Here is a 57,671-nt window from a genome sequence, read left to right on the forward strand (position 1 = left end):
CCATGTGCGGCCTCTAGGGCCACTTTCATTTTAAATTCTGCCGTATATTGATTGTACTTTCCCATAGTTGCTATCCTTTCTGCGTTTAGTTTATCAGAAAGTTGCGCGATTTGGGGTGTCTAAATTTCGGGGTCCATTATAGTCTAAATTTCGGGGTCCATTATAATAATGTAACGTACTCGTTGAAAACGCTATCACAAAATATACATAATATTTTTTTGCATTTTACGTTAACATGTCATTTCTATGAGAAGAATTTTCTTATAATTTCCTATTTTCTTTCGTAAAACATCCCGCTCCTAATTGCTGGAAGAAATCTAAATTGCGCCTCTTAATGAAAACTTAAAATATTTAATATAAAATCTAACCAGATAAAAAATTTTGCTATTTATGAAAATAATGAACTTATGATACCGTTTTATGCATGAACAGTTATACACAAATACGCACTTGCTGCGCACATTAGACTTCTTGCGTAATTACATTTGCTTATTAAAATTGTCTTTTTTGGCATCTTTATCGTTAAATTTTTCAACCATATATTCACATATGCTCTCAAAATTTATCAATAAATCTACTCAAAAACTTTCAATTTTTCTAAACAAAGCTAATTATGCAAGAAGTCTATTCAATTTTAAGTGGACAATCCATCTTTTTTTCCGCACCCTGAGGTGCAAGTTCTATTACCATTATTTTTTATTATTAATATCTTCCTCAAGTGGGTCTTCTACTAACTTCATAACGAGAAAAAGCCATGGATTTTAAAGAACTTCTCTCTCTTTTCAATGAATCATTTACGTTTTTTTGTGTCTTTCCAGCCCTTATTATCTTAGGAGCCTATTTAACCATTAAGCTTCGCTTTGTACAGATTACAAAAATCCGTTTGAGCTTTTCTTATCTCTTAAAAAAAGATCCAAAATCACAAGGCCAAATTTCTCACTTTGAAGCTATTTCAGCAGTACTTGCCGGTAATTTTGGAACAGGTAATATTTCAGGAATGGCTGTAGCTATTTCTACAGGAGGCCCAGGAGCTCTTGTCTGGATGTGGGTTATGGCATTTTTTGGAGCTGCAATACAATATGCAAGCTGCATTTTGGGAGTAAAGTACCGGCAAAAAAATCAAGATGGCGAATATATGGGAGGTCCTATGTATTATCTTGAAAAGGGTCTTGGCTGGAAAAAGCTCGGCGTACTCTTTGCCATTCTCACAACACTTGGAGCCATTACTGCCGGAAACTTTGCGCAAGTAAATTCCATGACACTTCCTCTAGCACAACTAGGTATAGACCCTCTTTTTTCAGGGCTTGCAATTGCTCTATTTGTAGGACTTGTCATCTTTGGGGGCCTAAAAAGAATGGCTAAAATTGCATCACTTATCGTACCTGTAAAAGCATTTCTTTACTTAGGATTTGCTCTTATTATCCTACTGCTCAATATAGATAAAGTGATACCCGCACTCCAATTAATGTATATTGCAGCTATAGATCCAAGTGCAGTCATGGGAGGTGTTCTTGGAATGGGTGTCCTTAAAGCGCTTACTACAGGATTTGATCGCGGTATTTTTGCAACAGATGCAGGAACTGGTATTGTACCCATTTTACAGTCAAGTGCAAAGACACAAAACCCTGTTACTGACGGTATAGTCACACTTGCAACACCTCTTTGCGTTATGATTGTTTGTACAATGACAGGACTTGTTTTGCTTGTGTCTGGTGCTTGGCAACAAACTGACTTAAAAAGCACAAACATGGTGACCTATGCGTTTGAAACAGGCCTTGGGCATTCTGTTGGCTCTTATGTCGTTTCTTGCTCACTCATCTTGTTTGGCTACACAACAATTTTAGCATGGGGATGCTGTGCAGAAAAGGCTATGCACTATCTTGTTGGCAAAAGGTTTGCTAATTGGTACAAATACCTTTATTTAGCTCTAATCCCCGTTGGGGCTTTAATTCATGTAGATCTCATCTGGACACTTGCAGACATCTGTATTACAACCATGCTAATCACTAATATTGCAGGGGTTGCTTTTCTTTCCAAACAAGTTATTCGCGAAAGCAACAACTTTTTTGCAAAAAAAGAACCCCTTCTCTCAAAGATCACTTTAGAAGAAGCTTAGCCTTCAACTACCATTTTAATAATTTTCTGAGGCTCAAATGGACGATTTTTAGAATCTGCGGGAACACCTTCAATATCTTCTACAACATCATAGCCCTTAACAACTTCTCCAAAAATGGTGTGTTTGCCATTCAACCAAAGAGTAGGTGCTGTTGTAATAAAAAATTGACTTCCATTTGTACCGGGGCCTTTGTTAGCCATTGCAAGTAAACCCACCTTATCAAATTTTACTCCACGAACAATTTCATTCTCAAAAGGACGCCCCCAAATAGACTCGCCACCCGTGCCATTGCCAAGTGGATCGCCACCTTGAATCATAAAATTCCGAATAACACGGTGAAAAATTGTATTATTATAGTAACCATCTTCAGCATGTTTTAAAAAGTTTTCAACGGCTCTTGGGGCAACATCTGGCCACAATACAACTTCAATGATCCCTTGGTTTGTTTCGATAAGAACTTTTGGATGATTAGATTCTGCAGCAGTAATCTCTTTAGAAAAAATTTTACCACAAAATAGGCTCAAGAGAGCTGTCACAACTAATAAAAAATATTTTCGCACTTTATACCTCCTAACATAAAATTAACAAAAGAGTTTTACATTTTAAAGGTGGAAAATTGCAAGACTTTTATTCAAAAAACTGGAAGAATGGCCAATTTCATCAACCATCAATAGGGTTTATTCATGACCTACACAATTGTTCAAAAACCTCTCCTATTGGTAATAGGCATTGAATGCCAAACTTCTAATGATCCAGGTTGTGCCTCCAAAGACATCCCTCAGTTATGGGAAAAATTTAATAAAGAAAATATCACCCAAAACATACCCAACAAGGTTTCTAATGCTATCATCGGTCTATACTCAAATTATGAGGGCGATCGCACAAAACCTTATTCTTATTTAATTGGTTGCCAAGTTCATTCCATTGCTAATCTTCCACCAGGCATGGTTGCAAAAACAATTCCAGAAGCTACATATGCTGTGTTTACTACAAAAAACACTCCTTCTAATAGCTTAATAGGTACGTGGGAAACCATATGGAAAACTAACTTAAAAAGAGCTTATACATACGATTTTGAAATCCATCCTGAAAATCATTCAAAACTCTCAACTTCTCCTATTAATATATTTATTGCGATTAATAATTACTTCATCGACTTTCAAATAGATCCAAGCCCCATTTATCAATCAATACTATTCAATGGCATCAATGCGAATGCTTTAAAAGTAAAAGCGCAAAAACCCGTTCTATCTTTTGGTTTTTTCATCAAAGATTCATCTGGGACCCCCATAGCCGGTATTACTAGCATTATTTATTATGGCTGCCTTCACATAGACATGCTATGGGTAAATGAGACATATCGTAAGCATGGCCTTGGAAGCTTACTCATACAAAAATGTGAAAAATTTGCAAAAGATAAAAGCTGTACTTTTGCAACCGTTGACACTATGGATTGGGAGGCTCTTCCCTTTTATCAAAAGCTTGGATTTATAATTGAATTTGTGCAAGAAGGCTTTGTGAATAATTCTATAAAGTATCTGCTCAGAAAGCCTTTATAAGGGTCCAACAACGATGAATTTTGGGATCTTGAAAATCCTTTGGCAATGTCTTATACGAAATATCTTTGATGGTGTAACCTGGAAAATGGCTCTCTTCAAAATTAAACCTTCTTGAATTGGTACTGAAAAACAAAACACCCCCATTTGCAAGCAATTTTAAGGCCTTTAAAAGAAGAGGAACATAATCTACTTGCAAATCAAACATCTCTTCCATTTTTTTGGAACGAGAAAGTGTTGGAGGATCTATGATAATCACATCATACTTTGCTTGTAAATGAGCTTCTTCATCCACAAATTTCAAACAATCCGAGCGCACAACTTGATTATTTTTAAGTGAAAGACCATTCAACAAAAAATTCTCTTTCCCCCATTCTGTGTATGTATTTGACATATCGACACTTTTTGTAAAAAGTGCTCCCTTAATGGCTGCGTGAACACTAAAAGAACATGTGTAGGCAAATAAATTTAACAATCTCTTTCCCTCAGACGCACTAGCCACAAGTTTTCTTGTTTCTCGATGATCTAAAAAGAGACCTGTATCAAGATAATCTTGTAAGTTAACTCTAAACTTTACACCATACTCTAAAATTGTAAAAAACTCTGACGACTCTCCTACCTTTTCATATTGCTCTATTTTTTTCCGCCTAATGCGAGTCCTCCAGTAAATGTGTTCAAGAGGTACCGCAAACAAGCTGTATAGTGCTTCATGTACTTCAGCTACAAGACTTTCAGGAGGTTCTATTATCCCCTTTATCTTAGAAAAATAGTGAACACAAAAGCGCCCAGCATAAAAATCGATTGCAAGGGGGTAATAAGGAATTTCTCTATCATAAATACGAAAGCAGTTCGTACACTCTCGCCTGGCCCATTTTTTTAAGTGCCGATAGTTGTTTCTAATCCTATTTTTTAAAGATGAACTTTTATCCTCGCCATCTACAATATCAGGTAAGAGTAAATCCATAAAAAATTAAGATGCTGCTGGAGCTGGCATATCCAAAAGTGTTTTTGCCGATCGTTTTTCAATAATTTCCCAATTAATATTCTGAAAAAACGCATCTATGTACTTTGCACGATCCAATTGGTAATCTGGAAGATAAGCATGCTCAAAAACATCCATTACTAATAAAGGACTTCCACCTGTTAAGTGCCCCACATCATGTTCATTAATCCACATGTTTACAAGCCTTCCACTTACTGGATCCCTGTAGAGTACAACCCAGCCAATTCCCCTCATAGCACCAGTACTTACAAAGTCATTCTTCCACAAATCATAACTGCCAAAATTTTGAACTAAATCAGCGTGTAAAGAACTACCTGGATCTAAAGGAAGCTGTTTTCCTAAATTTTCAAAATAAAGCTCATGCAAGCGCATCCCATCAAACTCCCATCCAAGGCGTCTTTTCAACTCAGAATATTCAGGAGACTTTGTGTCCCCCTTTGTATTGTATTCAGCAAGGGTATCTAACAGAAGATTAGCATTTTTTACATATCCTTTATACAAAGTAAAATGTAAATTAAGCGCATTATCACTAAACCCTGGCATACCAAAAAGATAGGAAAAATCTTTTGCCTCATAATGCTTCTGCTTACTTATCTCAACAGATGCAGGCTTTAAGCTTGATGCATTTATCGAATCCGGCTCACTATTTTGTGCAAACAGGCCAGCACACAAGATTAACTTTAGACCAACTAGATAAGTAACACCTATTTTGCCCATACTTCTCACCAAACGTTAAATTCATTTTTAACAAAGGTCTACTTATGCAATAATTTTTCTTCTTCGTCAAGAATAATTGAGGAGTGTATCTTTGGAATACTTTATAATTTGTTTAAGTTCTCTTCTTGTTTCTATTTTAACGCTATTCTCTGGATTTGGTCTTGCAACTATTTTAATGCCCCTCTTTGCCCTGTTCTTTCCTCTACAAATAGCTATTGCAGCAACTGCTATCGTACATCTTTTTAATAGCATCTTTAAGGCTTTTCTTGTTGGAAAGTTTGCCAATAAAGCCATTGTAATTAAATTCGCAATACCTGCTCTAATAGCATCTGCAATAGGAGCCTATTTACTTGGAGCTACATCCAACTTACATGCTCTCTATTCTTACAAGTTGCAAGGCTTAAAATTCAGCATTACCCCAATAAGTGCCTTAATCGGAATCATCATCATTTTATCTGCTATCTTCGAATTAATCCCCAAGCTATCGAAAATCTCCTTCGACCAAAAATACATACCTATTGGAGGGCTAGTTTCGGGCTTTTTTGGAGGACTTTCTGGCAATCAAGGCATGTTCAGGTCGGCTTTTTTGATCAGGTCAGGGCTAAAAAAAGAAGAATTTATTGGAACAAGTGTACTCTGTAGCATCGTTGTTGACGTTGTACGTATTACTATCTATGGATGGATTATTTATTCACAACAATTTGCAACTCTTTTATCACATGAGATGCAAAATCTTTTAATTGTAGCATGCGCTGCTGCATTTATTGGATCTTATATTGGTAGCAAACTAATGCACTATTCGAGCCTTAAAATGATTCAATTCATTGTTGGCTTAATGCTCCTACTCATGGGCTTTGCAATGGCTCTTGGACTTATAAAACCATCTTAAAGCAAGCGGACCAAATAGCGTGGTCATAGCAATGACAAGTGTAATGCTCGCATAAATTTCCTGACCAAAAACGCCATTTGACTTTCCAACATCTGCAAAAACCAGTCCTACTTCTCCTCTTGGTATCATGGCCAAGCCAACTGCCCATTTAACCCACTTGGAGTCTTTGAGAAGAATAAAACCGGCAGAAAGCTTTCCCAAAATAGCAGCCAAAAAAATGGCTGAAGAAAATATCCATATAAATGAAGTGCCCCAAGAAATCTCTTTTAAATCCAGCGTGAGACCAATATTTACAAAAAATATAGGAACAAATAAATGAACAATGGGTTTCAGCGTATGCTCAATACGCGTAGAAAAGCGCTTATCAGTCTTTAAAAACTTGAAAAAAGGCATCGAAAAACTCTTGGAAAGTGCAAGGCCAGCTGCAAAACCACCAATCAACTCAGGTGCCCCAAATTCACGCGCAAGCCATGCAAAAAATAACAGCAAAGAAACAATCATCGTTGGAAGCAACCCTGGAATTGCACTCTTTGTATTATAATACTTGATAAGGCTTGCAATAGACTTTACCAAAATAGGTGATATAAGCAAAAACACGACAACAAATAGGAGAACTTTTCCTATATTAAAAATGTCAATAACTCTTGTTGTTGAAAATTCATAGAGAATGGAAAGTATGACAATACCAATAACATCATCGATAATCGCAGCTCCCAAAACAATCTGTGACTCATAACTTTGTTGCTTTTTTAGCTCAGACATGACTCGCAACGTAACTCCTATACTTGTTGCTGTCAGCGTACCCCCAATAAAAAGCGAAAGAAGTAAATCCTGATGAAAAACATAGTAGGGCAAAACAAAGCCCAAAACAAACGGCACAATAACGCCCATACAGGCAGAAAAGATTGCCTTTGTTTTTACTTTCATTAAGTTAGCAATATTTGTTTCCAAACCAATTTCAAATAACAGTAAGACGACACCAATTTCTGCAAGTGAATGAATAGTTTCAGTAGAATGAACCCATCCAAGAAGACTCGGACCAAGTAATACACCAGCACATAACTCTCCAATTACAGCAGGAATGGAAATGCAAGCTGCTAATTCACCTAAGAGCCTTGCGGACAATAAAATCAAAACAATTTGTATAAAAAATTCGCTCATTTAATCCTACCACAAAAATAAAGAATTTGCTATTAACATATAAAATGTACTATACAGATGTTAGGATTTTATGGGATGGATTTATCTTTTACTTGCAGGTCTCTGTGAAATAGGCTTCACAACCTTTTTGAATTTATCTAATAACTTTACACGTCTTTTACCAACACTTGCATTCTTAGCACTTGCTGCTCTAAGTTTTGCTTTTCTCTCTTTTAGCTTAAAATCTATTCCTCTTGGAACGGCTTACGCTATTTGGACAGGAATTGGAGCCTTTGGAACAGCGATTATTGGCGTTGCCTTCTTCAATGAATCTGCAGATTTTTGGCGCATTCTCTTTCTTGCTCTATTAATTGGCTCCATAGTAGGACTAAAGGTTGTATCGCCACACTAAATCATTGCTTTAGGATCGGTATATTTATCAAAATCTTCTGCTGAAATAAGGCCTAATTTCAACGCCGCATCTTTCAGTGTCAAATCCTTTTCATGAGCAAAATGGGCAATTTTTGCACAATTATCATAGCCAATGATAGGGCTTAAAGCAGTAACAAGCATCAAAGAATGCTCAACAAAATAACGGATCTTCTTTTCATTTGGCAATAATCCCTCGAGTAAAAAATCTGTAAAGTTATTGCAGGTATCCGCTAGCAGGCGCAATGAATGCAAAAAGTTATAAATAATCACTGGTTTATAAGCGTTAATTTCAAAGTTTCCCTGTGATCCAGCAACTGTAATAGCAACGTCATTACCCATTACCTGCGCTGCAACCATTGTCATTGCTTCACACTGTGTAGGATTGGCTTTTCCTGGCATAATGGAAGATCCTAGTTCATTTTGAGGTAATATCAACTCCCCAAAACCACATCTTGGACCAGATCCCATCCAGCGAATATCATTTGCAATTTTCATCAAAGATACTGCAAGCGTCTTAAGGGCGCCACTTGCAAAGACAATTGGGTCATGGCAAGCAATGGCTGTAAACTTATTATCTGCTGGAATAAAAGGAAAACCAGTAAGTTCTTTGATTTTTCTAACAACCCTTACAGCAAATTCAGGATGCGTATTAAGCCCTGTTCCAACAGCAGTACCCCCTATTGCAAGAGAATATAAGCCCACAAGAACCTCTTTGATACGCTCAATATTTAAGTCAAGCTGACCTACATATCCACTAAACTCTTGCCCTAAAGTTAAAGGAACCGCATCCATCAAATGTGTACGCCCAATTTTGACAATTTGTTTAAAAGCATCCATCTTTTTTGCAAGAGCATCTCGCATTTTTTGCACTTTAGGAAGTAGCGTCTCATGGATTTCCATAACAGCTGCAATATGCATAGCTGTTGGAATTGTGTCGTTAGAAGATTGAGACATGTTTACATGATCATTTGGATGAATAGGACTTCTAGAACCAAGCACACCACCTGCAAGCTCAATTGCCCTATTAGAAATAACCTCATTGACATTCATGTTTGTTTGAGTACCACCGCCCGCTTGCCATACATACAGGGGAAAATGCTCATACAACTTGCCATCAATGATTTCATCTGACGCTATAGAGATCCACTTGGCTTTCTCAGCATCTAATTTGCCAAGATCCCTATTCACTAGGGCAATAGCTTTTTTTAAAATACCTAAAGCTTTAATGACCGATCTTGGAGTATGATCCTCGCCAATATTAAAATAGAGCAAAGCTCTAGCTGTCTGCGCACCCCAGTACTTATCACTTGGAACGCTAATTGTTCCCATGCTATCTTGTTCAATACGCTCTTCTTTCATACTAACCTGAGTGTTGAGGACTTACTAATAGCGGTATTGATGTTAAGCTCTCTACCCATTCTTTCTCCAAGCATAGATGACTCCCTACAATGCTTTGCATGACTTCTAGATGTGCTGAGCCGCTTATAAACCATTTCTCTTGCATCCGTTAATTGATTTTCAATTACCATTAATGCCTGTACAATATCAGGTTGATACTCTCTTTTTAAAGCTTGAATTTTGTTGCAATAACCCGTTGCAATTCCCAAAAAAAAGGAATTTCTTGCAGTTATGCCCCTCAAGTTAACATGTTGCTGTGCAACATCCCATAGCTTATCCAACTCATGTTGTAAAGTAGCTGCAACGTAATCAGCGATTTCAATATTAACTGCACTTCCCAGAATTTCAAGATAAATATAGTCTCCTGCTCGGTTATAAACAGTACTTACAAAAAAAGTGCCCAGAATTTTAGCAATTGCACGCATTTTTGCATCTTCTCTTTTCTGCTTCATAATGCGCTTAAGAACCATTCTCTCATCATCTTCGCTTGCAATATATTTAGAATCAATATTGTGTTTCAAAAGTAGTTGCTGTGATTTAATCATAGCAAGCTCAGCTTCGTTTTTATTGCTGCTAGAAGTGAGTGCTAAAAGCTTTTGGATTTTTCTTAAAACAACACTTTCCTTTATATCAGGTACATGTTCTGCCTCATCTAGACATATAGTAGCCCTGCAAACCTCTTCATTCCAATTCATGCTCCCACAAAAAGTCTTAAATTCAACGCCATGAGGTTGAATTACGTCCCCATGGTTAATAAACGTCATATAATGCGCAAGCTCATGCCTGAGTACATTATATAGCTTTTGCTTGCTTACATGCATCAGATGTTCATGAAATCCAAGCTCATAAAAATCTGAATCAAAATATCCAAGCATACTCTTATTATTATAAATCACTATCTTGATAGGATACGAAGTTTGTTGAGGCTCATCATAAAAACGCTCACCCATAACTTTTAAACGAATCTCTTTAGACAAAATATCTTTTGCAATACACTTTATCTCGTTAATAAACTGAATAATTTTATTCGAGTAAACAATCATTAAAAACATCTCATCATAGGTAATAGCGCAATGTTAAAAAGGCTCCAACTTGGTTCAAATTCCTTGAAGGAAGCTCTAAAACACTTGATACTCCAACTGGAAGCAATCGGTAATAAGGAGCTAATTCTATCCACAGATTATCACAGAATCTATAGGCTACAGGAAGGCGCACATCAACACCCCATCTGTCATTCATCTTCCAAGCAGCCCCCGCAAGGCCCCCAATGCTAAGATATTGATTGTATATGATAAGAGCGTCAACAATTGCACCAAATGACCAGTCACAATACGTATAGTGAAGATCAACCCCCACAAGAGCATAGTAAGTTGCATAATTTAGACGAATAGCTGAAATAGCCGCATAAGCATTATGTTTATCTGTCAAAAAATCAAAACCCAAACCTACACGAGGTGTAACTTCCCAGCAAGGACAAATAGAAAAGCAATATCCTCCAACAAGCTCCGTATACCAATCATATTCTCTACCAGAAGTTAGACTACTGGATACAGCACCTGTATTATAGACAGAGCGCAATTGCCCAAAAAAATGTTCTGGTTTTTGATAAGTAACACTACCATGAACGCCTCCAGTACTTCCTGAATAGGTAGGCGGCGTTGTAAAAGACATCCATGTGTACTGCCCTCCCAAATCAAAAGACCAGTCTTGATCGCTTTGAGCAAAAAGAGATCCCGTAAAGCATACTAAAAGAGCTAAAAAAAACAATTTTCTCATCATCAATCCTTATCTATTGAATATATATTCTTCATTTCTTCAAATTTTATATCATAAATCGGCTTTAATCGCTCCATATCATAAAGGTCTCTATGAATAGAGGTAGAACGAAGAGCTATGCCAGAAGCAATGCCCGTTCCCAATGTCAATGCACTTTCATCTTGAATAATCGTACCATCAAAATCCACAACCCAAAAGCAAGCACTTTCACTATTGTTTAAGCCTCCAATGTAAGCTTGATTTGAAGAAAGTGCGATACAATAAGCTGTACCCCCATAAATTCCTTCTCCCGATACTAGCGAAGTCTCATGCTGTAAACTACCATAAATGTCTGTAATCCAAAGGCTTGCAACAGCGGGATTGGAGTCACTGTTATCGTGATAATCTAACCCTACAGTATAAATACGATTAGCAGAAATAGCGATCTCATACGCCACACCACCGCTAGAACCGCTCGTCAATTGAATTTCATCATAAGCAAGAGTTCCATCAAGATTTCTAATCCACAGTGTTGCTGGCTGATTACTACTTTCATCCTGACCTACGATGTAAACGTAATTAGAAAAGAGCGCAACGTCATTTGCTGTACTCATATCAACTGTCAACAAAACTTCATCATAAGCAAGAGATCCATCCAAATTTCTAATCCAAAGAGCCGCAAGAGGCGTACTACTACCTGAATCTATGCCCACAATATAGACAAAATTAGAAGAGATCGCAACATTATAAGCAATACCTGCTTCAGCTAACTGAATTTCATTATAAGCGAGGGTTCCATCAAGATTTCTAATCCACAAAGCAGCTGGTTGGCTACCACTACTATCTTGACCCACAACGTAAACATGGCTAGAAGAAAGTGCAACACCATTGGCTACACCACTGCTTGTTAGTTGAATTTCATCATAAGCAAGAGATCCATCCAAATTTCTGATCCAAAGTACTGCAGACCCACTACTACTGCCATCTTGCCCTACAATGTAAGCATAGCTAGAAGAAAGAACTATACCATCTGCTATACCCATTCCTGCTAGCTGAATCTTATTTTGAGAAAGATTGCTACTACTAGGTCCAAGCCAAAGGTCCGCAGACCCACTCATACTATCACCATCCTGGCCTACAATGAATAATTCATCAGCATGCAAGGTGGATAGCAATATCATCAAAAAAAACAAACCGAGTATTTTGTGCATGCTGAACCTCTTGACCGACTAGCTTGTTCGAAGCATCTAAAAAAAACAAGGTTTTATTATAGTAGAGCAATTCCTATTGCTGGAATTGCTCTTTTCCAGAAAATCTTTACACAAATTACATAAATCAGTAGCCTATGTTTAATTATTTTAAGCCACCAAAACATCAAATTATAAATGAGGAGCGTATTATGTTTACTGCTATTAGGAATGCATTATTTGGAAATCCCGAACAACAAACATTAGAAGTTCGATATGGGTCCCCAAAGCGTGTCGTTAATGGTCGAGAAAAATCTGTTGAAGAGTACGACGCTGAACGGGCTGTATATGCTGAATACCTACAAAAAATAACATCTGTAGCTAATAGATTACCCAATTTTGCTATAGAAAAAGAGGGCTTGCATGGAAACCTGCGCTATGTCTGCGGCTGGAGTAAAAAGGATTTAGTAAAACAGCATATTAAATTTCCTCGAGAAGGTGTACCTTTAAGCCTATCTGATGGTCAAAGAGAATCTGCAGTAGAGAAATTCCCTACATTTAAAGCTGCAATGGAAAAAACTCAACGAGCAGCAGAATGTCTGAAACAAAAGAAAACACTCCACAGAGACCTTTCGGCTCGTGAGGCAGTAGAGCAAATCCAACGAGATAGTGACGGCATACCAATAACACATGAACAAGTATGCGAATGGGATATTGAAAATGCAGAAAAAGCATATGTAAAAGCAGCCCAACAGCAAATAGACCTTGAAGACAAGCTGGTAATTCAAACTCTGCGCAATGGAGGGCAGCTACCTACAACTTTTAAATGATAGGAGTATATTTTTAGCTTATGAAATAGGTAATCGCCTATCATGGCTATAGCACAAAAGATAAAAACGCACAAAAAATTTATTTTTTGTGCGTTTTTCAAAATCGACTAAGAAAATGATGAAAAACATTTATCTGGAAGCTTCTTTCCATTTCTAAGCATCCTAAATAACTTCTTTGATGGTACAAACCAAAATTTCAATTCGTTTCGGTATAATACAGCTAAGGCCCTCTTCTACCAGTAACCAACCGGATGATCAAAATGACTAAGGCTACGACTAAAAGGATATAGATAAAGCCGCCAAATGTATAAGAAGTTACAACCCCTAAAAGCCATAAAATGAGCAAAATAACAAAAATTGTCCAGAGCATAATCACTCTCCTTTTCCTTACCACATAAATAAAAAAATGATTATGTGCAATAAAATTCATTTTAAAAAATCTAAGCATTTGTCAATATGTTGCGCATGACGCTTTAACAACGAAATCCCCTCTATGTATACTCCTACTATTTTTGCCATTGCAGGAGCCCCAGCTTCTGGGAAAAGCACCTTTATCCAAGAACACATTAAAAAGAATTTTTTTCCTAAAGATATTTTTCTTCATGACTGTGATGCTTGTATGACCTCTTTAAATGGCTACCAATCCGACTTACAACATTTGGGCTCCGTTAAAGCCTTCCAAAACTGGGAACTACCTGCCAGAGAAAAAGCAGAATTTATGCTTATGGAGGCTGTCAAAGCAAAAAAAGATATCATTTATGATCGCTCTTGTGCTTTACCAAGTTCTTACGCTTTTTTAAAGAATATAGTAGAAAATCATGGATATATGCTCATCATGCATATTTTATATGTGACAGAAGAAGAAGCTTTTTTTCGAGCAGAAGAGCGAGAGAAAAAGACAGGCCGACACATACCAAGAGATGTTCTTTCTAAGAGAATGAATGCTATTAAATCCCTTTGGCCCTCTTATCAAACCATCGCAAATTCTTGTTACTTACACGATAGCAACGATAAATCTTACAATATAATAGCTATGAAAAAAAATTCTGACCTTATCATCCTTAACGAAAAATGCTATGAAGCTTTTATACATCAATAATCTGAGCGATTCCCGCAGAGGAAATTGTTAAAAATTTTCAGAGAAATTCCTCAATCTTCAAACTTCTTTTTCAAAAACTAGAATATACACAAACAAGTTCAGGAATTGTTTGTGTATATACAAAAATCAATTCTTGAACTTGTTTGTGTATATCTGCTATGCTGCATTTCCAAAACATGGAGGAAATTTTATGGCCATTGCTCAAATAAAGTCTCTATCTTCTGAGTCTTCTCAAAAAGATCTATTTTTCTCAGTTTTACAAATTCTGGGAGCCTCTTTATTGCTAGCTCTTTGTTCCCAAATCAAAGTCCCTCTCTACTTCAGTCCAGTGCCTCTTTCTGGACAGACGTTAGGTGTTATGCTTATTGGGGCTACTTTAGGTAGTCGTAAAGGAGTACTTAGTGTGCTTGCTTATCTTGCTGAGGGAAGCTTTGGACTGCCCGTCTTTGGTAGCGGCAGCCTTGGCTTATTAGGACCAACAGGGGGATACTTTTTAGGATTTATCCTTCAAGCTTACCTTGTAGGCTGGTTTACTGAACGACAAGTTTCTCTCCAAAGTACAAAGACCATGACCGTCTTACTATCGTCTTGCGCTCTTCAACTAGGTCTTGGGGTCTTATGGCTTTCTTTCTTTGTTGGCTTTAAACTAGCTATGATAATGGGCCTGTGCCCTTTCTTGCCCGGAGAAGTTATTAAAACAATGGGTGTTACAGCCTACTTAAAAGCACGATCTAATAAAGCATGCTGCTAGCTAACAATAACCAGGAAATGCTCTGTCCTTGTAGAAGTGGAAATACATATGTAAACTGTTGCAAGCCTTTCCATCAAGGACAGTTACTACATACGGCCCTTGAGCTTATGCGCTCTCGTTATTCAGCTTATGCGCTTCACATGCCAGAATATATTATTCACACAACCCACTCAACCGGTCCTCAATTCCATCCTGATCTAACTCAATGGTCTCAAAAAATTTCTAAATTCTGTTTAAATACGGAATTCAAAAATCTTGAAATCCTCCACTTTGAAGAAAAAGGATCTTGCGCAACTGTTACTTTCACCGCACACCTTATTCAGAATCAAAAAGATGCTTCTTTTACAGAAAAAAGCTATTTTAAAAAAATAGAAGGAAAGTGGCTTTACTATGACGCTCAACCATCAGTGAACGCTTAGAGCCTCTTGGATCTCTTTAACGCTCTTCTCTTTCCATTAGACTTCTTGCGTAATTACATTTGCTTGTTAAAATTGTCTTTTTTTGCATCTTTATCGTTAAATTTTTCAATCATATGTTCACATATGCTTTCAAAATTTATCAATAAATCTACTCAAAAAATTTCAATTTTTCTAAGCAAAGCTAATTATGCAAGAAGTCTATTATAAAACCTATTTTAAGAGGACAGAGTACCAAAAAATATAAAAAAATCAAATGAAAACTACTTGAACTTGTTTGTGTATATATGCTAACAAAAACATTGTCTGTAGAGGTTGGGCTTCATGAAAAGGCAAAAATATGTTCCGCTCCATTTTGATTCTCATAATCGTGTTGCGGTTTTGGCGCAAATCAGCACTGAGGCGCAAAAGTTTTTTAATGAGACAATCCCTGCAGGGGAAAAGCTAAAGATCTCAGTAGAAATTGATCACAACGGGGACGTACAGGTCTTTAAAGAAGAAAGCACTTGGGGACACATTGCCAGGGCTGCAGGAATACAAATGCGCCTTAACCTTCTTGTAGGCGGCTACCATGTTCGCATAGTCGACTTTTCCAAATTGCATCAAGTGAACACTGAAGACCTAGATCGGATGGTCGATGCTCTCTCTCTTGCTAATGGAAACATTGCGTTGGATATGATGTGCGGGTATGGCTCCCTTACAGAAAGAATCTTAGAAGTCTCTAAAAAAAATGAGATCTCAATCGAATTGTACTGCGCTGATTTATATTTGGAGCAACTCGAGCGCATCAAGGAGTCTGTCAAAAAGCAAATATGCGATATTCGAATCACCGATGCCCGTTGCACCTCTTATCCTGATAATTTCTTTGATGCAATTGCTATTAAAATGGGAATCCATGATGTTCCGCGCTCCGATCAAGGATTAATTTTCGACGAAGCATTTCGTATTTTAAAACCGGGCGGACGCCTTGTCATTTGGGAGGTGCTAACAGATCGCAGTGAGGAGCAAGATGCCTTCAGCGCACAAATAAACAAAAAAGATGAGCTAGCAGGCTATGAATCTTTTATCATCGACCGTTATTTTCTTCGTTCCGACCAAGTCATTGCTCTGTATAAAAATAGTGGCTTCATAGAAGTTGAAGAGGTGTTTTCTGCACATTTTTCAGAAAGCAGCAAATCAAGATTAGACTCAGAGTTGCATCATGACCCACATAAACTTGAAGAACTTAATCAATATATTCGGAAATGCACTCCCGAAAATATCCGCGCCTCTATGCACTACCAAGACAATGGAGAAAGCATAAGCATGACCATTCCCAATCGAGTCTTCAGAGCAATCAAAAGCGTACACTAAAGGACGCATAATACACAAACGGGTTCAATTTTCTCTATTGATCAATATCCCGCATCGATGTTGGTCCGTTTGGCTTGCGCTCTTCAAATAGAAACACCTAAAAATTGCAAAGCATCAGAAGCACTTATTCTTTCTCTTTCCCCCATACAATCTTTAAGAACATCAATAGTTTCAACAAGCCCATCTACAATAAAAGTTCCATCGTCCTCTCTAACTCCATCCATAAAAACTTTTTGAATTTGCTCTCGTTGATCATTTATGGTACAAGATGAATGAAAACCCCCATCTGCTTCTATACAACCAGCACCAAATGCTCGCACTTCCGATCCAAGTAAAATAACTTTTCCGCTTACTTTAACATTAATTTCATCTGTTCTAGAGCGAATTGAATTTAAAAAAATAACATTAACCGCTTTAATAGAAATTTTATTTGCTTCTACTGATTTTAAAAAAACAAGACTATAGTTTTCTAAGTCTATATTGGCCTCACCCTCAAATTGCATTGCTCGATAAAAAATTGCAAATAATGAACCGTTAATATCACATACATCATACAATTTTCCAGCTGTACTTTCAGGATAGTATTTTGTAGTAATAGTAAGTGCTACTGTACTCATTTATTATTCCTTATTATTAACTTTTTAAAATGCTAAGCGCTACACTATAACTACCATTTTTTAAAATGTCAATACAAATTATGACAGGAAAATACAGGAATCTCTAGGAAGGTTAATGATTTTTCTCTTTATAGCTAATCATTTCCAAGCATTGAATCATTTTTTTGCTACAGAACCAAATAAGAATGATTCCTGAATAGAAAAGCACATTTATGGCACAATTAACTTAACTTTACTAATTAAATTAAAATATTTCATAGAAATATCTATGAAATAGACTTTTGAGAACGTAGCAAATATGCTTGCTTAATCACAAATTTGAATTTTTCAGACAACTCATTAACGAGAAGCAGTTCTTTATACCCACCATTTGTAATGGTTTCTAAATTTTGCAGATATGACACAACAGGATCATCCTGGCTAAGAATTACAATACGAGAAAGCTGCATTAATTCAGAGGCGCTCAAGCACTCCTGAAGCTTTGCAGAAATGGTTTTATATGATTGCATTTCTGCAGGATTAAGCCATGAAGCTGCAATAACTATATCCCATTTTTCCATGGAATCTTCGCGCAAAAATAAAGCACAAATTGAAAGTGACCCCTTATCCTTTTCGAGATTTTTAATAAGAGCTTTAATTTTTTCTATCATCTCATTCATAATTTAGCCAACAAGGTTTCTGCAGCCTCTATCACCAATTTAACATCTTCAGCAGTTTGTCTTCCTGAAGAATAGCGGATTTCCGGGTCCCATTTTACGACAATTGACCACTCCGCAATTAGAGTAGCACGCACTCTTTTTTCAACTCCCGACAAATGCAACAAATCATCAAATTTATGTGTTTTAAAAGACTTATTTTTTTCCTTTCCATCCCCAGGGTATTCATCCCAACCCAATGTTTTACATATTACGCATTTTAATTTCATTTCTAAAGCATAACCACAAATATAGAAAGCACCTTCATAACGCCCTGCTGCATAAAGTGCCTTAGCATCATCCAACCTCTCTTTAGCAAGAGTATTTAATTGTTCCGGTGTTAAATTGATCACAAATATCTAGCATTGATTATTTTTGAAAGACCAATCATACAACTCATGATTTTATGATGCTATATTTTTCGCTAGGTATCCTCATTTATCGGTTACGTTCATCAGAAGGTGTGCCATGAGTGTGCCATAACGGACATTGTATCAGAAATCTTCTAGCACAAAATTTGAAGGATTTTAGAGAGGAATTGGGGGCGGTTGGACTCGAACCAACGGAGACCGAAGTCGAGGGATTTACAGTCCCTTGCAATTGCCGCTATGCGACACCCCCGATTAGATTTAAATAAATGCTGACAGTAGGAATTGAACCCACAACCGTCCGATTACAAGTCGGGTGCTCTACCAATTGAGCTATGTCAGCTTAAATTGAGATACTAAAGCACAGACTTATAACAAATCTCTCTTTTTCCGCTCAAGGTTTTTATTTTGTCACCCTGAAATCTTTGTCTGTCATTTTAAATGCGTGAGACTCTTTTTCCTCTTTAGGCTTATGTAAGCTTTCTATCATCTGAGGAATTTTGTGCGCATCATTTCCTGATTTAATCACTTTGGCAACAAATTTTGGCTTAGGAGGCTTTCCCCAGCAGCATTGTTTATATTTTAGACCAGATCCACAAGGACAAGGATCATTACGACCAGCTTTTTCCATACTTTTTCTACCTAAACTTTTAATCTTAAAAATCGCTCGTGTGATTATCCACTTTATTGTAAAATATTGCCAGTTTTTATGAAATTAGTATTGTATATGGATATTCATCTACCTATAGCTGCACCTCCTTGGACTCATCTTGGCAAAAAACTGGAAAGCGCTTTTCGAAAAGCTATTTATGAATTTCAAATGCTTGAAAAAAATACTTCTATAGCTGTTGCCCTCAGTGGAGGTAAAGATAGCCTGACCCTTCTATTTCTATTAAAAGCTATATGTGGGCATGGATTTCCACCATTTGACATCCATGCCATACATGTGGGCGGTGAATTTTCTTGTGGAGCAGGTGTTCAAGAAAATTTTCTTCGAGCTATATGCAATAAACTTAACATACCCTTTCATGTGCGCATATCCACGCAAAAACAAGAAACATTAGAATGCTATAGCTGTTCTCGAGAACGAAGGCGTTTAATCTTTGATTGCGCAAAAAGTGTGGGCGCCCACACTATTGCATTTGGCCATCACAGGGATGATAGCGCTCAAACCCTTCTCATGAATCTACTTCACAAAGGCGAATTTGCTGCAAATCTTCCTAAAATTTACATGCATGACTATGACGTAACCATTATCCGCCCATTAATCTATCTATCAGAAAATGAAATCAGAACTTTTGCCAAAATGTATGGTTTTGAAAGAATAACCTGTCAATGCCCTGTAGGACAAGATTCAATGCGAAAAAAGAGCGATAAGCTCTTGGATGAACTAGAAAATCTTTTTCCCAATGCAAGAGCCAATATAGCAAGAGCTGGGCTTCTCTATGGCTCTACAAAAGCAAGTAAACCTTAAAATTCCTTTTTATCCTCCCATTTTTGCCTTAAAATCCCTTTGGCATAACACCACTCCCGCTTCAAAGCTCCTCCAAAAAGAGATGAATCAGAAGCTGCCTTTAGCAATTTAATGCGCTCTCTTATATTATTCCATTTAGCTTCTTGCATTGTTATTGGACCTTCTACTTTAACGCGTTTTTCATCAAACTTATTCCATACCTTATATAATTCTTTAGCAGAAGATGCTCTAGATACTTGATCTGTCATCACATTTAACTCTTCACTCGACTTGTCACTAAAGATAACTACTGCTCGGCTGATTAGCTTTGCCTTCAAATGCAAAAGCAGCTCCTCTTTCGCTTCTTTTACATATGCCTTCATGTTTTTCTCTGAAAGAAGCATCCTTCCCACATCATTAGCTTTTTTTCCACCAAGTGTTTGAAGGTGTGGATGAATTCTCTTACAAAGTGTTTTGTAGGATTTTTCAATGATTTCTTCTGATACTGCGGGCTTATAAAAAAAGGAATTTACATTATTAAAATGCTTTTCCTTAACATAAGTACCCACTTTTTCAGCTATAAACACGGCTGAAAATCCAGTCCAAAGAGAATAACCAACAATCATGCCTATACCAAATGCAGGAAAAATAACACCCAAAATAGTTGCAACAACTCCCAAGGTATAGGTTACAACTTTTAACATCTCTGTCTTTATTTTTGAGCGCAGCATTTCTCTTGCATCCCTAATACAATCTACTGCATCAACAAATAGTTTTTCACTGCTCCCACCTTTTTCTAGCTTTTCTAACCCGCTTTTAATGCGTTCATAAGCATGAGCGCCAAGAACTCTTTCCAATTCTACTTTCATTTGGGCATCTAAAAATGTCCACATCTCATCTATGTTTTTTTGAGGAAACTTTTCCAGTCTACTTTCAAGCTTTTCAAGATTTGCTTTCATTCTCTCTTTAAAGTGTGTTTCTAAAAAATATTCCAAAACTTTTTTTACTTGCTGTTCAGGAGAGAGCTTTTCATCTGCTAAAATACGATCTATTTCCTGAGCTGCTTTATTACTTTTATAACAGCAAATTGCATGGTCAATTGCGTACCATACATAAATAACCGCATTTAATACCAAAGTAAGAGCACCTATTATACGCAAAGCTGCCGTTGCAACTACTTTAAGAGCAGAAAGCAATGTAGGCATTCCCCATAATATGCAACTTACAAAATCGATTACATCTCTAACAAGATTTAATACATAACGAGAAATATCCCTCCCAAGCCCCATCATCGTAGCCTTAATGAGGTTTTTTATCCCATTTGCTATACGATAAAGAGCAACTCCTGCTAATGCAATGGGGGCCACCTCTTTTGCAGCCACACCAAGAATACCTACAGTACCAAGTGGATGTATCGCATCTTGTGCTATACTATGAACCTGTATTGCGGTTGCAGCCACTGGATTGCTCAACCTAATAACATGCCCAAGTCTAGTTGTGGGCGCTATAAAGTCGGGATTTAGTCTAGTAGGGTCCATAACCTCAAGTAAATTTAGCTAATTTTTTATGTCTATGTTATGATCAAATACATGAACGGATTCTTTAGCAAAAATTTTAATTTGTCAATATTATTAGCAATACTAACGAGCTGCTCTCCATCTTCTCAAGAAGAATTTATAACAGAGGCAGAGAGCCATAGCCGTATGCTTGTAAAGGAACTAGAAACAATACATACAAAAGAAGAGCTTCTAAAAAAGAAAGCTTCAATTAGAAAAGGTTTTACATCTCTTGTGCATACGGCCATACAAGCAAGAAAATTTCAAGAAAACCATTTGTCAAACTCTAGTAACTTAGAACTTGATAACTTCGAGCCTTTTTGGGGGATTAGACTAAAAGAGGAGCTTAAACGAATCTACCTTCTAGATGGGGGAAGAGAGCTCATTGAATCTTATCAAAAAGATGCCCTTGAAACATTAGATCTCTTTGAAAAAACTAAAAAGGGTGATTAAATAACGCGTTAAACATCTCTTTTCGAGCTTCATATTCACTATGATGTGTAAGTTCATTTACATAAACAGGCACGCAGGCAATATAACCCTTTTGAAGTAACGAGATATCACTCTCCTCATCCTCTTCAAATAAGGACAATCCACCACCTAGCCAGTAATAAGAAAACCCTTCAGGATGAGATCTTTCTATTGGATCACCTCGCCAATAACTTTTGCCCTGACGAGCTAAACGAATACCCACAATATCTTCTACCGCAGATGGCACATTAACATTTAAAAGAGTTCCACTTGGAAGCGGATGAGCAAGTAGGTGCTTTGCGATTCTGGCAACATACTTTTCAGCAATAGAAAAATTAGGGATCGAGTAGTCTATAGAAGAAATTGCAATACTTGGAATATCTCTCATCACAGCCTCAATGGCTCCACCAACAGTTCCGCTATGGAAAATGCTGCGTCCTGCATTTGAGCCTTTATTGATTCCTGAGATAACTAAATCAGGAGCCTTTTCTAAAAAAACGCTCAAAGCCATTTTGACGCAATCTGCAGGTGTTCCTTGAACTGCCCAAGAATCACACTCTCCTTGCCACTTCATTTTATGAACTAATAATGGACTATTGAGAGAAATACCAGCGCCTACCCCTGATTTCTCGGTTAACGGTGCAACTACGCTAATATCTGCATATTCTTGCAATCCCTTCCAAAGATGGAAAAGTCCATCTGAATGAATTCCATCATCATTAGTAAGAAGAATATGAGGTCGCTTATCCATACTATTTTACAATCCTTATCTATCAAACGACCATGGATTTTATCCTATATGGCACATTTTATGATATATACAAAAAATGCTTGTGAAAAATTCATGGAATGCATATCTTTGTCGCTTGAATTTGTACGGGCGTATAGCTCAGTTGGTAGAGCGCCTGTCTTACACACAGGTGGTCATAGGTTCGAGTCCTTTTGCGCCCATTGCTGTACAATTAAGTAATATGCAAATTTTTAGTTCGCTTATTTGTGTATATGTTTTGCGGGAGTAGTTCAATTGGTTAGAGCACCGGCCTGTCACGCCGGAAGTTGCGGGTTCAAATCCCGTCTCTCGCGTTCTTTTGTAAAGACTAATTTAATCTGGGAGCAGTATGAAATCACATCAGTCATTGCCTCGTTCTTGGATTTTTTATGTTTTTAATTTCTTTTGGCTAGCGCTAGGGGCCTTCCTTGCGGCTGTCGCTGTTAAAGTCTTTTTAGCTCCCAACAACTTAATTGACGGCGGCATAGTAGGTGCCTCTATGATTGGAGCCTATCTATTTGGACCAAAATACCTTTCTTTTTTATATATTGCGCTCAATCTACCTTTCCTTTATCTGGCCTACAAGTTAATTGGAAAGACCTTTGTGATTCAGATGTGCCTTGCAGTTCTTATGTTTGCAGGATTTGCTTTCCTTCTAGAAGATGTCACTCCCTTTCATGGCGAAAGCTTAGAAATCATCTTCCTTGCAGGTGTTGCCCTAGGGGCAGGTAGCGGCCTTGTCATACGCAAGGGAGCCTCATTAGATGGCACAGAAATTCTTGCTATCATCATAAACAGGAAAAGAGGCTTTACTGTCGGTCAAGTCATCTTGTTTATCAACATATTCATATTTGCAGCAGCCGGAATTATCTATCAAGATTGGCATACCGCATTACAGTCCTTAATGATTTATATTGTAGCAAGCAAGGTCATGGATACCGTCATAGTTGGTTTTGAAGAAACAAAATCTGTAATCGTTGTTTCTGCTGAATCAAAGAAAATTGCAGATGCTGTGATGAGCGAACTTGGGATTGGTCTTACAATACTTTATGGGAAGCGTGGTTATTCTCAAAGCGAACAAGAGATTCTCTACATCATTGTAGAGCGCTTGCAACTTGCAGAATTAAAAGAAATTGTCCATAGAGAAGATCTCTCAGCATTTATCGCCGTTGAGAACTTGCACGAGGTAATCAATGGAAGGATCAATGTTTCTCACAAAACTAAGCTCCTAAGAAAACGCCTAAAGCATGAAGCGCTAAAAAGTTAATAACCAGTCCAAACTGGATATAAATCGTGCTTTATACCCAACCCATCAAGAGTTTTTCCTACAACAAAATTTTCTACATCATCTAACGTCTTAGGAAGATTATACCAAGCAGGAACAGGCGGAATAATTACTGCCCCCATACGAGAAAGTGTAAGCATATGCTCTAAATGAATAGAAGATAAGGGTGCCTCTCTTGGAACAATTACAAGAGGCCTTCTTTCTTTTAGAGAAACATCGGCAGCCCTTCTTAAAAGATTATCCGAAAGTCCAATAGCAATGGCTGCAAGAGTTGCCATACTACAAGGAATTACAAGCATACCTCTTACTTTATAAGAACCACTTGCAATGGACGCTCCAAAATTATTAATAGAATGCACAGTAAGGTTTTTTTGTATATCATCATCAAAGCTTTCAATAAACCCAGCACTCGAACCAAACCCTTGACCCATCTCTTGCCTTGCCGTCATAAAAGCTGCTTTTGAAATGACAAGATCTACAAAATAACCAGCTCTTACAACCGCTTGAACTGCTTTATATGCTAATATAATACCAGATGCACCACTTACTCCAATCACTATTCGATCCACAAAATAGCTCCCAATGTAAATACAAACTGGGTAACTGCAATTAAACTGTTACATGTAAAAAAAGCTCTATGCAATCGTTTTAGATTATTTGGTTGTACAATTACATGCTGATAAATAAACAGACAAACCACAATCATAAGGCCTATATAATATAGAAATGTAACCGATGCAGCTATACCTGCTAAAACAAAAAACACAACAGATGCACAATGTAACATACGAGCTATTCGAAGTGAATTAAGTATTCCAAAGCGCGCAGGGATACTGTTTACAGAATGCTCTCTATCAAAATCTATGTCCTGAGTAGCATAAACAATATCCATACCACTTATCCAAAACAATATAGAACTTCCAAGAAAAAGAGGCGTCCACCCAAAAAAGGCATTTTCATGGGTACTAAAACCATAAGAGCCTGTAACTGCCACCCAACCAAGAAAAGGTGCAAAAAACTCGATTAAACCAAGCACAAAATGGCAAAAAAAGGTATAGCGCTTAGTATAAGAATAAAGCCAAAGTAACATGGAAATAATTAATGAAAAAAGTAAACACCATGTATTTAACATAGCGCAAGAAAAGATAAATAATACCAAGCTTATCCAGGCAACACAACCAACTTGCAGCTTTGTAACCTCTCCGGATGGCAAAGAGCGCCCTTTTGTACGAGGATTGAGCGCGTCCATTTCAGAATCAATTAAACGATTAAACGACATACCAGAAGTTCTTGCAGCACTAAATGCTACAAAAATCCAAAACCAAATGCTCCAATTTCCAAAATCAAAATGATTTCTAAAAGAGGCATTTGCAAAGGGCAACAAAGCGCCAATTAATGCCCAAGGAAGCCCAAACAGAGTTTGCTCTATCATAACGAGCTTTTTAAAAGCTTTCCAACTCATTTTTGCCCCAATAAATTTTTAACAAGCTCCTCACCCCTCGACGTAAGTGCAATACTTTTTTCTCCTGTCTTTTTTATGAAGTTTGCCTGCGTTAAAATGTTAACGATAGGCTTTACAACCTTCTCAGAAAGCCCTAATTCAGAGCCTACAGCAAAGCAATCCTTACTATTCAACTGACTACCACTTTTCTTTGCAAGCTCATACAGCTTTAAAATATAATGCTCTTCTTTTGTACGACCATTCATCTAGTCACCCTCTTCAACCTTGCTGTACCTTGCGTATCTTCAATTATGTAACCTCTATCATGGATTTCCTTTCTTAAAGTATCTGATAGAGACCACTCTTTTGCTTTCCTTGCATTTTCTCTTTTAAATAAAAGTTCTTTGATATCTTCTGGGATTTCCTCTTGAGCATCTTGCACAAAAATAACTCCTAAAACCGTATCGCATTGCTTTAACATTTCAAGAATCAATAAGGCCTCTTTTTTTGAAACTTGGTTGCGATCACAAAATACATTTACATCTCTTACAAAATCAAAGAGAGCAGCAAGAGCTTGCGCCATATTTAAGTCATCAGCCAATGCCTTTGCAAAGGCATTTAATGTTTTATTGATCAATACCTGAATATCTACATCTACGTGCTTTTCTTGAGATTCAAGTTCTTTCAGTCTGCCTATAAAGTCATGTAAACGTTGCAGTGAGCCTTTTGCTGCATCAAGACCTGCAAAAGTAAAGTTAAGCTGTATGCGATAATGAGTCTGAAGCAATAAATAACGTATCTGAGTGCTACTATAACCCTTTTTTAAAAGGTCTCTTAAAGTATAAAAATTTCCAAGACTCTTAGACATCTTTTTATGATCGACTAGAAGATGCTCTGAATGCATCCATAGCTTCACAAAAGCATGTCCTGTACATGCCTCAGACTGTGCTATCTCATTTTCATGATGAGGGAAGATATTGTCTACGGCTCCCACATGGATATCAATTGTTTCATCAAGAAGAGAAATTGCCATGGCAGAGCACTCTAAATGCCACCCAGGCCTTCCAGGGCCAAAAGGACTTTGCCAAAACACTTCTCCATCACGTGTTGGGTCATATTTTTTCCAAAGAACAAAGTCTGCAACAGTTTCTTTTTCATACTCATCTGTCGCAATTCGATTGGATGCACCCACTTGCAATTCATCTAAACATAAGTGTGAAAGCTTTCCATATCCTGAAAATTCTTTAATAGCATAATAAACACTTCCATCCAAGCCAATGTAGGCCACTTTTTTTTCTAAAAGCTTTTCAATCATTCGAATCATTTCATTGATATAATCTGTAGCTGCCGGATAAGCCTCTGCAGGAGTAATGCCAAGTGTCTTAATATCTTCAAAAAAAGCTTCTTTAAAAGGCTTTGTATATTCATCTAGTGTAATATTTTTTGCGATAGCCCCTCTTATGGTTTTGTCGTCAACATCTGTAAGATTCATAATTTGGCGCACTTCTAAACCAAAAAACCTCAACGTACGAACCAGAACATCTTCAAAAACATAAGTCCTAAAATTTCCAATATGAGCAAAATCGTACACAGTAGGCCCACATGTATACATCGAAACTTTTCCTGGAATAATGGGAGAAAATTCTTCTTTTTTTCTTGTTTCTGTGTTGTAAAACTTCAATGGAATTTCATAAAAACTACTTTGCATAAAAATGACTACAACCTCTTGTATACATTAGACTTCTTGCGTAATTACATTTGCTTGTTAAAATTGTCTTTTTTGACATCTTTATCGTTAAATTTTTCAACCATATGTTCACATATGGTTGAAAAATTTATCAATAAATCTACTCAAAAAATTTCAATTTTTCTAAGCAAAGCTAATTATGCAAGAAGTCTATTATCACCTAGAGATTCTCATAACTCCAAAATTATGTCTAAAAGAATATTCTACGCTTCTAACTTTTCAATATGTTTATGTATGTACTCACGAAGAGCATAACCTTCTAGGCGCTGCTGAAGCACTTTAAAATTTTCTATAACACTTCTAATATCCAATATCCCAATATCAATATCCATACGAGGACATTGTGCCATATCTTCAGAAGGACTTTTCCAAGAACTCATTTTTTCTTTAAGTAACCCACCTACCTCTAGAGAAATTTTCTTTACTAAAAGATCTATATCCATCTGCTTATTTTCAAAAATAACATTATCTATTAAATCTTCAGCCTCTTTTGTAAGATCCCTTATTCTTACATAAAGTTTTCCCATGTTAGGTTTTGCACTTTTTAAGTTGGACATTACGCCGTAGTAACTTTCTATATCCAAACTTCCCTGCATTTCCCTTTGTAAACGATATATTTCCAGGATTCGTCCAATACAAAGATTACCCTTTTTTATAGCGGCATCATCCAAAACCCATTTTTTTGCAACTGTCATTTTAAAGTACTGCTCAATAAAACAAGAAGTGCTTAAATCCTTTACTCGATCCCATTCATCTGGGGCAAGAAACTTATTTATAACCTCTTTTAAAGCACTAAAACAATCAGAAATTTCTTCTTCCAAAATCTCTTGATTAAGTTTAGTTTGAAGCTTTTCACATTTTGTTTTTTCTTTTTTCAAAAGATAAAAAAAACCTACCTTATCTTTTTCATCGATGGTAATTTTTTTCTTTTTTTTAAAAAAAAGAAATTTATTAAAAGCTTTTTTGAGTAGCTTCATACGATTCATCCGCCCTTTAAATTTGCAGCAATTGCAGACATTAAACCTTTAAGCGTCTGGATAATAGCAGGGCCTGCTTGCATAAACTCCTGCATAAAATTTAGCTGTAATTGTAGCTCTGACTGGTCTGTAGTACTTGTACTTTGAACACTTCCTCCAGCATTTTTTAACGTATTAGAAAAACCATTCAAAGCACTAAATACTGAAGCAAGTTTATCTTTCATACTGAGTTTTACATGACTTCCAACCACTTGAGCACCATCTGAAAGGATTTTTGTAGTAAAAACTATTGCAGGATCATGGTTAATCTCGTACAAGAACTTTATAGCTTTAGTTGCTTGATCAAACTTATTTCTCATCCCATTAACCATGCTAATTAACTTAGGATCAGCAGGGCTTCCGTGTGCCACTCCAGAAAGCTCTATAAGAAAATTTTCCATAGACCCTCTCCAGTGTAGCATACCTTTTAGACCCGAAGATAATCCTTTCCAAAAATTTTGCCAAAGAGTGTATTGTGCCTTTGTAGCAGGAGTTTTTGGAAAATGATGTAATGATGCAGGAAGAATCTTATTGAGTATAGTGACATCCGCCTCTTCCATAGGCCCTAAAAAATTCAAAAAAGCTGCGTTTTTTTGGATATTTTCTTGAAAAACACCTACTTTAGCATAGATCTGCTGCATGGCTTGCCCAAATATCCACTTTTCAATTTCCCCTGCAATACCAGTGTAAGACTGATCATCGGGAACATTTACATCCACCTGCCTTAATACTTTTTCATTTACAGAAACTCCCGACTTATTACTAAGCTCTATTAATGACCCCAAAACACTTCCTGGCTGACTTAACCCCATCTGACTTATCAACTGATTCAAAAATTGTTGCCACGTTTTCCAAACACCCGAATTTGTTGCAATGGGTGAGGTATCTTGGCTGGAAGGAGGTAACTTGATACTCACAATTTTGTTCAATGCACTTGTTAATGGCTCATTTGGGGGTAATTGCTTAATGCCTTGCTCGATTGATGAATAAGTCTTTGTAAAATCACTTTGAAGCTGATTTAATGTTGTCTCTTCTGCTTTGGTAAGAACACTTTGATTCGATCTAGTAGACGTGATCAATTGACTCAACTGACTTTGTAAACTTACAAGAGCAGAAACATGAGGAATAACACCTTCTACAGCATTTGCAAGTGTATCTGCGGCATTTTTTACTACTACAAGCGACTTTTGAGTTCCTATTAAAAAAGGTGCTTTCTGAGTTGTTTCCACATATCCATCAGGAAGCTTTATGGTAGGAATAGGCATTTCCCCTACAGAAGCTTCAGACGTTTTGCGCATTTGAATAAAATCTGTAAGCGTTTGGACGACTGGAGATAAGGCTTCTGCAGCATTTGCGCACATGGCAGCCGTACGGACATCTTCTGAAGACTCTTTTTTTGCTGCTGCTTGCTCTGCTTGAAGTGCAGATGGCTCTACACCCGAAATAGATGGATCATTAATAGACATGTATTAATATCTCATAAATAATTTTATTGCCCCTTCATGTTTTGAGCAATAGCCTTCATCAATTCATTTAATGTCTGTATGATTGTAGGCCCTGCTTGCATAAACTCTTGCATGAAATTCATTTGTAGCTGCAACTGCGACTGATCCGTTGTATTTGTACTTTGAACAGATGCTCCTATATTTTTTAATGACTTTGCAACATTTTGAAATTTACTTGCAAACTTTTCAAATTTTACTCTCATATTCGATTTTAAATTAGTTCCAAGAACATAAGCCATTTCATGCTGCCCTTCTACAGTAACCGTGACCTTTTTCCAGGAAAACAAATACCACACAATTGCATGTCCAGTACGACCAGGCTTTTTTGATGCATCTACATGCTGAAGAAACTTCGATACTGTATTTGCTACCGCATTTAAGTTATTTCTTATCCCATTCACAAGGGATTTTAATTTCTTATTAGGAGGAGGACCATCAGCTACACCACTAAGCTTTAATATGTACTGCGCCATCATGGATCTCCAATGCATAAAACCCGTTCCACGAAGCTCATTACTCAAAACGTTCAATGTATTATAAAAAGCGACCCAAGTTTTAACATGGTCACCCTCTGGTGTTGGAGGCAGGTGAAAATCAAACAAATTAAAAAAGGCTTGATTCTTTTCCTCCATAGGGCCCAAAAGATTTAAAAAAGCAGCATTTTCTGAAATAGAATGCTGGAAAATGGATATCTTATTATCAAGATTATTCATCATACTTCCAAAAATCCATTTTTCAATTTCACCTGCAATACCCGTGTAAGGGACATCGTCCTTTAACTTAGAAAGCTTTAATATATTGCTGGCATCTATACCATTCTTGTTAGCATACTCTTTTATCTCTCCAACTATTTTGGCTATATCTTCTTCTGGGTTATTATTTTTTAAACAAGAGATCCATGCGCTTACACTACTGCCTGCGGCAGGTAATTTTAAGCTATCTACAAATTTATCTATAAAATTTTTAATTGAATCTGTGAGGGGATTTTGCACGTTCATCTGGCCAGATGTATTCTTTAACTGCTCACTTATTTCAATAAATTCCGATGTCAAAGACTTAAACTGCGCCTCTTGCGTAGGTGACAAAGTACTTACATTTTGTACTTCACTTAAAAATTTAGAGAGCTGTGCATAAACGGTAAGAAGCTTCGACATATCAGAAAATGTTGCTGATATGTCTACATGAGCAACTGCGCTAATTGAACTTTGAACAGATGTTATCTCAGCAGGAGAAAAAACCTGCTTTGTTCCACTTAAATTAGCAGATGCCACCTCAGGAACTACCCCTGTTGCAGATGCGCCACCCACTTTTTGATTATATGCTGTTACTAAAGTATCTTCTATCTTAGACAAACCACTTATGGCAGATGCAATCATTGCTCCTGTTCGGCAATCACCTTGTGTTACCTCTAAGCCTTTTTGTGCCTCTTTATTAACTTGAATCTCTTGGGGCTCTTGCTGATTACTACTTTCATTAATGGGCGCAGACATAAGACTTCTCTATACATTAGGATAATCCCTATCATATAAAAAATTTCTTTCTACGCCAGCCCTTTTTGTAGCTCTCGATAGTTAACTTTTCCAGTACCAAGTAAAGGCATTGTGCCAATTTGCTTTATTTGACTAATTTTAATGAGAGAAGAAAACTGAGCCTTTCGTAAAATTTCATTTACTTCATTAACAAGGATGGGAAAAGTTACAAAGAGAACAAGTTCAGCTCTCAAATCCTCCTGCTCTTTTGCACAAAGTGCAAGAGGTACAGACTCTTCTGAAGAGCTCACAAATTTGTCTTGCAAAGCATGCAACAAAGTCTCTTCTATACTCAAAAGATTCACCATCTCCCCTCCCATTTTAACAAAGCGCTTTAATCTGCCAGATAAAATAAGAGAGCCATTTTCTGTCAAATACCCCAAATCCCCTGTTACATACCATTTTTTTCCATCTACTTCTACAAAGGGAGAAGGTAAACTTTTTTGCCAATAACCATTAAAAATACCAGGCCCTCTTGCAAGAATAAGTCCCTCTTTTTGTACACTCAATGGAGCATGCGTATTTAGATCTACAATCAATAGCTCTGTTCCTAAAAGAGGAGTTCCAACACCCAAGTCTTGCTTGTCTGGGCGAGTAAGTGTTAAAATGGGGGAGCACTCTGTAATTCCATAACCTTCCAACAACAAAACGCAATGATCCATTTTTTTTACAGCATCAAATAAGGACTGCGGGGCCTTTTCAGCGCCCGTTACCATCAACTTAAGCGTTGCAAGCTCCTTTTTTGTTGCCTTCTTCAACAATGCATTTAAAAATGTAGGTGCTGAACATACAACACTTGCAAGATAGCGATACATACCCTTTGCCAGACGAAGAGAATCTGTAGGATCTGGCATAAATGCAACGCGCAAACCCACAAAAAAAGGCAATATACCAGTCACTACAAACCCAAAAGAGTGAAAAGGCGGCAAAAAACTATAAAATACATCTTGCGTGCTCATCATTGAGGCAATACAAGAAAACGCAGACCTCTGGTTGCTTAAAATGTTTTGATGCGTAAGAGGAACTCCCTTAGGAGTACTTTCTGTGCCACTTGTAAACAAAAGAACTGCTGGCTTATTTTCAATAGATGAATCAATACTAAACTCTCGAAGAAGCGATTGTGTTTTTTTCTTTGCCAAAAGCCAAGCCATTATCTTTTTTGTAAAAGTAAACCGTTTACGCATATGCTCTAATGAAATAAAAAGATGATCTATCCCCTCGACATCCATCATTTTTGCTTGAGTCAAAAACTTGTGAGAAGTCAAAATGACTTCTATTTTAGAAGCATTTACAATCTCTTTTAAATTTTTAGCTCCTATAGTCCAATTCAGCATGACAGGAGTTTTTTTTGCCAAAAGCGTTGCAAAGACAAGCAATATACCAGCAGTTGTTGCCGGCATCAAAATTCCAACCTCTTCGCCTGGAAGTTTTTTAATTTCTAATGCCAAAAGAATAGCAGCAACTTTTACTTGGAAATATGTAAGAGGGCCACTGACATCATCTGCAACAGCATAATCCTTTTCTCTTCCCTCAATTGAGCGCAAAAACACCTCTTGCAACGTATTTCCAATAGCAAATTCAGGTAAAACCCTTTTCTTTTCATCTGGCCATACAACACCTTGTAAATCATTATCCATTGGCTCTTGAGTATCTATACTAGAAGCCATCCACATAGCATCTAAAACGCACACTAAATCTGCCGGATGCACATTCTTTACAGAATAAACATCATCTAAAAAAGTGATTAATTCAATGACATCTAATGAATCCATTCCAAGATCCTTTGAAAGATCAAGACCTGCTGTTATACCAGATGCAGGCCTTTTACAAATTCGAGAGATTTCATTAATGATACCCTCTTGTATAGACTTTGAAATATCCTTTAACGTGCGCTCATTCTTATCTTTTTTAATTTCTATTTTTGGCGCTTTTTGTGACCAAAAATAGTCTTGTACTAAATAAAGAGGCTCTCCTTTCTCATCAAAAGGCGCATTATACCACCTCTCTAAATAGGCATTGAGCTCCATCTTAGATCCTCTTCTTGGAAAATCAATAGGAGCAGGAACTATTTCTACAAGCACTTTTCTCTTGGGAAGAAAAAATATTCCATTTTTTAAAATCTTCTTCAAACTACTAAGAAGAGTTTTTCCAAGGTCTGGAGATGATCCTGTCAAAGCTTTGGAGAATGAACTACCCCAAAGACCACTTGTTCGAATCAAAAAAACTTTTACACCCAAAGCCTCTGCCAAGATCTGATGCACACCTGATGCCCCTCCAATATCTTCTAGGCCACTATTTTTGAGTTTTCCAGAAGGATAGATAAGCAAATTACTTCCCTCATTCAAGCGATGCGTAATCTCTTTAATCGCCCTTTTTGCAAGCAAGGAAGTATACTCATTACCACCAAAATCTGAATTAGGTATCTCCAAGCATCCAATTTGTCGTAAAATGGGTCCTATTATAGGTACCTGAAACATATTATTGGCTACAAGAGGCGTTAGTAAAAAATCTTTATTCAAAAGTGTCAGTAAAATCGCAGGGTCCAATTCAGATGTATGGTTAGGTAAAAAAATAATGCTTTTTCTCTCTTGACAGCTCATACCTCGAAGAGCTTCCATTCCTCTAACTTCTACTTTATAGCGAAGTAGCAAGGCTATCTTTGTAAAAATGCGCCAAAACTCAGCCCTAATTTTTCCCATAATTCCTCATCTTTTGGATGCAGATTGTATACCATTGAGAAATTATTTAGAATCAACTATACATATCCCAAAAATTAAGGATTCTTATGAACACAAATATACATACCATCGAACCAAACACTCTCAAAGGGTGGCTAGATGCCAAAAAAGCACTTCTTATTGACGTACGAGAAGCAAGCGAATACAATGCAGAACATATTCCAGGAAGTATTCACCTACCTCTTTCCACCTTTAATCCAAACGATATTGTCAATAAAGAGAATAAAATGATTATATTTCAATGCAGACTTGGTAGACGCTCTTTAGATGCTGCTACAAAATTTTCTTCTTCTACAAATCAAGAAACCTACTCTCTCCTTGGAGGCATTGTTGCATGGAAAGAATCAGGATTTTCAACAACCTCTTCACAAGATACTCTATGAATACTCCCTTGCTAATCGCTCACAGAGGAGCATCTAAAGAAGCTCCAGAAAACACACTTGTAAGTATTCAAAAAGCGCTTTCTTTAGGATCAGATCTTATCGAATGTGATATACATTGCTCTAAAGATTTAATACCTGTTGTCATCCATGATTCTACAATAAAACGCACAACAAATGCAAAAAAACAAGCTCAGGTCTCCTCCTTATCCCTTAAAGAGCTTAAAATGTTAGATGCTGGCTCCTGGTTCTCTTCAGACTTCAAAGATGAAAGAATTCCTACTCTAGAAGAGGTCTTAGAACTTACAACTAAACTTATCATTGAGGTGAAAATTTCAAAACCCAATGATTTTTTAATCCTAAATCCTCTTTTATCTTTATTAAAAAAACACCCAGGATCACTTGTAGGAAGCTTTTCTCATGAATTTTTACAAGAAGTAAAAAAAACAGACCCAAACATATGCTTAGTTGGTATTGCAGATACAATCCCTTCTTTAAAAAAGCATCTATCTCTTGGTATTAAGATCATTTCTTTAAAAGAAAGCCTCGTTACAGAAAAGCTTGTGCATTCACTAAAACAATCAGACATCATACTCTTTACCTGGACTGTAGATGATAAATCTCGTTTTTCTACCCTTGCAAGCTACGGTGTTGATGGAATTATTACTAATAACCCAAAGCTCAGACTATGCTTAAGATAGCCAAAACATACCACCTTTTGCCAGGCAAATCCATCTCTGTTGATCTTCCAAACGGCAAAGTAATTGCTCTTTTCAATATAGATGGCATATTTTATGCCATCGACAACTTTTGCCCTCACAAAGGTGCTCCACTTGCAGAAGGCAAATTACAAGAATGCCAGATTTCTTGCCCTTGGCACAACTGGAAGTTCGATGTGACAACTGGAAAATCTATCAATCAAGAAGGTGAATGCGTAAAAACCTACCCTCTAACTATCAAAGGAGATGATATTTATATTCCCATAAAATGAATATTTACATATTACGTTACTTATACTAGACTTAAGATTTTAGACCTAAATATGGAATTATTATATGCAAAAGTTTTTGAAAATCGTTTGTCTTGCGCTACTTATTTGCTTTAGCAGCATGCTCTATTCTCAAGCTATAAATGACCTGCAAAATGTAGCGAACAATATATATCTATCTGGAACGACGCAACAGCAAAACCTTCTGAATTTATGGTCTTCAATAGGAACTACGCTTTCTCCTTATCAAAGCCAGCAGAATGCTAACGACTTGGATACATTTGCATCGCAAGTGTTTTATCTGGGGGGAAATGAAACAAGTAGCCCTCAAGAATTAAGTACAGCTACAAACATTCTTCAATCTGTTTCTAACCAAGTGTCTTCTCCCTCCGCAAATATACAAGATGTGATTAACACATTAGGCCCACTGGCTGCAAAACAAACTAAAAACTTTACAACCAATACAGTTACAGCTCAATGGTTACAGGAAAGTTTTACTAAGATGCAACAGCCTATCATCTCCAGTTCCTTAGTACCTCAAACTGGACCCATAATACCAAAATCTAATGGTGTAATCAAGAGCTTAAGCTCCCAATAGACTTGAACATAACGCTTGAAAGGAGGGAATGTAATCAATCCAGACATACCCCTTCTTTTCTATTTCATACCAGCCAAAAAAGAGTTCCGATGAACCCGCTAAAAGCACATAAGGCGCCTTTACATAATAATTATATCCAATAAGCTGACGCTTCATAGTAACATTTAAAGCGATAGCCTTACATTCAACCAAGAGCAAAGGATACACGTTATGGTTTGGGTGAATATTTTTTGCAAAGCATAAAAGATCGATACGTCTCTTAGGAGCAGACCTTCTCTCTTCAAGAGTCAGGTACGCCAAAGTAGCAATTGCCTTTTCCACAGCAATCAGCTCTTTTGGGAAAAAGAGCTCATTCACTAGGTGATGAATGAGCTTTTGACGAACAATTTCTTCTGGTGTTGCAGCAACTCTTTCTTGCCGAATGGGATCGAAAAGGCTCTTACTATCAAACGGGTTCAATAACACCAAAATTACCATCTGACATACGATAAATTACTTTCAGCTTACGATCTTCTTCTGCAATATAGATTAAAAACACATCTTTAGAAAGTTCCATTTTCATGATAGCTTCGCTGCGGGTTAATGTTTTTAAAGGATGCTTTTCCTTTCTTACAATAGAGTGTAGCGAATATTTTTCAGCTTCACATTTTGCATTTTCTGCATCAATTTCATCATTTATCTCATCTTCGAGGCTCTTATAAACCGTGACATCTACCTCTGAAATAGATGCTCCTCTCAACTGATGATCTCGTATTTTATCTTTATACTTCTTGACCTGTGATTGAAGCCTATCTACTGCCTTGTCTATTGCAGGATACATCTCATTACAATTTGCATGCACCTTGATCTTAAAATGGTTAAATTTTAAAGCGATATCAACACGGTGCTCCAACTTCTGAATCTCTAATGTTACAAGCACATCAATAATATTGTGTGAAAGGCGCTCAATTTTACTGAGCTTTTCTAATATATAATCCTTCATCGAGTCTGTTACATGAAGATGACGCCCTTGTACAGAGATATTGTACTCATTTACCGCTTCTGATTCTCTCGCTTTCTGACTCATATAAACCCCTAATTCTTAAATCGTTACAAAATAAATCCCTTTATCATCTACAATACAGATGCCCAAACCTCGAGTCTAATCTGATACCCTCTATTTTTCCACAGAAAATTTTAAAGTACTAGCAAGAGAATAACTCGTGCTGCGCCCACCCTCTGAATTTTTAACAAGAATCCCAAGGTTAATAAGATCAAGAATATCCCTATGAGCGGTATCCTGAGAACACTTTGTCATTTTAGCCCATTTTGACGAAGTTAATTTGCCATAAAAGCCATCTAATATTCGATTAATCATTTTCTTTTGTCTCTCATTTAAAGAAACTGTTGCAAGCGATTCCCAAAAATGTGCTTTATTTATAATCTTATCAAAAGTTGCTAAAGCACTCTCTATTGCCCTTTCAAGGCAACAAAAAAACCATTCAATCCAAGATGTAACATCTAATTGCCCCTTTTGAGTTTGCTCTAAAATGGTATAGTATTTTTTTCTTTCGATTTGAATTTGCGCAGATAGACTATAAAAACGATGAGGGCTTTTTTCAGAACGCGCTAATATTAAATCAGCAATTGCACGTCCAATACGACCATTTCCATCATCAAAGGGATGAATAGTAACAAACCACAAATGAGCAAGTGCCGCCTTTAAAACTAAATCCATAGCTGCTTCATGATTCAACCAGTCCAAAAATACTTTCATTTCCAAGTCAACCTTTTCAGCAGATGGAGCCTCAAAATGAACAGTCTCTTTTCCCATTTGGCCAGACACTACCTGCACAGATCCTAAACGCCATGCCCCGACTCGAATCTTGGAAAGACTGCTTTGCTGAAATGGGAATAAAGACGTGTGCCAACTTAGTAATCTTTCTTTAGTAAGGGGCTGATCATACTTTTGAGTTGCATCCAACATCATTTCAACAATGCCATCCACATTTCTATCAATGCGATCAAGAGCTGCAGTATCCATGCCAAGATGTCTGGCAACAGATGAGCGTACTAGTGATTGATCTAAAATTTCGCCCTCAATTTCACTGGATTTAACAACATCTTGCGTCAATGTTTGTAAAATAGTTTCTTTGCGAACATGAAAACCTATTGATTCCATTCCCCCTACCAAGCGGCCTTGTTGATGGCGTAACTGAGCAAGTAAATCAATAATTTTATCCTGATTCCAAAAAAAATTTGGCCAATTTTCACGCTCATGTATGTACATGAATATAAACCCTCTAATTTTTTAGAAAATTATTTTTACAACTTTCTGTCATAATAACACTTAATCTCCGCACGAGCAACAAGAATCTCCGCAAAAATGCGGAGATTAAGGGAATTATTCTCCGCATAAACACATTATTATTTTAATAATTCAAGAAGCTTTTCTCTAAGAATAGATCTTATGTCCTGCTTAAGAGCGCTCTCTTTAAACCAAAGCTTAAATTGATGAACTGCTTGCTCTAAAAACATCTCAAAACCATAGACAATAAGACAATTTCTCTTTTTTGCTTCTTCTAATAAAGAACTATTCATAAGCCTTGTTTTAATATCCATTACAATGGATCCAGGAGCAACATATTCTAGATTAATTGGCTCTTCAATAGGAGTAGAATTAATTAAAACATCATAGCCTTGTAAAAAACACTCCTGCATCTTTTCTAAGCCCCCACCATTGCAATGTAAACTCTTGGCTAAATGAATAGCCTTTGCAGCGTCTCTATTTAAAATAGTAACAAGTGCGCCCCTTTTACATGCCTCATAAGCAATTGCCTTTGCAGCGCCGCCAGCACCTATTATAACAACTTCTTTCCCTTTAACAGGTCTATGTAACTCTATTGCATTCAAAGCGCCTAAACTATCTGTATTAAAGCCCAAAATAGATCTTTGGTCGAATACAAGAGTATTAACAGCTCCAATTGACATAGCTTCTGAATCTATTTTATCAAGATACTGCATGACATGCTCTTTTAAAGGCATAGTAACGCTTAAACCACCCAATGGAAGCTCTCTTATAAGCTGAAAAAATTCTTCCAACTCTTCTGATTTCACTAGCATTTTTACATACACTGCATCAAAAGAGGCTCTTTGCATCAGATCATTATGCGTTATATCACTTAAGCTCTTGTCAACGGGATTGCCTATCAGAGCAAAAATCTTTGAATGCGAAGAAAGCTCTTTATAGTGATATTTGCACTTTAACTCTTCTATAGTCAATTGTCCAGGAGCCGTTCGCAGATCCTCAGCTAAACAAGCATAAGTAATTGGACTTCCTATGATGGGAGCCACAATTCTACTTGGTACACCCAAAAGGCCCATACTGCTTAAAATAACATTAGAAGAGCCCTTTGCAAGAGATAAAGCCCTTAACATATCTATAGTGCTATTTGCAAAGACTGCAATTTTGTAAAAAAATGCAGGCGTCTTTAACATTTCATGATAAATTTCTTTCAAACTCTTTGGGGTCTTCTCAAAATCATGAAATGAATAAATAAGGCGAACTTCTGGATATTCGCTTGCTACTTTAAGAACAAATTCCCTTGGAACATGGCTTTCAATGTCTAAGTAGGCAGGCTTTAGTGCTGCTAATTGTAAAAGGCATTGCAACCTTTTCTCCTCAGATTCAAAATGCCTTAATGTAAAAATCATCGGGATGGCAAAAGCATTTTTTAAGTCCTGTACAGCAGATATGCTAAAATCCTCAAAAGAGCTTAAATATAGCTCTACCAAATCAGCACCAGACTCTATTGCCTTTTCAATCTGCACATACCCTAGCGCAAAGCTTGGTCCTTTAATAACAACACAAATCATCAATCATCCACTCTATCGTCTTTTTTAAAACTAATTCATCTACAGAAGAACAATAAGCGCCAGATGCACTTAAAGGCTCTGCTACCTCTTTAAGCAATGTAAAGCGAGGTTTTCCCTTAAGCGATTTCTTATCCAAAATCATAGCATTTAATACCTCCATACAATCATATTTTTTTGGCAACCAAAGAGGAAGACCATATTGCTTAAAAATGGCTCGAATCATATCAAAAGTTCCTTTTTGCATCATACCCAGTTGCATCGATAAATAGCTTTCTGTAAGAATACCTATTGCCACAGCTTCACCATGAGAAATTGAAAACTTAGTTATTAGTTCAAGCGCATGTCCTACGGTATGTCCAAAATTTAAAAGATTACGAATACCACCCTCTTTTGCATCTCTTTCGACAATTTCTACTTTGATTGCAATACTTGCTGGAATTATCCTTTCAAGAACATCTAGGTCACATTCTAAAACCTCTTTTGAACTTTTTTGAAGATCCAAAAAATGCTCTTTATTAGCAATCAATCCATGCTTAATCATTTCTACAACACCACTTCTAAGCTGCACTAAAGGCAATGTTTTAAGAAATGACAATTGAATAATTACCCTATTTGGCGAACAAATTGCACCCACCAAATTCTTACCATAAGGAACATTAACCCCCGACTTACCACCAATAGATGCATCTACCATGCCCAGTAGCGTTGTTGGCATGATTACAAAAGGAATGCCTCTACAATACGTTGCAGCTAAAAACCCTCCTATATCGCTAACAACCCCGCCACCTAGGGCAATAAGACATGTATCTCTTCCAAGATCTTTTTCAAACATCTGATTTTCAAGCAGCTCTTTAGTCTGCCTTGTCTTATTTTCTTCCCCTGCAGGAAATGAAAGTAGCTCTACTTCTAAACCCATTGACATGAGCTTTTGTTGTATGGATTTTCCATGCGTTATAGCAACAAGGTTATCTGTAACAATAACAAACTTGCTTCCCAAGCCTTTAACTGCATTCAAATCAGATTCTCTCTTAATTTCTATTTCATAAGATGATAATGCAGCTTTAACATGACATACAATCATAGGCGCGCACTCCTATTTAGAAGCATACAATCAGCAAGGACAAGTGCCACCATTGCCTCAACCACAGGAACTGCTCGAATGGCTATGCAAGGATCATGTCTTGAGCCCATAGGAAGCTCAAAATCTCTCTTTTCTCCATCTACATTCAATGTCACCTGTTTTTTTTGAATACTGGATGTAGGCTTAAAAGCAACGCGCCCAAAGACAGGCATACCATTAGAAATCCCTCCTAAAGTACCACCAGAAAAATTAGTTTCTGTTACAACTTTTCCAAAATCATTTATAAAACGATCATTGTGACTTGAGCCTTTCATTGTAGCTGATGTAAAACCAGATCCCATTTCAAAGCCCTTTGTTGCAGGAAGACTCATCATTGCTAAGCTAAGCTTTGCTTCTAGCTTTTCGTAAATGGGATCTCCAAGGCCCGTTGGAACATTAGATGCTATAAACTCCACAATACCACCAAGAGAGTCCCCTTCTTGCTTTGCTTGATCTATCAATAAAATCATATCTTCTTCTGCTCGCTTATCAGGACAAAAAAGAGCACTACTATAAATTGCTTTTCTCAAACAAGAAATATCTACTATATCATTCAATACTACGGTACTTCCCACTTGGCTTAAAAAGGCTATTACTTCTATCCCAAAATGCAAAAGTATTTTTTTGGCAACACATCCAGCAGCAACTCTACAAGCAGTCTCCCTTCCAGACGCCCTTCCACCGCCTCTATAATCAAAAATGCCATATTTTTCTAGGTAAGTAAAATTTGCATGCCCTGGGCGAAGCAGATCCTTGATAGGTACATATTTACTAGAATCAACATCTTTGTTAGGAATAATAATGCTAATGGGACAACCCGTTGTGACTCCCTCAAATACCCCCGATAAAATCTCAGCATGATCTTTTTCTTTCCTTGGAGAAGTGTAAGGGCTTTGTCCAGGAGCCCTCAATAACAAAGCTGCATTAATTTCGCTATCATTTAGGCTTAAACCTGCAGGACAGCCATCAATTACAACGCCTATCGCCTTACCATGAGATTCTCCCCACGTTGTTATTCTAAAAATTGTTCCAAATGAATTACTTGCCATAAAATCTATAAAACCTCCTCAATATTGGCATGAATGGCTTTAAAGCTTTCACAAAAAGATGGATATGTCTTTGCAACGCACTCTATAGGACTAATTTTACTCTCACTTTCAGCTCCCATTCCTGCCACCGCCAAAGACATTACCATGCGATGGTCATTATAAGAATGCAAATGAGATGAACCCTTAAGCGTGCTTTCAGCAATTTTCAAACCATCTTCTTCCTCAAAAATATGAGCTCCCATCTTTTTAAGCTCCGTTGCAATAGCATGGATACGATCACACTCTTTATCTCTTGCAACCTTGGCATTTGTTATATGTGTAACACCTTCTGCAAAGCAGGCAACAACGGCTAATATCGTAATTCCATCTATAAAATCATTAACGTCTACCGTAATACCAGAAAGTTTATCTCCTTTTTTTACATGGAGGACTTTATTCTTCTCATCTACTACGATATTAGCCCCCATTCTTATAAAAACATTGATCAATTCCTTGTCCCCTTGAACATCGCTCATATCTATATTTTGAAGCGTAATTTCTGAATTTGTTACAAGGGCCGCAGCAACGGGAAATGCGGCAGAGCTAAAATCACTGGGCACTGTATACTGAAATCCCTGATAATGCGCCTTTCCAAATAATTGATACTTTTCAAATCCGTATGCCTCAAACGGTATTTTTAAGCGTTTTAACCAATCCAGAGTGAGAGTCACCCAAGGCTTTTCTCCAGGATCTTTGACTTCTATAGTAATAGGACAACTTGCAAATGCTGCTGCTATAATTAGCGCTGAAACTGGCTGAGAGTCTCTTCCACAAATGAGGGCTTTTTTTAAGTGTATGGGTCCCTGAATGATTATAGGAGCATATCCATCATTCTTTGTAGACAGTGCTTTTGCTCCCAATTGCTCAATCCCGTTAAGTAAATCTTTCATAGGCCTTTGATGCCGTATAGAATGATCTCCAGTAATGACAACGGGGTATGTCGAAAGAGCTGCAATGGCTGCGCAAAAGCGCAAAACAATTCCAGAATTCCCAGCATTAATAACATCTTCTGCAAAAGTTATCTTTCCAGATACTCCCTCAACTTCCATGCGTTCTGAAAAAATGGTAATTTTAGCTCCAAGCAAACAAAGAGCACTGCACATAGAAGAGGTATCTGGAGATGGAAGATAGTTATAAATCACACTCTTACCGCATCCAAGACCTGCAAACAAAACAGCTCGCAAAGTATGGGACTTTGATGCAGGCACATGTACACTGCCTTCTAAAGAAGATTTTTTTACAAGATACTTTTTCATACGACATACATTAAAGCACTTATATTTTTCTTTACAATTTAATAAGTACAGTTCATTAATAAAAATTACTTCTTGTATTTTTGATCGTAACCTGAGTTTTGAGTTCAAAACTCAGACTTGTAGGAAAACAACCATGGTAGCATCTCATCTTTTTCATTTAGGTAAACTTGAACCACAAAATAAAGTCACAGGCGGCACAAGAGTTAGAGCCACAAAAAGTAACTTTCCAGCTCTTCAAGGAATGTCTTTTTATAAGCTCATCCTCAGTCCAAGAGCAATAAGAGAGCCTCATTGGCACGCAAATGCTGATGAACTTGGGGTTTGCTTAAAAGGTAAAGCCTTAATTTCTCTTTATGCAACGGGAAATGTACACTCAACATTTATAGTAAACGCAGGTGATGCCTTTCATGTTCCATCTGGCACATTACATGGCATTGAAAATATAGGAGAAGATAACTGCGAACTCATTTTAGAATTTTCTCACGAGGAACCTATCGACTTTGGTCTCTCTTCGGCATTTGGAATGTTTTCTGATGCTGTCCTTGGAAATACATGGGATACCCCAGGAACTACTTTTCATGCAATGCCCCGCTCTACAAAAGAAGTATTTATTGCAATAAAAGACACTGTGACGCATGTTCCTCAAGAAGCCTCTTACGCATCTGCTTACCATTACAACTTAGACAAATCTTCCCCTTTAGTTGCAAATGAAGGGGGATCTGCAAAAGTTGCAAGAAAAAATGTTTGGCCAATACTTAAACATCAAGCTGTCTACTCTTTAATACTAACTGGCATTGGTATGCGAGAGCCTCACTGGCACCCAGAGACCGCTGAACTTGGATATGTACATCAAGGTAGGGGCAGAATGTCTATTCTATCTCCTGATGGAACAATTGACTCTTATGAAATCAATGAAGGAGATATTTATTTTATTCCAAAAGCTTATCCCCACCATATTGAAAATTTAACAGATAATCCTCTACACCTGCTAATCTTCTTTGATCAAGCAATGCCAGCAGATATTGGTTTTACAGCAAGTGTCAAATCCTACTCTGATGAAGTCCTAACTGCTGTACTCAAAGGCCCAAAAGAACTATTTAAGCACCTTCCCAGGTACTATGAAGATCTACTTATTGTCAAAAAAGTAAACCCCTAAATTTTATTATATACAAATAAATCTATAAATTGACTTCTAAATAAATTTCATGATACGCTGTCTGCCACATTAACTCGTAATGGTAAATACTATGATGTTACAGCTAGATGGTGTCAGTAGGATAATAACAAAGACAGACACAAGAACAGACAAAGATATTAATGTTTCCATTTGGTGGAATGGTAAAATAGTGGCAGTACGCTCTCCAACTACATTGATTCAACGCATTATTTTATTTCTTAAAACATTTAAATGGTACAACTTAGACTCTCAAATCTGTATGGAAAATCTAGAAATTTGCGTGGAGGCCTTTAAAAAAGGTGTTGGGATTCAAATTGAAGGAAATAAAGGTGAAAAACCCAGGGCTCCTAATAACCTTGCAGAGTTTACTGAAGAATACACATCCGTTACTACAAGACGAAGAAGTACAACTCCTACTCCTCCAGGTGATGGCATTGCTAATCAATCCTGCATACACATAATTAAAAATTTAATGAACAAGGCTCGTGCTACATTAAATGAGGGTCGGCTATCGGAACAAGAGAAAAAAGCACACGCAAGCCAGATAGCATCCTCTTTCAAATTCTTTCAAGACGAAAATGCTATTTACAACGCTAAAGCAACAAAATATCAAAAAGCCCTGCAGGAAATGAATGATATTAGAAAGATGGTCGATAGCGCAGAACACACTAAGGATTATACAGTAACTTTTCAACCTCCCGTTGTTCCAAGGGAACCAAAAGATGTGCTTACAGGGCATACACTCCTCTCAGGATATCTAAGCAGTATCGGTATGCACGAGCTCATAAATACCTAGTAATAAAAACAGACATCTACACAAACAAGTTCAAGAATGTTGTAGAAAAAAATAGATTTTTAAAGGGGTATTGCATTATCTCATGTAATGTATACAAATAATTAAAAAGTAAGATTGTGAACCTAAAAAATACACTCTTTGTTTATCTTATCCCTTTATTAATTTTCTTAAGTGGTTGTGAAAGTGGTCCTAGAGCAAAAAAAATCCACCCCCCCATCCAGGCCATAAATACAACACGAATAGACGCATCCAAAGACCCTTTATTCTGTACGACAAAACAATGGATAGGTGATCAATGGTGGACTCTTTTTCATGATGAACAGCTCTCAAAATTCATTTATACTGCATTTACAAGAAATCCAACACTACAAGCTGCAAAAGCAAATATTTGCCTTGCCAAAGCAACAGCTGACAGAGTACGCGCATCTTTATATCCCAATATTTGGTGGGGAGCAGACGCCTCAAGACAAAAGCTTAGCGAAACGGGCATTGTACCCTTTGGAACAACCTCTGTACCCGTAACTCCAGGGCCTTTTATCCCAGAATACTTTTCTCTATATGAGACAGAACTCAACCTAACTTACAATTTCGATTTATGGGGGAAAAACCGCAATACCCTAAAAGCAGCTCTTGGAGAGGTGAATGCTAACATTGCAGACACTGCTTTTTCAAGACTACAACTAGGCATAGCTGTTGCTACAACTTACTTTCAACTACAAATTAACTATAAAAGAAGAGATATCGCTGAACAACTTGTAAAAAATAGAGTCTCTTATTTAAAGCTTCAAGAAGAAAGCATGCTCCACGATTTAAGCGATGAACTATCTGTAAATACAGCAAAAATCAACCTTTTGGAGGCAAGAAGAGCTCTTATAAACATTCAAAGTAATATAGAAGTCGCTGAGCATCAATTAAAAGCTTATCTTGCTGATCAATTTGAAGAATGTATTGCATCTATTTGTATAGAAAACATACCCCTTCCAAAAATTCCACTGCCTTGTGATATTCCTCTTCATTTGATTTCTCATCGTCCTGATATCTTAGCTCAACTTTGGCTTATTGAGTCCGCTGGAAAGCAAATTGAAGTTGCAAAAGCTGGATTTTACCCTGACTTTAATATCACCGCACTATATGGCTATCAAACTATCCATTTTCGAGAGTTATTTAAATGGCCAAGCTCTTATTTTAATGTAGATCCGGCTGTAAGCTTACCTATATTTGATGGTGGGCGCTTAATAGCGAATTTACGTGGCAGTGAGATCAATTATGACCTTGCCATCTATCAATACAACGAAATGGTATTAACTGCTGCAAAAGAGGTGTTAGATGGTATTACACTCGTTCTCTCTAATGATAAACAATACAAGGATCTACAAAAAGAATTATTTTTTGAAAATGAGAACTTGCATCTTACTAAGCTGCGAGTTGCACACAACATAGATAGCGGCTTTAACTATTTAAATAGCGAAGAAAACTTCCTACTCAAAAAAGATCAAGAGCTTATTTCCCTTGGAAACATATATCACTCTATTCTATTACTAATAAAATCTTTAGGAGGCGGTTATAGTCCTTGCTATGTGGAATTATAAAACATGACAGAAACTCTAAAAGAAACACCGAATGCCTTGCCACCTACTGCAAGTAAAAAAAAGCGCAACCATACTCTATTATGGTTTACTTTTGGGCTTGTTTTACTTGGAATTCTTTGGTACTGCCTCTGGTTTTTTTACTTGCGCTACCATGAAACTACAGATGATGCTTACGCTAATGGCAACATGGTTAACATCAACGCTGCAGTGCCAGGCTCCGTCATCGCTTATTTTGCAGACGACACAGATTACGTAGTAGAAGGACAGCTCATTATACAGTTAGACCGTACAGATTATCAAATCCGCTACGAAAAAGCACTAGCATCCCTTGCAGCAACAGTACTACAAGTAAAACAAGTTTACAGTAATGTTCCTGTTGCACAAGCCAACATGGAAAATCTAAAGGCTCAGCTTTCAAAAGCTCAATATGACTATAATAACCGCTTACAACTTGTAGACTTCAAAGCTATTGCCAAAGAAGATTTTATTCATGCAAAAGACTCTCTCATGGCAGCAAAGGCTGCTTTTGAACAAGCTCAAGGAGAACTACAAGTGGCACTTGATGCAGCTGGAAATACTCCCGTAGAGTTACATCCCCTTATATTAGAAAAAAAAGCGTCTATTCGAGAAGCTTTTTATGATCTACAACACTGCAATATCTATGCCCCCAGTACTGGCTACGTTGCACAAAGAACTGTAGAAGTTGGGCAGTGGGCCGCACCTACAACCAACTTGATGGCCATCATACCTATGGATTACCTCTGGGTAGATGCAAATTACAAAGAAACACAGCTGGAAAAAATGCGTATCGGCCAGCCCGCAACAGTATGGTTTGACCTTTATGGATCTCGGCATCTATTTCATGGAAAAGTACTTGGAATCGCATCAGGTACAGGTAGCGTTTTTTCTATCATCCCTCCCCAAAATGCAACGGGTAACTGGATAAAAATTGTACAGCGCCTACCTGTTCGTATCAGCTTAGACGAGGAAATGATTAAAAAATTTCCTCCAAGGCTCGGCCTTTCTGCCAATGTAAGTGTAGATCTAACAGATCAAAGCCTGCCCCGCCTTGCAACTACGCCCTCTCATCTACCAGTGTCTACAACAAAAGTTTTTGACATCTCCTTAGAAAATGTTGATCTAGTTATTGACAAGATCATCTACGAAAATCTCCAAAATGGCTCATGTCATGACCATGGCATATGAAACGGGCTGGAAACTTGCTCTACTCAATTTAGCAATAGGTCTTGGCACATTTATCCAAGTTCTTGACACCTCCATTGCCAACGTTGCCATCCCCTATATTGCAGGAAATTTAGGCGTCAGTTCTGATGAGGGGACATGGGTTATTACTGCCTTTGCTGCAAGTAACGCAATTGTTTTACCACTCACTGGATGGCTCTCTAATTATTTTGGAAGGGTACGCCTTTTTGTATGGTCTATACTTCTCTTTGTTTTAGCATCTTTTCTCTGCGGACTCTCTACAAGCCTTACCATGCTTGTAACCCTTAGAGTAATCCAAGGGGCAGTTGCAGGCTCTCTTATTCCTCTTTCTCAAAGCCTAATTGCTTCAAATAATCCAAATGATAAACGAGGAAGTGCGCTGGGTGTTTGGGCTATGATTGTAATTGTAGCTCCTATTTTAGGACCTATCATCGGAGGCTATCTTACAGAAGTCTATTCCTGGCCATGGATATTTTATATCAATGTACCCTTAGGACTTATATCAGCACTTATCGTATGGTCTTTTTTAAAGAACAAGGAAGGCCAAATCATTCGAGACCCTATCGACTGGACAGGCCTTGCCCTACTCTGCATAGGTGTTGGAAGCTTACAAATCATGCTTGATAAGGGCCAAGATTTAGACTGGTTTTCCTCAAACGCCATCCTTACACTATTTATTGTATCACTTGTATCTCTTGGATATTTTACTTTTTGGAATTTCTACCAAAAGCATCCTATCGTCAACTTCTCTTTTCTTAAAAACAGAAATTTTGCTTTTGGCACCCTAACAATTACTTTAGGCTTCCTCATCTACTTTTCAAGTACGGTAACCCTACCCTTGTGGCTGCAAACAGAACAAAATTACACCGCGTATTGGGCAGGAGTGGCTGTTGCTCCTGTAGGTATTGCTCCCTTTTTCTTGTCTGCATGGCTTGGAAAAAATATCCATCGATTTGATTTACGCCATCTTGCAGCTTTAAGTTTTTTCTTATTTGCAATCAGCCTGATCCATCAAGCTAATTTTACAACATCTGTAAGTATTGGTGAAGTCATGTTTGCAAGATTCCTTCAGAGCTTTGGACTTGCTTTTTTTCTTCTACCTATTTTGCAATTATCTCTGGCAGAAATTTCTCATGAAGATTATCCTAGTGCAACTGGTTTGTTTCATTTTATCAGGATACTTGTGGGAAGTGGCTTTGGAACATCGCTTTCTGTATATTTGTGGAACCGTTTAGCAATTTTTCACCACGAACGACTTTCTGAAACTGTCACAGCATATAGGCCCCTAACTTCTCAGTTTTATACTATGATGAAAAATTATAATTCTAGTTTTACAACAGAAATCATCAATAGACTCGTTGATGGCCAAGTAGAGCAACAAGCCTACATGCTTGCAACAAATGATCTCTCTTGGCTTAGTGCTCTGTTATTCCTTGCCATGTTACCCCTTGTTTACTTTTGCAGAAAAGCAAAACTTGCAACATGAATATTTATTATTACTGCCCCTTTAATTTTAACTTTAATGCAGGAGCAACTGCCCAGGTTATTAAAGACTATAAACACCTCTCAAAGTATGGCTATAATGTGTTTTTTTATGGTACTTATGATGATGAACAATCTCTCAAAGAAATCCAAGAGTACATTGGAAATAGCCCCATTTCTTTAACGATAAAACATAAATCTACTAGATGGAACCGTAATAGTGTAAAATTTAAGTTCTTGTGGAATATCATCAAGGATAGAACAAAAAAGATCATTATTTCTCGCAATTACAATAAAATTCATGAAATTTTCTCACTTAAGCTCCTTCTTGGAAAGCATATCACATTGCTTGAGATGCATGAGGATGCCCTTCCTCACCTATTACCAAAACACACTTTTAATAAGACTAAATTAAAAAACAAATACACCAAGCTATTTTGCAACCTCAATGCGCTCATACTCACTAATTACTCTCAAGAACCTTTCTTAAAACAAGAATTCTTAAAAATCCCTCCCTATAAAATACTTCCAAATGGTGTGGAAATTGAGCAATTCTCACAAATCACTAAACCTCCATACAATGAATGTGGCCCCTTTATTATCACCTATATTGGTCAATTTACCGCCTGGAAAAATGTAGAACTGCTTTTCCAAGCAATGACACACTTAGATAAGCGCTTTATTCTTAGAATTGCCGGAGGAAAGAACGACCAGAAAAGTACAGCTCAAATTCAAACCTGGACTTACAAATATCATCTACAAGACCAAGTTGATTTTAAAGGATTTGTAGCTCCTAAAAACCTACCAAAACAAGTTTTAGAAGGATCATCCGCCCTTCTTTTGCCCCTTGGAGATAATATAGAATCCCGTTACTTTACATCGCCCATGAAGCTATTTGAATACATGGCAACAAGTATTCCCATCGTTGCAGTCAATTACCCTTCTGTCAATAGGATTACAGGGGAAGAAAGTGTATTTCTCAGCGAAAATACACCCCAAGCTTTTGCAAAAAAAATCGAAGAGGCTATTGCATGCCAAGATGAGGTACGTATGAAAAAAACTAATCAACTTGCACAAAAATATAGTTATAAAACACGTGCTGGACACATGCACGAATTTTTACAATACAGGTTATAATATAATGAAATCTTTTTTTAAAAATGAAGCTTTTGCTGTTGGACTTGCCATGTTTTCCATGTTTTTTGGAGCTGGCAATATCATTTTCCCCTTAGCTGTGGGTCAATTTGCAGGAGAGCAAAATGCATCTGCAATACTGGGTCTTATCTTAACTGCAGCTATCATGCCCATTGTCGGCGTCATCGCAATGATTTTATTTAAAGGAAATTATAAGACGTTTTTTGGAAGATTGGGGCGCATCCCAGGCTTTATTCTGGCTCTTACAGTCATCTCTCTCTTGGGTCCTCTTGGATCAACTCCAAGATGCATTACACTCTCTTATACTACACTAAAAAGCTCTTTTTTAAGCATGTCACCAACCCTCTTTAGTCTAATTGCTTGTGTAATTATCTTTATCTTCACTGTCAAAAAAAGACACATTTTAACCCTTCTTGGATGGGTTTTAACGCCTATTTTACTTATATCACTCATTACAATCATTATTATAGGCCTTAATTCTACGCGTACTGTTAATACTCATGATACATCTGAACTACAAATGTTCTTTCATGGGCTCAAAGAGGGCTATAATACAATGGATCTACTTGCGGCCTTTTTCTTTTCGTCTACCATTCTAGGCATCTTAAAGGCACGCTCAACCCCACAAGAAGACGAAAATAAATACTTAAAAATAGCCATGCAAGCAAGCCTTATAGGGGCATTTTTACTCACTACCATCTATATAGGCTTTAGCACTCTTGCATCTTTTCACGCTGACCTTTTAGTCAGCAGTAAAGACGAGCTTTTAGCAGCAATTACTCTAAAAATTGCAGGCCCCTATGCTGGCGTACTTGTATGCATAACAATTGCCATTGCCTGCCTAACAACGGCCATTGCACTTATTTCTGCATTTACAGACTTTTTCCAAACGGAAGTATTCAAAAAAAGAGTAAGTTATGAGGCAATACTCATTGGCGCACTTATTATTACATTTTTTATATCTACCTTTAATTTTACTGGGATTTCTGCATTCCTTGGCCCTATCTTGCAAATTTGCTACCCAGGTCTTATTGTCCTTACCCTTTTAAACATTGCTTACCGCCTAAAAAAATTTAAGCCCATTAAGGTTCCTGTGTTTGTAGCCTTTGCCATTTCTGCAATCCTCTTTGTTCTAACCTGAAAAAAAACATTGACATTCACTTTCAAATTATGCAAAAAGATCTTTGATTTGTAAGAACAGAAGGGAATACCATGAAACGCTTTTTACTTGCAGGCTTGCTTCTTTTTCTACCTCTTGCTATGCATGCATTTTCTCTTTGCAACCAGTGGAATGTCGCAACACGCGTGGGCCCAAGTTTCCTAACGCATAATTCCTCTCTCAACACTGTCGCCTCTGACACCATACCAGGCAGCGGCACTACTTGGGGACATATTGGACCTATATTTGATGCAAAAGTAGGCTACGGCCTTGGTAATTACTTTGTTTTAGGCGTGGAAGCCGACTGGGAATATCACCGCTTTCCTAATAGAGCAATCCTTGACTCCTTTGGAGATGCTTTTAATTTCAGTGGCAGATTTCAAACAGCAACAGTCTTAGTATTCCTTGAATGGCGCCCCATTATATGTTACGACTTTGTTCCCTACATCTCTGTTGCAGGTGGTGGTAATATTAACTGGGTAAATAACTTCCCAAGAAATTACATCAATATCTTTAAAGCAGCAAACACGTGGGGCTATAAGGGCGCAATTGGTTTTGACTACCAATTCGCTTGTAATGTAGCTTTTAACCTTGAAGCTGGATGGCTTTACAACAGGGGTACCTGGCGAACTGGTGGCTTTAATGGTATAGGTGAGCAGACTACTGCAATTGGTACGTTTAACTGTGACTCAGCAAGCCTTCTCTGCGGATTTCGCTTTTACTACTAAAAATAATAAAACTATAAGAAGTGCAATTACAACGATAGAGACGCCATAAGGTACTGACGATGTGATTGGGAAAAGCATGATAATAAATCCAGCAACAGCAGAAAGTCCAAATTCAACACATCCAAATGCAGCTGATGCTGTCCCTGCAATATGACCAAAGGGCTCTAGAGCGGCTGCAGCTGATGCTCCTATCAAAAACATAGCGCCCATACAAGCAACGGCCATTGGCAATAAAAACCCTGCCAAACTCTGTCCTAATCCATAATGCCACAAAAGCATGCTTATACCACCCATAGCAATAAAGGCGATGCCCAATGCAATTGTTGAATCAACACCCACTTTTTCAACAATTTTACCACCCGCAAACCCTCCTAAAGAGAGTACAAAACCAAAAAGAGCAAAATAATAGCCAAATTCATGTGTTGCAACCCCATGTATATCGATGATGATAAAAGGGGATACAGAGAAAAAGCAGAAAAAGACACCTTCTGCAAGACCTGCAATGAGTGCATACTTTATAAATTGCCTATGTGTAAAAATCTGCCAATAGCGCATAAATACGCGTCTATCAACTTTAACTCGAAATTCTTTTACATGTGTTTCATCAATAAAATACTTTGTGAGAATAAAGGCTATAACACCCATAAAGGCAAGTAGAAAAAATATACTCGTCCATCCCCAATACAAAAATAGATATCCGCCAAGAATAGGCGCAAATGTTGGTGACACCCCTGTTGCGCCATTTAAAAAGCTAAACATCTTAGCACTTTTTTCTCCAGAGAACAAGTCTCTAACAACTGCAAAAGAAGTTACTAGCATACCACATGCACCAAACGCACTTACTGCTCTTGCGGCAATAAGCCAGAAAATATCCCCTGAAAGGGCACACCCAAGCCCCCCAATCGCAAAAAGAAACGCCGATGCAAAGAGAACAGCTTTTCTTCCAAACTGATCCGAAAGCGGGCCAATAACAAGTTGTCCAATTCCTGTGATGAACAAAAATAAGCTTAAAGTGAGCTGTATCATCTCATTTGATGTGCTAAAAATTTTTGTCATCTCAGGGATAACAGGAATGTAGATATCCAAGCCAAAAGCAAAGCTAAAGACAAATGGAGTAAATAATAATATAAATTGATATGTTTTAAAGTTTTTCATAGCAAGAGATGATAACATATCATCCCAATTTATATATACATAAACAACTTTTCAATTAACGACGTGCTTAATTAGACTTCTTGCATAATTAGCTTTGCTTAGAAAAATTGAAATTTTTTGAGTAGATTTATTGATAAATTTTTCAAGCATATGTGAACATATGCTTGAAAAATTTAACGATAAAAATGTCAAAAAAGACAATTTTAACAAGCAAATGTAATTACGCAAGAAGTCTATTAACGCCAGAGTATTAAAATCGGACAAACTATTTGCACAAAACAATGCTAACCAAGATACTCATGTAATAATCAATTTAGGGAGAGTTTAAAGGATATACACAAACAAGTTCAAGAATTGGTTTGTGTATATGCACCGAAGAGGACTCGAACCTCCAACCACCCGGTTCGAAGCCGGGTACTCTATCCAATTGAGCTATCAGTGCAAAGAAGCAATAACGATAACAACAGAGCTCTATTTTGAACAAGGTTAAAAATTTGGATTTACAATGCTTATAGAAGAAGAGAGGGCTACAGGCATTACCTTAGAATCAAAGCCCTTTGAAGAATTTCATAAAATTGCAACTATCTTTACCTTTGAACAGGGATTAATCAAATTATTTGTTCAAAATGCTCATAAAAAAAACTTACCCATTCAGCCCTACTGCAAAGTGGAACTCGTTTATAAAAAGGGAAAATCGGGTCTAGACTATTACAAAGATGGTAGGCTTTTAAAAATGCTACCTAACATTAGTTCCCAAAACCCACAAAGGGGCCTCTTAGAAATCAATATCGCAAATCAAATGGCAAAAATTGTGCTCTCTTCTCAATGCACAAAGAGTCCTGCACAAAATCTCTATCTACTCTTTGAAGCCTACTTAACAACTCTTCCACTTGTTTCTAATCCAGAAAACCTTCTTAGAAGCTTTCAATTAAAACTTCTTATCTATGAAGGAGTTATTTTGATAGAAAATCGCTGCAGAACATGTAACGAATTACTAGATAATAGCTATTACTGCTCAGGGGAGCCTTTTTGCGAAACTCATATAACTCAAGATCCGATTCATTTCTCCCCAGAAGAGTCTCAAAACCTCTTTAATCTGGCTTTGAGCAGGTCCATTCATGAGGTTGATGAGGCTATATTAGATGAGAACTTCTCTAAAAAGCTTGAATGCTTTTTTGAATTCTTACGTATTAAATAGAGATTGCGAAAGGGGGGACTTGAACCCCCACGAGGTTTCCCTCACTACCACCTCAAAGTAGCGCGTATACCAATTCCGCCACTTTCGCATTAAGGATTGATAAAATCCCAAACCCGTGAAAAGGAAGGTCAGATGGTAACAACTTGGAATTATTGACGCAAGAACTAATTCTTAGTGCGATACAGGTGCAGCTTATTGCGAAGCGTGCGAATACTAATTCCCAACACCCCTGCTGTTTTTGTGCGATTATTATTTTGAGCATCGAGAGTTTGCATAATCAATTGCTTTTCTAGCTCATCCAAAGTACTTCCAAGAGGAACCACTAGTTGCTTAGAAGGAGGAAGAAGTACATCCCCTTCCAGGCAAATATGCTCTGCATCTATTTTGTTTATATTATTTAATACAACAGCTCTTTCAATAATGTTTGCAAGCTCACGAATATTTCCTGGCCAAGAGTAATTTAAAAGTTTCTTTTTAGCATCAAAAGTAAGCGTCTTTAAAGGCTTGTGATTTTCAATGCAAGAGCGCTCTAAAAAGTATTCTGAAAGGGGAATAATGTCCTCTTTTCTATCTCTTAAGGGCGGCAAGTAAATAGGAATCACATTCAGACGGTAATACAAATCCTCTCTAATCTTTTTTTGCTCAATTGCTTTTTTAATATCTCTATTAGACGTTGAAATAAGACGCACATCTACTTTTACAGATTTTGTACCACCAACTCTTTCAAATTCTTGCTCTTGAATCGCTCTCAAAAGCTTTGCCTGCAAATTGATAGGAACTTCTGTAATTTCATCTAAAAGAAGAGTCCCCGTATGTGCAAGTTCAAACCGGCCAATCCTTTGACTATTTGCACCGGTAAATGAGCCTCTTTCATGACCAAAAAACTCTGACTCAATAAGCGCCTCTGGAACAGCTGCACAATTTACTCTAATAAAGGGTCTATGAGCTTTTTCCGAATTATAATGTATCGCATGAGCAATCACTTCCTTGCCCGTTCCCGATTCTCCTGTGATAAAAATGCTTGCATGACTTTTAGCCACCTGCAAAACTTCTGCCAGTATCACCTTCATGACGGGACTTTCTCCCACAATATCATTCATTGAAGGACCCATTGCCTGTGTTACTGCTTGGCGCAAGTAGTGATTTTCAGCAAGCAATACTAAATGCTCTTTTGCCCTCTGAATCACCGTATCAATTTCGTTTAAAGAGAATGGCTTTGTAAGGTAATGAAATGCTCCAAGCGTCATCGATTCTACAGCGTTTTCAATGCTTCCATGAGCTGTTAGCACAACAACAAACAATTGTGGATAGAGCTGTTTAATCTGTTTTAAGAAGTCTAGACCAGAAGTTTCTGATGTTTTTACTCCTATAAAAACCAAATCGAAAGAATGGTTTTGCAAAAGCATTAAAGCAGCAGGCGCACTCTCTGTGATTTCAACATCATAATGTCTTTGCCTCAAGCCCTCTACTAAGAGATGCTGCGCAGCAAGGTCGTTGTCAATTATAAGGATTTTTTCAATGGGCATATCGAGTCATTTTCCTAAAGTCTTGATTAAATATATCTTTATTATATTCGGGAAAATGTGTAAATTATTTTTTTATTTTAACACAGAAATCTCACAAAAAAATAATTTTTAAGCTTATTTATGTATAAATTTTTAACTGGTAATTAATGTTTGATTAATCTACAATCAGCGCATTAAACTTTTTAAGAAGGTTTCCATGAGTGCTATTTCTTTTTCCAGAACTTTGATTATTACCGATCAAGTTACAGATTATATTCCTATCGTAAGTACAATTACTAACCTTGTGGATCTCTTTATTAAATATGTAATTCTTCCCCTTCTAAATAAAGCTACTATCACGAATAATCACTATTTTACTTATATTAATAATAAAGATGATCGTCGCTGTCTTATTTCTGGAATACCCTTCTTTGGTAATATAAGTGTTGGCATCTACGATTTATCCTTTACATCTGAAAATAATGAACCATTACCCCAAAACAAAACTCTTGATGAAGCAGCACGCTTAAAAGATGAAGCTATACTCTTAAGTCGTCAAAATGCTGACCCGACAGCACTTAATGAAGCTTTTCTAAAAGCAGAAAACGCCTATAGAGCACTTGCTAAACAAGGAAATTCTGAAGCCATTGAAGCCCTTGCGCTATTACTCTTTAGGTGCAACTACCAATCTAGCGATCTTTCTAAAAAGCAAGAAGCACTTATTCAACTTGAAAAAGCAGCGCATCTTGGACATAGGTCCGCTTTACTAAGTCTAGCCTTCTGCTATGTAAAGGAAATATTCGTTGCAAAATCTCTAGAAAAAGCAGAAGAATATTACACACTGCTAATGACAACTCAAAACGAATCTACACTTTCTAGTGCAACAGCTTTTAAAACAAACTACCCTGACAAAGACTCTGTTACATCTAAGGTTTATGTAGAAGCTTTAATATTCATCTGTTGTGCATCTACAAAAAATGAAGACCCCAATAACCAAACAGCTTCGCACCAACTTATTATGTCCTGTAAAAAGGATCACGACTCAGCTTTACTAAAACTTGCTAATTGCTATACAGAGGGTTTTGGAGTCGATAAAGATCTTGCAGAAGCAAAGAACCTTATATGCCTACTTCCTTCTAACAATCCAAATCGAAAATTGCAACTTTCCCGTATTGGCAAATTAGAACTCGCTGAGAAACAAGCCAAGCTTAAAGCTGAAGCCGAAAAAAAGGCTCAGCTTAAAGAAAAAGCCAAGCTTGAAGCTGAGGACAAAGAAACAGCCAGGCTTGAAAAAGAAGCCAAGCTTAAGGCTGAGGCCGATCTTAAACTTGTAAATGACACCCTTGAACATCTAACTAATGTTAATAGGCCCGTACATTCAAACTC

At 37.2% G+C, this 57,671-nt stretch carries 58 protein-coding genes, 6 tRNA genes and 1 pseudogene (1 of these 65 running past the window's edge); 28 read left to right on the forward strand and 37 right to left on the reverse strand.

Annotated elements, in window-relative coordinates:
• Positions 1-754: 754 nt before the first annotated feature.
• Positions 755-2,116, forward strand: coding sequence for a sodium:alanine symporter family protein (locus P4L16_00660; GenBank protein ID MDR3623639.1), 1,362 nt, complete (start codon positions 755-757; stop codon positions 2,114-2,116).
• Here the strand turns inward: P4L16_00660 and P4L16_00665 are convergent.
• On the reverse strand, positions 2,113-2,676 hold the full coding sequence (locus P4L16_00665; protein MDR3623640.1) for a peptidylprolyl isomerase: 564 nt from the start codon (positions 2,674-2,676) through the stop codon (positions 2,113-2,115). The genes P4L16_00660 and P4L16_00665 overlap by 4 nt on opposite strands.
• A gap of 123 nt (positions 2,677-2,799) precedes the next feature.
• Between P4L16_00665 and P4L16_00670 the strand changes: the two genes are divergently transcribed.
• Positions 2,800-3,675, forward strand: a complete 876-nt coding sequence (locus tag P4L16_00670) for a GNAT family N-acetyltransferase (protein ID MDR3623641.1) — start codon at positions 2,800-2,802, stop codon at positions 3,673-3,675.
• On the opposite strand, the gene P4L16_00675 is transcribed toward P4L16_00670, so the two are convergent.
• Together P4L16_00675 and P4L16_00680 are read right to left on the reverse strand one after the other, a co-directional pair.
• Positions 3,659-4,636, reverse strand: a complete 978-nt coding sequence (locus tag P4L16_00675; protein ID MDR3623642.1) for a class I SAM-dependent methyltransferase — start codon at positions 4,634-4,636, stop codon at positions 3,659-3,661. The two genes, P4L16_00670 and P4L16_00675, sit on opposite strands and share 17 nt — an antisense overlap.
• Before the next feature lie 6 nt (positions 4,637-4,642).
• Positions 4,643-5,392 (reverse strand): superoxide dismutase, encoded by a 750-nt coding sequence (locus P4L16_00680; GenBank protein MDR3623643.1) that lies wholly within the window; start codon positions 5,390-5,392, stop codon positions 4,643-4,645.
• A 91-nt stretch (positions 5,393-5,483) separates the two neighbouring features.
• On the opposite strand from P4L16_00680, the gene P4L16_00685 reads away from it, so the two are divergent.
• Positions 5,484-6,281, forward strand: coding sequence for a sulfite exporter TauE/SafE family protein (locus P4L16_00685; protein MDR3623644.1), 798 nt, complete (start codon positions 5,484-5,486; stop codon positions 6,279-6,281).
• Here the strand turns inward: P4L16_00685 and P4L16_00690 are convergent.
• Positions 6,234-7,442, reverse strand: coding sequence for a cation:proton antiporter (locus tag P4L16_00690; GenBank protein ID MDR3623645.1), 1,209 nt, complete (start codon positions 7,440-7,442; stop codon positions 6,234-6,236). The genes P4L16_00685 and P4L16_00690 overlap by 48 nt on opposite strands.
• A 70-nt stretch (positions 7,443-7,512) precedes the next feature.
• Between P4L16_00690 and P4L16_00695 the strand changes: the two genes are divergently transcribed.
• A complete protein-coding gene (locus tag P4L16_00695; protein ID MDR3623646.1) occupies positions 7,513-7,833 on the forward strand; it encodes a multidrug efflux SMR transporter in 321 nt (106 codons plus the stop codon).
• Here P4L16_00695 and fumC read toward each other — a convergent pair.
• The 4 genes from fumC to P4L16_00715 are packed head-to-tail and all read right to left on the reverse strand — an operon-like array spanning position 7,830 to position 12,217.
• Positions 7,830-9,212, reverse strand: a complete 1,383-nt coding sequence (gene fumC / locus P4L16_00700; GenBank protein ID MDR3623647.1) for a class II fumarate hydratase — start codon at positions 9,210-9,212, stop codon at positions 7,830-7,832. The genes P4L16_00695 and fumC overlap by 4 nt on opposite strands.
• Positions 9,209-10,294: a DUF2786 domain-containing protein gene (locus P4L16_00705; protein MDR3623648.1), complete on the reverse strand. Its 1,086-nt coding sequence runs from the start codon at positions 10,292-10,294 to the stop codon at positions 9,209-9,211. The genes fumC and P4L16_00705 overlap by 4 nt, the downstream gene beginning before the upstream one ends.
• 13 nt (positions 10,295-10,307) lie before the next feature.
• Entirely contained in the window at positions 10,308-11,030 is a 723-nt protein-coding gene (locus P4L16_00710; protein ID MDR3623649.1) for a hypothetical protein, read from the reverse strand.
• Positions 11,030-12,217 carry a hypothetical protein gene (locus tag P4L16_00715; GenBank protein MDR3623650.1) on the reverse strand — a complete coding sequence of 396 codons (1,188 nt, stop codon included), beginning with the start codon at positions 12,215-12,217 and terminating at the stop codon, positions 11,030-11,032. The genes P4L16_00710 and P4L16_00715 overlap by 1 nt, the downstream gene beginning before the upstream one ends.
• Positions 12,218-12,405: 188 nt before the next feature.
• Between P4L16_00715 and P4L16_00720 the strand changes: the two genes are divergently transcribed.
• Entirely contained in the window at positions 12,406-13,023 is a 618-nt protein-coding gene (locus P4L16_00720; GenBank protein ID MDR3623651.1) for a hypothetical protein, read from the forward strand.
• Between the two features lie 220 nt (positions 13,024-13,243).
• On the opposite strand, the gene P4L16_00725 is transcribed toward P4L16_00720, so the two are convergent.
• Positions 13,244-13,393 (reverse strand): lmo0937 family membrane protein, encoded by a 150-nt coding sequence (locus P4L16_00725; GenBank protein ID MDR3623652.1) that lies wholly within the window; start codon positions 13,391-13,393, stop codon positions 13,244-13,246.
• A 123-nt stretch (positions 13,394-13,516) separates the two neighbouring features.
• Here P4L16_00725 and P4L16_00730 point away from each other — a divergent pair, with 123 nt between their 5' ends.
• The 4 genes from P4L16_00730 to P4L16_00745 all read left to right on the forward strand — a co-directional run bounded on the left by P4L16_00730 (position 13,517) and on the right by P4L16_00745 (position 16,642).
• Positions 13,517-14,122 (forward strand): zeta toxin family protein, encoded by a 606-nt coding sequence (locus P4L16_00730; GenBank protein MDR3623653.1) that lies wholly within the window; start codon positions 13,517-13,519, stop codon positions 14,120-14,122.
• A 190-nt stretch (positions 14,123-14,312) separates the two neighbouring features.
• Positions 14,313-14,873 carry a biotin transporter BioY gene (locus P4L16_00735; protein ID MDR3623654.1) on the forward strand — a complete coding sequence of 187 codons (561 nt, stop codon included), beginning with the start codon at positions 14,313-14,315 and terminating at the stop codon, positions 14,871-14,873.
• Positions 14,864-15,292 (forward strand): YchJ family metal-binding protein, encoded by a 429-nt coding sequence (locus P4L16_00740; GenBank protein MDR3623655.1) that lies wholly within the window; start codon positions 14,864-14,866, stop codon positions 15,290-15,292. Before P4L16_00735 ends, P4L16_00740 begins: the two co-directional genes overlap by 10 nt.
• Before the next feature lie 321 nt (positions 15,293-15,613).
• A complete protein-coding gene (locus P4L16_00745; GenBank protein MDR3623656.1) occupies positions 15,614-16,642 on the forward strand; it encodes a methyltransferase domain-containing protein in 1,029 nt (342 codons plus the stop codon).
• Positions 16,643-16,725: 83 nt separating this feature from the next.
• On the opposite strand, the gene P4L16_00750 is transcribed toward P4L16_00745, so the two are convergent.
• The 6 genes from P4L16_00750 to P4L16_00775 all read right to left on the reverse strand — a co-directional run bounded on the left by P4L16_00750 (position 16,726) and on the right by P4L16_00775 (position 18,953).
• A complete protein-coding gene (locus P4L16_00750) occupies positions 16,726-17,259 on the reverse strand; it encodes a hypothetical protein (protein ID MDR3623657.1) in 534 nt (177 codons plus the stop codon).
• Between the two features lie 266 nt (positions 17,260-17,525).
• Positions 17,526-17,918: a hypothetical protein gene (locus tag P4L16_00755; protein ID MDR3623658.1), complete on the reverse strand. Its 393-nt coding sequence runs from the start codon at positions 17,916-17,918 to the stop codon at positions 17,526-17,528.
• Entirely contained in the window at positions 17,915-18,307 is a 393-nt protein-coding gene (locus P4L16_00760; protein ID MDR3623659.1) for a HEPN domain-containing protein, read from the reverse strand. Before P4L16_00760 ends, P4L16_00755 begins: the two co-directional genes overlap by 4 nt.
• Positions 18,308-18,493: 186 nt before the next feature.
• Positions 18,494-18,575, reverse strand: a tRNA-Tyr gene (locus tag P4L16_00765).
• Positions 18,576-18,592: 17 nt separating this feature from the next.
• Positions 18,593-18,665, reverse strand: a tRNA-Thr gene (locus P4L16_00770).
• Between the two features lie 60 nt (positions 18,666-18,725).
• Complete coding sequence (locus tag P4L16_00775; GenBank protein MDR3623660.1) at positions 18,726-18,953, reverse strand: SEC-C metal-binding domain-containing protein; 228 nt, start codon at positions 18,951-18,953, stop codon at positions 18,726-18,728.
• 78 nt (positions 18,954-19,031) lie between these two features.
• Here P4L16_00775 and P4L16_00780 point away from each other — a divergent pair, with 78 nt between their 5' ends.
• Positions 19,032-19,796, forward strand: coding sequence for a tRNA 2-thiocytidine biosynthesis TtcA family protein (locus tag P4L16_00780; GenBank protein ID MDR3623661.1), 765 nt, complete (start codon positions 19,032-19,034; stop codon positions 19,794-19,796).
• Here the strand turns inward: P4L16_00780 and P4L16_00785 are convergent.
• Entirely contained in the window at positions 19,793-21,313 is a 1,521-nt protein-coding gene (locus P4L16_00785; protein MDR3623662.1) for a hypothetical protein, read from the reverse strand. The genes P4L16_00780 and P4L16_00785 overlap by 4 nt on opposite strands.
• Positions 21,314-21,394: 81 nt before the next feature.
• Between P4L16_00785 and P4L16_00790 the strand changes: the two genes are divergently transcribed.
• Positions 21,395-21,784 (forward strand): hypothetical protein, encoded by a 390-nt coding sequence (locus P4L16_00790; protein MDR3623663.1) that lies wholly within the window; start codon positions 21,395-21,397, stop codon positions 21,782-21,784.
• On the opposite strand, the gene surE is transcribed toward P4L16_00790, so the two are convergent.
• On the reverse strand, positions 21,768-22,553 hold the full coding sequence (gene surE, locus P4L16_00795; GenBank protein MDR3623664.1) for a 5'/3'-nucleotidase SurE: 786 nt from the start codon (positions 22,551-22,553) through the stop codon (positions 21,768-21,770). The genes P4L16_00790 and surE overlap by 17 nt on opposite strands.
• A gap of 127 nt (positions 22,554-22,680) precedes the next feature.
• Between surE and P4L16_00800 the strand changes: the two genes are divergently transcribed.
• From P4L16_00800 to P4L16_00810, 3 genes are all read left to right on the forward strand, one after another.
• Positions 22,681-22,753, forward strand: a tRNA-Val gene (locus tag P4L16_00800).
• Between the two features lie 58 nt (positions 22,754-22,811).
• Positions 22,812-22,885: transfer RNA gene (locus P4L16_00805), tRNA-Asp, on the forward strand.
• A 35-nt stretch (positions 22,886-22,920) separates the two neighbouring features.
• Positions 22,921-23,838, forward strand: coding sequence for a YitT family protein (locus P4L16_00810; protein MDR3623665.1), 918 nt, complete (start codon positions 22,921-22,923; stop codon positions 23,836-23,838).
• Here P4L16_00810 and P4L16_00815 read toward each other — a convergent pair.
• From P4L16_00815 to P4L16_00850, 8 genes are all read right to left on the reverse strand, one after another.
• Entirely contained in the window at positions 23,835-24,425 is a 591-nt protein-coding gene (locus P4L16_00815) for a UbiX family flavin prenyltransferase (protein ID MDR3623666.1), read from the reverse strand. The two genes, P4L16_00810 and P4L16_00815, sit on opposite strands and share 4 nt — an antisense overlap.
• Positions 24,413-25,318 carry a UbiA-like polyprenyltransferase gene (locus P4L16_00820; GenBank protein MDR3623667.1) on the reverse strand — a complete coding sequence of 302 codons (906 nt, stop codon included), beginning with the start codon at positions 25,316-25,318 and terminating at the stop codon, positions 24,413-24,415. The genes P4L16_00815 and P4L16_00820 overlap by 13 nt, the downstream gene beginning before the upstream one ends.
• Positions 25,315-25,563: a hypothetical protein gene (locus P4L16_00825; GenBank protein MDR3623668.1), complete on the reverse strand. Its 249-nt coding sequence runs from the start codon at positions 25,561-25,563 to the stop codon at positions 25,315-25,317. The genes P4L16_00820 and P4L16_00825 overlap by 4 nt, the downstream gene beginning before the upstream one ends.
• Positions 25,560-27,005 (reverse strand): cysteine--tRNA ligase, encoded by a 1,446-nt coding sequence (gene cysS, locus P4L16_00830; GenBank protein ID MDR3623669.1) that lies wholly within the window; start codon positions 27,003-27,005, stop codon positions 25,560-25,562. The genes P4L16_00825 and cysS overlap by 4 nt, the downstream gene beginning before the upstream one ends.
• 242 nt (positions 27,006-27,247) lie before the next feature.
• Complete coding sequence (locus P4L16_00835) at positions 27,248-28,030, reverse strand: hypothetical protein (GenBank protein ID MDR3623670.1); 783 nt, start codon at positions 28,028-28,030, stop codon at positions 27,248-27,250.
• Positions 28,027-29,526: a hypothetical protein gene (locus P4L16_00840; GenBank protein MDR3623671.1), complete on the reverse strand. Its 1,500-nt coding sequence runs from the start codon at positions 29,524-29,526 to the stop codon at positions 28,027-28,029. The genes P4L16_00835 and P4L16_00840 overlap by 4 nt, the downstream gene beginning before the upstream one ends.
• Positions 29,527-29,549: 23 nt before the next feature.
• Positions 29,550-31,055: a hypothetical protein gene (locus tag P4L16_00845; GenBank protein MDR3623672.1), complete on the reverse strand. Its 1,506-nt coding sequence runs from the start codon at positions 31,053-31,055 to the stop codon at positions 29,550-29,552.
• A gap of 50 nt (positions 31,056-31,105) precedes the next feature.
• Complete coding sequence (locus P4L16_00850; GenBank protein MDR3623673.1) at positions 31,106-33,793, reverse strand: AMP-binding protein; 2,688 nt, start codon at positions 33,791-33,793, stop codon at positions 31,106-31,108.
• Positions 33,794-33,879: 86 nt separating this feature from the next.
• On the opposite strand from P4L16_00850, the gene P4L16_00855 reads away from it, so the two are divergent.
• The 4 genes from P4L16_00855 (at position 33,880) to P4L16_00870 (ending at position 35,798) form a co-directional block, all read left to right on the forward strand.
• Positions 33,880-34,215: a rhodanese-like domain-containing protein gene (locus P4L16_00855; protein ID MDR3623674.1), complete on the forward strand. Its 336-nt coding sequence runs from the start codon at positions 33,880-33,882 to the stop codon at positions 34,213-34,215.
• Positions 34,212-34,913 carry a glycerophosphodiester phosphodiesterase family protein gene (locus tag P4L16_00860; GenBank protein ID MDR3623675.1) on the forward strand — a complete coding sequence of 234 codons (702 nt, stop codon included), beginning with the start codon at positions 34,212-34,214 and terminating at the stop codon, positions 34,911-34,913. The genes P4L16_00855 and P4L16_00860 overlap by 4 nt, the downstream gene beginning before the upstream one ends.
• A complete protein-coding gene (locus P4L16_00865) occupies positions 34,901-35,203 on the forward strand; it encodes a Rieske (2Fe-2S) protein (protein MDR3623676.1) in 303 nt (100 codons plus the stop codon). The genes P4L16_00860 and P4L16_00865 overlap by 13 nt, the downstream gene beginning before the upstream one ends.
• Positions 35,204-35,267: 64 nt before the next feature.
• Positions 35,268-35,798 carry a hypothetical protein gene (locus P4L16_00870; GenBank protein ID MDR3623677.1) on the forward strand — a complete coding sequence of 177 codons (531 nt, stop codon included), beginning with the start codon at positions 35,268-35,270 and terminating at the stop codon, positions 35,796-35,798.
• Here P4L16_00870 and P4L16_00875 read toward each other — a convergent pair.
• The 7 genes from P4L16_00875 to aroA form a co-directional block, all read right to left on the reverse strand.
• Positions 35,784-36,257, reverse strand: coding sequence for a type I restriction enzyme HsdR N-terminal domain-containing protein (locus P4L16_00875; protein ID MDR3623678.1), 474 nt, complete (start codon positions 36,255-36,257; stop codon positions 35,784-35,786). The two genes, P4L16_00870 and P4L16_00875, sit on opposite strands and share 15 nt — an antisense overlap.
• A complete protein-coding gene (gene raiA / locus P4L16_00880) occupies positions 36,244-36,864 on the reverse strand; it encodes a ribosome-associated translation inhibitor RaiA (GenBank protein MDR3623679.1) in 621 nt (206 codons plus the stop codon). The genes P4L16_00875 and raiA overlap by 14 nt, the downstream gene beginning before the upstream one ends.
• Before the next feature lie 90 nt (positions 36,865-36,954).
• Positions 36,955-38,067 carry a Fic family protein gene (locus P4L16_00885; protein MDR3623680.1) on the reverse strand — a complete coding sequence of 371 codons (1,113 nt, stop codon included), beginning with the start codon at positions 38,065-38,067 and terminating at the stop codon, positions 36,955-36,957.
• A 137-nt stretch (positions 38,068-38,204) separates the two neighbouring features.
• Positions 38,205-39,653: a shikimate dehydrogenase gene (gene aroE / locus P4L16_00890; GenBank protein MDR3623681.1), complete on the reverse strand. Its 1,449-nt coding sequence runs from the start codon at positions 39,651-39,653 to the stop codon at positions 38,205-38,207.
• Positions 39,634-40,734 carry a 3-dehydroquinate synthase gene (gene aroB, locus P4L16_00895; protein ID MDR3623682.1) on the reverse strand — a complete coding sequence of 367 codons (1,101 nt, stop codon included), beginning with the start codon at positions 40,732-40,734 and terminating at the stop codon, positions 39,634-39,636. Before aroB ends, aroE begins: the two co-directional genes overlap by 20 nt.
• Positions 40,731-41,822 carry a chorismate synthase gene (gene aroC, locus P4L16_00900; protein MDR3623683.1) on the reverse strand — a complete coding sequence of 364 codons (1,092 nt, stop codon included), beginning with the start codon at positions 41,820-41,822 and terminating at the stop codon, positions 40,731-40,733. Before aroC ends, aroB begins: the two co-directional genes overlap by 4 nt.
• Before the next feature lie 5 nt (positions 41,823-41,827).
• A complete protein-coding gene (aroA, locus tag P4L16_00905; protein ID MDR3623684.1) occupies positions 41,828-43,117 on the reverse strand; it encodes a 3-phosphoshikimate 1-carboxyvinyltransferase in 1,290 nt (429 codons plus the stop codon).
• A gap of 133 nt (positions 43,118-43,250) precedes the next feature.
• Here aroA and P4L16_00910 point away from each other — a divergent pair, with 133 nt between their 5' ends.
• The 8 genes from P4L16_00910 (at position 43,251) to P4L16_00945 (ending at position 52,427) form a co-directional block, all read left to right on the forward strand.
• On the forward strand, positions 43,251-44,273 hold the full coding sequence (locus P4L16_00910) for a cupin domain-containing protein (protein ID MDR3623685.1): 1,023 nt from the start codon (positions 43,251-43,253) through the stop codon (positions 44,271-44,273).
• A gap of 91 nt (positions 44,274-44,364) precedes the next feature.
• Positions 44,365-45,090, forward strand: a complete 726-nt coding sequence (locus tag P4L16_00915; GenBank protein ID MDR3623686.1) for a hypothetical protein — start codon at positions 44,365-44,367, stop codon at positions 45,088-45,090.
• 116 nt (positions 45,091-45,206) lie between these two features.
• A complete protein-coding gene (locus P4L16_00920; protein MDR3623687.1) occupies positions 45,207-46,679 on the forward strand; it encodes an efflux transporter outer membrane subunit in 1,473 nt (490 codons plus the stop codon).
• Positions 46,680-46,682: 3 nt separating this feature from the next.
• Positions 46,683-47,885, forward strand: a complete 1,203-nt coding sequence (locus P4L16_00925; GenBank protein ID MDR3623688.1) for an efflux RND transporter periplasmic adaptor subunit — start codon at positions 46,683-46,685, stop codon at positions 47,883-47,885.
• A complete protein-coding gene (locus P4L16_00930) occupies positions 47,869-49,389 on the forward strand; it encodes a DHA2 family efflux MFS transporter permease subunit (protein ID MDR3623689.1) in 1,521 nt (506 codons plus the stop codon). Before P4L16_00925 ends, P4L16_00930 begins: the two co-directional genes overlap by 17 nt.
• Complete coding sequence (locus P4L16_00935) at positions 49,386-50,522, forward strand: glycosyltransferase family 4 protein (GenBank protein MDR3623690.1); 1,137 nt, start codon at positions 49,386-49,388, stop codon at positions 50,520-50,522. Before P4L16_00930 ends, P4L16_00935 begins: the two co-directional genes overlap by 4 nt.
• Before the next feature lie 4 nt (positions 50,523-50,526).
• A complete protein-coding gene (locus P4L16_00940) occupies positions 50,527-51,681 on the forward strand; it encodes a branched-chain amino acid transport system II carrier protein (GenBank protein ID MDR3623691.1) in 1,155 nt (384 codons plus the stop codon).
• Positions 51,682-51,752: 71 nt separating this feature from the next.
• Positions 51,753-52,427: a hypothetical protein gene (locus P4L16_00945; protein MDR3623692.1), complete on the forward strand. Its 675-nt coding sequence runs from the start codon at positions 51,753-51,755 to the stop codon at positions 52,425-52,427.
• Here the strand turns inward: P4L16_00945 and P4L16_00950 are convergent.
• Complete coding sequence (locus P4L16_00950; GenBank protein ID MDR3623693.1) at positions 52,389-53,600, reverse strand: multidrug effflux MFS transporter; 1,212 nt, start codon at positions 53,598-53,600, stop codon at positions 52,389-52,391. The two genes, P4L16_00945 and P4L16_00950, sit on opposite strands and share 39 nt — an antisense overlap.
• A gap of 350 nt (positions 53,601-53,950) precedes the next feature.
• Positions 53,951-54,024, reverse strand: a tRNA-Arg gene (locus tag P4L16_00955).
• A gap of 63 nt (positions 54,025-54,087) precedes the next feature.
• Between P4L16_00955 and recO the strand changes: the two genes are divergently transcribed.
• Positions 54,088-54,780, forward strand: coding sequence for a DNA repair protein RecO (gene recO / locus P4L16_00960; GenBank protein MDR3623694.1), 693 nt, complete (start codon positions 54,088-54,090; stop codon positions 54,778-54,780).
• Between the two features lie 4 nt (positions 54,781-54,784).
• On the opposite strand, the gene P4L16_00965 is transcribed toward recO, so the two are convergent.
• From P4L16_00965 to P4L16_00975, 3 genes and pseudogenes are all read right to left on the reverse strand, one after another.
• Positions 54,785-54,868 (reverse strand) — tRNA-Leu (locus P4L16_00965).
• 76 nt (positions 54,869-54,944) lie between these two features.
• Complete coding sequence (locus P4L16_00970) at positions 54,945-55,103, reverse strand: helix-turn-helix domain-containing protein (GenBank protein ID MDR3623695.1); 159 nt, start codon at positions 55,101-55,103, stop codon at positions 54,945-54,947.
• 69 nt (positions 55,104-55,172) lie between these two features.
• A pseudogene (locus P4L16_00975) lies at positions 55,173-56,306 on the reverse strand (sigma-54 dependent transcriptional regulator).
• 196 nt (positions 56,307-56,502) lie between these two features.
• Here P4L16_00975 and P4L16_00980 point away from each other — a divergent pair.
• Positions 56,503-57,671, forward strand: the 5' portion of a protein-coding gene (locus P4L16_00980; protein MDR3623696.1) for a hypothetical protein. 73 nt of this gene lie beyond the right edge of the window; 1,169 of the gene's 1,242 nt are visible here — the first part of the coding sequence; its start codon is at positions 56,503-56,505; its stop codon lies beyond the right edge, outside the window.

The organism is Chlamydiales bacterium (assembly GCA_031292375.1).
In the GTDB taxonomy this organism is placed as follows: Bacteria; Chlamydiota; Chlamydiia; order Chlamydiales; family VFKH01; genus JARLHF01.

Excerpts from the sequence above, each read along its gene's own strand:
- P4L16_00660 (MDR3623639.1), top strand. The coding sequence starts at position 755 with ATGGATTTTAAAGAACTTCTCTCTCTTTTCAATGAATCATTTACGTTT.
- P4L16_00670 (MDR3623641.1), top strand. The coding sequence starts at position 2,800 with ATGACCTACACAATTGTTCAAAAACCTCTCCTATTGGTAATAGGCATT.
- P4L16_00675 (MDR3623642.1), bottom strand. The coding sequence starts at position 4,636 with ATGGATTTACTCTTACCTGATATTGTAGATGGCGAGGATAAAAGTTCA.
- P4L16_00680 (MDR3623643.1), bottom strand. The coding sequence starts at position 5,392 with ATGGGCAAAATAGGTGTTACTTATCTAGTTGGTCTAAAGTTAATCTTG.
- P4L16_00690 (MDR3623645.1), bottom strand. The coding sequence starts at position 7,442 with ATGAGCGAATTTTTTATACAAATTGTTTTGATTTTATTGTCCGCAAGG.
- P4L16_00695 (MDR3623646.1), top strand. The coding sequence starts at position 7,513 with ATGGGATGGATTTATCTTTTACTTGCAGGTCTCTGTGAAATAGGCTTC.
- fumC (MDR3623647.1), bottom strand. The coding sequence starts at position 9,212 with ATGAAAGAAGAGCGTATTGAACAAGATAGCATGGGAACAATTAGCGTT.
- P4L16_00705 (MDR3623648.1), bottom strand. The coding sequence starts at position 10,294 with ATGATTGTTTACTCGAATAAAATTATTCAGTTTATTAACGAGATAAAG.
- P4L16_00710 (MDR3623649.1), bottom strand. The coding sequence starts at position 11,030 with ATGATGAGAAAATTGTTTTTTTTAGCTCTTTTAGTATGCTTTACGGGA.
- P4L16_00715 (MDR3623650.1), bottom strand. The coding sequence starts at position 12,217 with ATGCACAAAATACTCGGTTTGTTTTTTTTGATGATATTGCTATCCACC.
- P4L16_00720 (MDR3623651.1), top strand. The coding sequence starts at position 12,406 with ATGTTTACTGCTATTAGGAATGCATTATTTGGAAATCCCGAACAACAA.
- P4L16_00725 (MDR3623652.1), bottom strand. The coding sequence starts at position 13,393 with ATGCTCTGGACAATTTTTGTTATTTTGCTCATTTTATGGCTTTTAGGG.
- P4L16_00730 (MDR3623653.1), top strand. The coding sequence starts at position 13,517 with ATGTATACTCCTACTATTTTTGCCATTGCAGGAGCCCCAGCTTCTGGG.
- P4L16_00735 (MDR3623654.1), top strand. The coding sequence starts at position 14,313 with ATGGCCATTGCTCAAATAAAGTCTCTATCTTCTGAGTCTTCTCAAAAA.
- P4L16_00740 (MDR3623655.1), top strand. The coding sequence starts at position 14,864 with ATGCTGCTAGCTAACAATAACCAGGAAATGCTCTGTCCTTGTAGAAGT.
- P4L16_00745 (MDR3623656.1), top strand. The coding sequence starts at position 15,614 with ATGAAAAGGCAAAAATATGTTCCGCTCCATTTTGATTCTCATAATCGT.
- P4L16_00750 (MDR3623657.1), bottom strand. The coding sequence starts at position 17,259 with ATGAGTACAGTAGCACTTACTATTACTACAAAATACTATCCTGAAAGT.
- P4L16_00755 (MDR3623658.1), bottom strand. The coding sequence starts at position 17,918 with ATGAATGAGATGATAGAAAAAATTAAAGCTCTTATTAAAAATCTCGAA.
- P4L16_00775 (MDR3623660.1), bottom strand. The coding sequence starts at position 18,953 with ATGGAAAAAGCTGGTCGTAATGATCCTTGTCCTTGTGGATCTGGTCTA.
- P4L16_00780 (MDR3623661.1), top strand. The coding sequence starts at position 19,032 with ATGAAATTAGTATTGTATATGGATATTCATCTACCTATAGCTGCACCT.
- P4L16_00785 (MDR3623662.1), bottom strand. The coding sequence starts at position 21,313 with ATGGACCCTACTAGACTAAATCCCGACTTTATAGCGCCCACAACTAGA.
- surE (MDR3623664.1), bottom strand. The coding sequence starts at position 22,553 with ATGGATAAGCGACCTCATATTCTTCTTACTAATGATGATGGAATTCAT.
- P4L16_00810 (MDR3623665.1), top strand. The coding sequence starts at position 22,921 with ATGAAATCACATCAGTCATTGCCTCGTTCTTGGATTTTTTATGTTTTT.
- P4L16_00820 (MDR3623667.1), bottom strand. The coding sequence starts at position 25,318 with ATGAGTTGGAAAGCTTTTAAAAAGCTCGTTATGATAGAGCAAACTCTG.
- P4L16_00825 (MDR3623668.1), bottom strand. The coding sequence starts at position 25,563 with ATGAATGGTCGTACAAAAGAAGAGCATTATATTTTAAAGCTGTATGAG.
- cysS (MDR3623669.1), bottom strand. The coding sequence starts at position 27,005 with ATGCAAAGTAGTTTTTATGAAATTCCATTGAAGTTTTACAACACAGAA.
- P4L16_00835 (MDR3623670.1), bottom strand. The coding sequence starts at position 28,030 with ATGAATCGTATGAAGCTACTCAAAAAAGCTTTTAATAAATTTCTTTTT.
- P4L16_00840 (MDR3623671.1), bottom strand. The coding sequence starts at position 29,526 with ATGTCTATTAATGATCCATCTATTTCGGGTGTAGAGCCATCTGCACTT.
- P4L16_00845 (MDR3623672.1), bottom strand. The coding sequence starts at position 31,055 with ATGTCTGCGCCCATTAATGAAAGTAGTAATCAGCAAGAGCCCCAAGAG.
- P4L16_00850 (MDR3623673.1), bottom strand. The coding sequence starts at position 33,793 with ATGGGAAAAATTAGGGCTGAGTTTTGGCGCATTTTTACAAAGATAGCC.
- P4L16_00855 (MDR3623674.1), top strand. The coding sequence starts at position 33,880 with ATGAACACAAATATACATACCATCGAACCAAACACTCTCAAAGGGTGG.
- P4L16_00860 (MDR3623675.1), top strand. The coding sequence starts at position 34,212 with ATGAATACTCCCTTGCTAATCGCTCACAGAGGAGCATCTAAAGAAGCT.
- P4L16_00865 (MDR3623676.1), top strand. The coding sequence starts at position 34,901 with ATGCTTAAGATAGCCAAAACATACCACCTTTTGCCAGGCAAATCCATC.
- P4L16_00870 (MDR3623677.1), top strand. The coding sequence starts at position 35,268 with ATGCAAAAGTTTTTGAAAATCGTTTGTCTTGCGCTACTTATTTGCTTT.
- raiA (MDR3623679.1), bottom strand. The coding sequence starts at position 36,864 with ATGAGTCAGAAAGCGAGAGAATCAGAAGCGGTAAATGAGTACAATATC.
- P4L16_00885 (MDR3623680.1), bottom strand. The coding sequence starts at position 38,067 with ATGTACATACATGAGCGTGAAAATTGGCCAAATTTTTTTTGGAATCAG.
- aroE (MDR3623681.1), bottom strand. The coding sequence starts at position 39,653 with ATGATTTGTGTTGTTATTAAAGGACCAAGCTTTGCGCTAGGGTATGTG.
- aroB (MDR3623682.1), bottom strand. The coding sequence starts at position 40,734 with ATGATTGTATGTCATGTTAAAGCTGCATTATCATCTTATGAAATAGAA.
- aroC (MDR3623683.1), bottom strand. The coding sequence starts at position 41,822 with ATGGCAAGTAATTCATTTGGAACAATTTTTAGAATAACAACGTGGGGA.
- aroA (MDR3623684.1), bottom strand. The coding sequence starts at position 43,117 with ATGAAAAAGTATCTTGTAAAAAAATCTTCTTTAGAAGGCAGTGTACAT.
- P4L16_00910 (MDR3623685.1), top strand. The coding sequence starts at position 43,251 with ATGGTAGCATCTCATCTTTTTCATTTAGGTAAACTTGAACCACAAAAT.
- P4L16_00915 (MDR3623686.1), top strand. The coding sequence starts at position 44,365 with ATGATGTTACAGCTAGATGGTGTCAGTAGGATAATAACAAAGACAGAC.
- P4L16_00925 (MDR3623688.1), top strand. The coding sequence starts at position 46,683 with ATGACAGAAACTCTAAAAGAAACACCGAATGCCTTGCCACCTACTGCA.
- P4L16_00930 (MDR3623689.1), top strand. The coding sequence starts at position 47,869 with ATGACCATGGCATATGAAACGGGCTGGAAACTTGCTCTACTCAATTTA.
- P4L16_00935 (MDR3623690.1), top strand. The coding sequence starts at position 49,386 with ATGAATATTTATTATTACTGCCCCTTTAATTTTAACTTTAATGCAGGA.
- P4L16_00940 (MDR3623691.1), top strand. The coding sequence starts at position 50,527 with ATGAAATCTTTTTTTAAAAATGAAGCTTTTGCTGTTGGACTTGCCATG.
- P4L16_00945 (MDR3623692.1), top strand. The coding sequence starts at position 51,753 with ATGAAACGCTTTTTACTTGCAGGCTTGCTTCTTTTTCTACCTCTTGCT.
- P4L16_00950 (MDR3623693.1), bottom strand. The coding sequence starts at position 53,600 with ATGTTATCATCTCTTGCTATGAAAAACTTTAAAACATATCAATTTATA.
- recO (MDR3623694.1), top strand. The coding sequence starts at position 54,088 with ATGCTTATAGAAGAAGAGAGGGCTACAGGCATTACCTTAGAATCAAAG.